Here is a 57,190-nt window from a genome sequence, read left to right as displayed (position 1 = left end):
GCGGTGGGCGGTGAACCGTGGTGGTGTGGCGTTCCGGTGCACGGTCGTTGCGCTGCTGGCCGCGTTCGCCGGGACGGGCCCCGTCGCCGCCGGCGCCCTGTCGATCGCCCTGGACCAGCCCCTCGTGGCGCTGGTGGGCAGCGTCGTTCCCGGGCTCTGGTTGATCGCCACAAACGTGGCCGACCTGCGGCGGGGGCGACAACCGGCCGCTCTGTCCGGGCTCGGTGCGACGGCCGGGGCCGCGCTGGTCGGCCTGCTGCTGGGACTGCAACTGGCCATGCTGTCGGCGGGGACGAGCCGGCCGGCGACGGCGCTCGGCGCGCTGTCGTTCCTGCTGCTCGTCCCCACCTACGCCGCCTGGTCGGTCTGGACCGGGCTCCGGCTGCTCCGGAAACCCGCCATCGACGGCGCGTCGCTCAGATGAGCGTGCTCCAGGTGACCGGGCCGACCAGCCCGTCCACCACGAGACCGTGGGAACTCTGGAAGTTCCGTACGGCGGTGGTGGTGACGGAACCGAACGCACCGTCCACCGGGATGCTCGCGCCCCGGGCGTTGAGCGCCACCTGGAGGCCCCGGACCAGGTCACCGGAGTTGCCCTGCTGCAACGGCAGGATCAGCGCGGTCCAGGTGATCGGGCCGACCATGCCGTCGACGTACAGGCCCTTGCTGCTCTGGAAGGTCTTCACCGACGAGGCGGTCGCCGGACCGAAGTAGCCGTCCACCACGGTGGAGACGCCCCGGCCCCGCAGCAGGTACTGGATCACCCGGGTCACCCACGTCGTGTTGCCCTGCGACACGCTCGGCCAGCCCGTGGTGCCCATCGGCGCGATCGCACCCAGGCTGATGCCCCGGTTCGCGAGGAACGTCCGGGGGTCCAGCGTGGTGAGGCGGGGGTTGTGGATCTCGAAGTGCAGGTGCGGGCCGGTGGAGTTGCCGGTGGTGCCCATCAGGCCGACGAGTTGGCCGCAGCTGACCCGCTGGCCGTCGCTGACCAGCACCCGGTACAGGTGGCCGTAGTAGGAGAAGTAGCCGTCGGCGTGGTCGATGTGGACGCTGTTGCCGGTGCGGCCCGGCAGCGGCCCGCTGGTCGTGTCGCCGGGGTAGGAGCCGGTCCGGATGTCCCGGACCGTGCCGGCCGCCACGGCGTAGATCGGGGTGCCCTGGCTGTTGGCGATGTCCCAGCCGGTGTGGCCGGGCCGCGACGCGGTCTTGTAGCCGGAGGTGAGGGTGCCGAGGGTGGGGTTGCTCCACCCGGTGACCGCCGCGCTGGCCGCCGTCGGCAGGCCGACGGCTCCGAGTCCGATGCCGACACCCAACGCCGCGAAGACGGTGCGCCGGCTGACCGCCAGCTCGGACATCCCGACGGGACGATCGTTCTCCTGCATGGCCCATCCTTGGTTCGCGGGGGTGGCCGGTCCAGAGCGGGGTGACCGGTGGGGAGATCGTAGATCATGAATGTTGATCTGGCGACAGCCTGCGCCGACGGTGCCATCGCCGACACGACCACGGCCCGCCGCCCGGGCAGGACACCCGGGCGACGGGCCGTGGTCGGCTCGCGACCGGTCAGTCGTCGTCGACGACGGTGCCGAACGCGATCGGGTCGCCGAGCAGCAGACCCGGCACGCCGGCCACCACGAGGGCGAACCGCTCGTCCGCCTCCGGCTTCCGGTCACCCCGGACGTCGACCGGGAACTCGACCGACGTCTGCCCGGCGGGCAGCGTCCGGCAACCGGCGTACGACCGGAAGTCCGACCCGGACTGCGCGGTCACGGCGAGCGTGCCGGCGCAGATCAGCACCGGCTGGGAGAGCGGCCGGGAGACCGTCACCGTGAAGGTGGCCCGGGTCTCGCCCTGGTCACCCTCGACCACCCGGACGTCCGCCACGCTCAGCGACGCCCGGGAGGAGAAGCGGGCCACCTGCGGGTCGTGGTCGCTGGAGCCCCGCGACCCGTCCCCGGCGTGCTCGGCCGGCCAGTCGGCGTTGACGTGCGCCGCGCGCACCTGGACCAGGTCGGCGTGCAGCGCGTCGTTGACGAACAGGTGGTCCAGGGTCTGCGCGTGCCCCTCGAAGCTGTACGAGTACGCCGACGAGGGAACGTCTGCGACCAGGTCGTCCCAGAGGTTGCGCAGGCCCGCCTGGTACAGGGGGGCGAGCTGGTCCGACGGCGTCGGGTCCGCGCCGGTGGCGATCGGGTCGTCCGGGCGGGGGAAGACGTTCAGGTCACCGCCGTAGACCACCCGGGCGTGCGGGTCGGACGCCTCGATCGCGGTGACGATCGCCGCGCCGTAGCGGGCCTGCTCGGTGCGCTGCCCGACCCGGCTGTCCGGCCCGGACGAGTAGTGGTTGCTCAGCGCCCAGAGGGTGTACGACTCGGCCCCACCCGGGGTTGCCTTCACGGTGAACTTCGCGAGCTGCGGAGCCCGGGTGAAGACGTTGTCGCCGTCCTTGCCGGTGGACGTGTCGACGTCCGGCGGCAGCAACGCGTTGAGCGCCTTCGGGTTCTGCACGTCCGCGTTGGACGGCAGCCCCGCCGACCGGTAGACGACGGTGGGGGAGGCGCCGAGCAGCGGGTCGGCAGCGGTCGCCCCGGCCAGCGACAGCCGGTCGGTGCGGTAGAGGAACCCGGCGGTGATGCCCCGGGCGTCCGCTCCGGTGCGGTCGTACGCCGCGGCGTAGGCCGGGCCACCGGCGGCGGCCACCGCGAGCGCCAGCTCCTGGAGGGTGTCCGGCGCGCCGTCGGCGTCGTTGGTGTCGCCGCAGACCAGCGCGCCGCCGGAGACGGTGCAGATGTCCTGGTCCTCGGCCTCCTGCACCAGGATCAGGTCCGGTGCGTGCAGGTCGGTGACGATCTGGTCGGCGAGGTTGCCGAGCTGGTCGCGGTACTCCTGCTCGCTGGCGGGCACGTAGTCGAACGGCGGGCGGACACCCGGGCAGCCGGCGTTGCCGGTGAAGTCGCAGCCGTCGAAGGGGTCGTCCCGGTGGTCGTAGAGGTTCTCCACGTTGTACGTGGCGATCGCGATCTCCTTCGACCGGTCGGCCGGTCGGGGCGGGTTGTTCCTCGACGGGTCGGCCCCGGCCGTGAAGGCCGCCTGCTCGACCTGGACGCCGTACTTCTCGAAGGAGTAGTAGAGCGCGCCGTACGCGTCCCCGGTCAGCGTGTCGAAGGTCCGCGTCGGCGGGAGCATCGCGGTGCTGTCCCCGGCGGTGGCCTTGACGCCCATGCTGCCCAGCATGATCCGCTGGCCGTTGCCGTCGTCGAAGAGTCGGGTCGGGTCGTTGTCCAGCGGGTGCGCGTCCCGGAACACCCGGCGGGCGTACGGGTCGGCCCGGTCCAGCAGCGGGTCGTCCCGGTCGACCAGCCAGGTCTCCGCGTCGGCGGTGGACGCGAAGACGTCCCGTCCGCTCACCGCGCCGCTGCCGGCCCGGACCCGCAGCCGGGCCCCCTCGTGCCGCTCCCAGAACCGCTGCGCGGCGGTGAGGTCGGTCGGCGGCACCGCGTCGGTGACCGTGACGACGCCGTTCACGTCCAGCCCGGAGGTGATCCTCCGGACCAGCGACGCCGAGGAGAGCTGGGTCTGGTTGAAGTACTCCGACACCCGGGCGCGGAGCACCACCTCGTCGCCGACGGTCGGCACGTAGCCGCCGATCAGCGAGGTGAACGAGCCCATGAAGACGAAGACGCCGTCCGAGCTGGTCGGGTCGCCGTCGGTGGCGTCGGCGCGGCTCTGGAGGAAGAAGCCGTGCTGCTCGGCGCCGGCCGAGGTCCGCGCCAGGGTGCGCTGGGTGACCACGCCCCGGACGTCGTACAGCGCGCTGCTGCTGCCGTTGCCCGAGGGCGGGGCGAGCGGGGACCGGTCGGCCGGGCCGGACTCGGCGTCGGTGGTCGGGCCCTGCACCTCGCCGACGGTCAGCTCGCGGGTCACCGTCACGGCCAGGGTGCAGGTGGCGGTGCCCCCGTCGGCGTCGGTCGCGGTCACCGTCACCGCGTACGCCCCGGCAGCCAGGTCGGCGCTGGCGGTCACGGTGGCCCGGGCGGTGCCGCCCACCGTGTCGGCGGCGGTGAACGCGGTCCGGGCGATCGTCCCGGCGGTCGGGGTCGGCGTGACCGTGGTGACCGCCAGGTCGGCGATCCGGTCGTCGGCGTCGACGGCGGTGACCTCCCGGCTCGCCGCCGTGCCGGCCGGGGTGACCAGGGCCGGGCCGCAGGTGAGTACGGCCGGCTGGTCGACCGGGCCGCCCCCGTCGATCGTGTGCGTGCCGAGGCCGTCCACCGTGTCGGTGGCGAACCCGGCCCACTGGGCGGCCGGGTCGAAGGCGTCGGACGGGTCGGTGTCCCCGGCGGTCACCGTGGCCAGCCGGCGCAGGGTGTTGTTCTCGGTGCTGGTGACGCCGCTGCCCCACTCGGTGCCAGGGTCGACACCGACCTGGCCGATCGAGTCGAGCACGGTCGTGCCCCGGCGGAGCACGATCGCGTCGTCGCCGTTGAAGAGGCTCGCGCCGGTGGTCTGGTCGGCCTGGGCGAGGATCGCCGCGTTGGCCGAGGAGCTGGCGAGGACGAAGACGTCCCCGGCGGCGACCGTGCCGGTCAGCGCCAGACTGGTCGGGGTGGTCGAGCCGTTGAAGTGGAACTGGAGCTGGTAACCGCCGCCGGTCAGGTCGACGGCGGCACCGGTGCCGTTGAACAGCTCGATCGCCTTGTTGTTCGACGAGCCCTCGACGTACTCCGAGATGAACAGGTCGGTGGGCGCGGCGCTGGCCGCAGTGGGTGCGACACCGATGGCCGCGACGGTGGTCACGGCGGTGGCTGTCGCGAGCGCGGCGAGAGTGCGGCGCGGGCGCATGGGGCCTCCACGAGGGATGGACGGGAACCACCGCACGTTAGGCGTCGATCAGGTACGGCGTCCATCCCCCACGGGTCGGGGCGGTGAACAACCGGTCAGCGGGTCAGCGCGTCCAACCGGTGTACCAGCTCCGCCACGTCGGCGCCGTACTCGCACCACTGGCGGTCGGGGCGGTACCCCAGCTCGGCGTTCACCGCCAGCATGGCCTCGTTGGCCTGGGCGTTCCAGGTCTGCACCTCGGTCAGCTCCGGCTCGGCGGCACGCAGGTCGAGCAGCATCCGGGCCTTGATCGCCCGGTCGATGCCGTAGCCCCGGTGATCCGGTACGACGATGGTGTCGTACTGGTCGGCCCGGGTGGGGTGCTGCGCCGGCACGACCACCTCGGTCAGCCCGGCGACCTCGCCGGTGCGTTCGTGGATGGCGAAGACGACGTACGGCTTCATGCCCCGCCGGTGCAGGCAGTCCAGGCTGTCCCGGAGCCGTTGCGGGTCGTAGGAGCTGGGGCGCAGGTCGCCGTCCTCGACGTCGCGCAACTCGGCCTTGGCGCGGGCGTACGGCTCGATCAGCTCGTCGGGCGGCCCGCCCGGACAGAACTCGATCCGGTACCCGGTGCCGATCCCGGTGGCCATCGCGTCCAGCGCCGCCCAGTCCACCGTGCCGAGCCGGAGCACGCTGCGGGTCTCCACGTAGTCCCGGCCGAAGCCGAGCGCCTCGAAGAACGCCATCGCCGGCGTCCCGCCGACCACCTCGACCCCGACCGACCGGAAGCCCTCCTGGTACGCGCGGCGCGCGGCCAGCCGGACCAGGTCACGGCCGAGGCCGGTGCGGCGCACGCTCGGGTGCACCAGCACCTCCAGCACCCCGATGTCGCCGAGCAGGAGCACGTGCACGTGGCCGACGATCGCCCCCGGCGTGCCGTCGGCGGCCGGTTCGGTCTGGGCCACCCAGGAGATCCGCCGCTCACCGGGCATCACCTCGGAGAGGTACTCCCGCAGTGCGGTCTCCCGCCAGGGCGGGTCGTCGGGCAGGTCGGTTGCCAGGACCGCGTTCAGCGTTGCCAGCAGGGACGCCATCTCGGCGGACGACGCGGTCCGGGGATCCCACTCGCGCACCATCACCCGTACAGCTTGCCGGCAACCGCAGCCCGGGGGAAGTATCCACATCGTCCGGGATGGACGCGTCGGCTCAGCCGCGACTCGTCACGCCGTACTCGTTGGCCTTGTCGAACACGTCCTGTGCGTACTGGCGGACGTCGTTGTAGGACAGGATCGCGCCCCACCAGTCCCCGGGGACGGTCATCTTCCGGCCGCCCTTGCAGAGGTAGTTGCCGGCGGCGAGCGCCGCGTCGTCCAGGTCGTGCGGGTTCTTCACACCGTCGTTGTCCGCGTCCGCGCCGATCTCCTGCCAGGTGGTCGGGATGAACTGCATCGGGCCGACCGCCCGGTCGTAGGTGAGGTCCCGGTCGAGCCGGCCCCGGTCGCTGTCGAGGATCCGCTGCCGCCCGCCGTTGCCGTCGAGTGGATCCCCGATGATCTCCGGCAGCGCCTGCCCGTCCGGCATCAGCTTCGCGCCGTTGGCCGCGCCGTGCCGCGACTCGACGTAGCCGATGGCGGCGAGGGTGGTCCAGCTCAGCGAGCAGTTGGGCGTGGTCCGGGCGAGCACCAGCTCGGCGTAGCCGTACGCCTGCATGGCCACCTGCGGGACGCCGGCCTTCTCGCCGGTCACCCGGGCCCAGTCGGCGAGCGCGTCGGCCGGGCGACCGGTCGGCAGCGGGACGCCGCCGGGGTTGACCCCGCCGGGCAGAGGCGTCCCGGGCGGCACGACCCCACCGGGGAAGGACGGCGCGGTGGTCGGTCCGACGGAGGCGTCCGGGCTGCCGCTCCCGGCGACCGGGCGCGGCGCGGGGGCGGTCGCCGGGACCAGCAGCGCACCGGCCGCCGCGGTGGCGGAGACCAGGCCGAGCAGGAAGACCCCGGAGAGGGCGAACCGGCCGCTGGGCCGCTTCGACCAGGCCCGGGTCGCCCGGACCGCGCCGGCTGCGGCCTGCCGGGGCGGCGGCAGGCGTACGGCGTGCGCGTACGGCACCCGGTACCGGCGACGGGTAGCCCGCCCCGACCCGGTCTCCGTGTCCGACTTGGTCGTATCGTCCGGCTCGGTTTTCGTGTCCGACTTGGTCTTGGCGTTCGGCCCGCTCTTCGCGTCGGGCTCGGTCGTGGTCGTCGGGTCGGCGGTGGGCGCAACGGGCGCGGTGGTCTCCGCCGGTGCGGTGCCGGGCGGCGGGGAGTCGACCGGTGCCGGGACGGTCGGGCGCAGCGCGTCCGGCGGCACCGGCGTCCGGGGGCGCGGCACCGCGCCGGCGACGCGCGCGGGTTCGTCGGCGGCGCCCGACGTGGCGAGCGGCCCGTCGGGCGGCGCGGCCGGACGCAGGGGCCGAGTCCGCAGGCTGTCCTCTCCGTCCACCACCCGTCGAGTATTACCCATGTCAGCGCCGACGTCAGGACCGGTCGTACCCTTGTGCCATGCCCCGGTACGAGTTCCGCTGCCGCGCGTGCGGCGCCACCTTCGAGGTCAACCGGCCGATGGCCCAGGCTGGTGCGCCGGCCTCCTGCCCCCAGGGCCACGAGGACACCGTCAAGCTCCTCTCCACCGTCGCGGTGACCGGCCGGGGTGGTGCCGGACCGGCCGGCGGAGGGGGTGCCCCGGCTGGCGGCGGCTGTTGCGGCGGCGGTTGCGGCTGCTGATTCCCGCGCCCTCGTCGGTTGGTTGCGGTACTTTGCGGTCGATCCCGTCCGGCCGTTCTCACGATGCGTGACGGCTTCGACATAGGGCAGCATGGCCGGCGACGTCAGGGGCGGAGGTTCCACGCATGTCGCCACGGATCCGCCTCCCGAGCGGTTGGGTGACCTTCCTGTTCACCGACATCGAGGGCTCGACGCGCCTGGCCCGGATGCTCGGGGCGGGTTACCGGCCGGTACTGCACGAGCACCGTCGACTGCTGCGGCACACCCTGGTCGCGGCCGACGGGGCGGAACTGCTCACCGAGGGCGACTCGTTCTTCATCGCCTTCGCCGACGCCGCCGTGGCGGTGGCCGCCTGCCTGGCCGCGCAACGGGCGCTGGCCGGGCACGACTGGCCGACCCCGGAGGCGACTCCCCGGGTCCGGATGGGACTGCACACCGGCTACGCGGAGCCGCGCGACGGCGAGTACGCCAGCCCGGAGGTGCACCGGGCGGCCCGGATCGCCGCCGCCGCCCACGGCGGCCAGGTGCTCTGCTCGGCGTCGACGGTGCGACACGCCGAGCCGTTGCCCGCCGGGGCGTCCCTGCTCGACCTCGGGCTGCACCGGCTACGCGGCTTCGACGACCGGGAACGGCTCTACCAGGTGCTCGCCCCCGGTCTGGAACGGGAGTTTCCGCGTCCGCGTACCGCCGACGCCCCGCCGCACAACCTGCCCACCCGGGTCACCTCGTTCGTCGGGCGGGAGGCGGAGCGGATCGAGCTGCGGCGGCTGGTGGCCGGGCACCGTCTGGTCACCGTCGTCGGCGCGGGCGGCGCGGGCAAGACCCGGCTCGCGGTGGAGCTGTGCGCGGGGCTGGTCGAGGCGTACCCGGACGGGGTGTGGCTGGTCGACGTCGCCACGGTCACCGACCCGGGCCTGGTGCCGTTCGCGGTCGCCGCCGCCTTCGGCCTCCGGCCGGAGCCGGGCCGCCCGATCATGGACACCCTCGTCGAGTACGCGGCCACCCGGCGCACGCTTGTCGTGCTGGACACCTGCGACGCCCAACCGGCGGCCACCGCCGAGGTGATCTCGCGCCTGCTGGCCGGCGCACGGGGCGTGCGGGTGCTCGCCACCAGCCGGGAGTCGTTCGGTCTCCCCGGTGAGGTGGTGTGGCGGATCCCGCCGCTGTCGATCGACCCGTCGCCGAACGGCGGTGAGAGCGACGCGGTGGCCCTGCTGCTCGACCGGACCACGGCCGCCCGGGGTGGGCGGCGTCCGGGGCCGGCCGAGGTGGCCGACCTGCGCCGGGTGGTGCACCGGCTGGACGGCCTCCCGCTCGCCATCGAGCTGGCCGCAGCCCGGCTGCGGGTGCTCTCGGCGGGGCAGCTCGCCGAGCGGCTGGCCGACGTGCTCGGTGCGCTGGACGCCGGACGGGACGAGCCGGATGCCCCCCGGCCCTGGTCGGGCGGGCAGGAGGACACCGTGGAACTGCGGACCGCCGGGCTGCCCGGGGACGGCATCCGGTCGACGGTGGAGCGGCACGCCACCATGCAGGCGACCGTCACCTGGTCGTACCGGACGCTCGGCCCCCGGTCGGCCCGACTGCTGCGCTGGCTGGCGGTCTTCGCCGGGCCGGTCGACCTGGCGGCGGTGGAGTGGCTGCTCGACGACGACCCGCTCGGTTCGCTCTCGGTGCTGGTGGACAAGTCGATGATCCTGGCGGAACCGAGCGCCTCGGGCTGCACGTACCGGATGCTCGACCCGATCCGGGCGTACGCGGCCCGCCGGCTGGCGGCGGCGGGGGAGGAGCAGGTCGCCCGGGACCGGCACGTGGCCTGGTCGCAGCACGTGCTGCGGCGGGCGTATCTCGGCCCGGACGGGCAGCCGGTGACCCTGTCGCTCTACTCGCTCGACCCGCTGGCCGGCGAGCTACGGGCCGCGCTGCGCTGGTCGGCCACCGGGGGACGGGCCCGGGACGGGCTGCTCCTGGCCGGTGGCCTGGACCTGTGGTGGCGGGAGCGGGGGCTGGCCCGGGAGGGGCGGCTCTGGCTGTTCCGGCTCTACGGGCGGATCGCCGAGACCGGTGAGCGGATTCCCGAGGCGGAACTGGCAGCGGCGTACCACATGCACTCGCTGCACGCCGGGGCGGACGGTGAGTTCGCCGAGGAACTGCGCTTCGCCCAGCGGGCCGAGGCGGCGGCGCGGCAGGCCGGGGACGCCGGTTTGCTGGCCCGGGTGCTCGCCGGCCGGGCCGCGCCCCTGGTCGACATGGCGCAGTTCGTCGAGGCGGAGCAGGTCTGCCGGGAGGTGATCGACTGGGCGCGGGACCGGGGGGTGACCGCCGACGCGTTGCTCGCCGTCTACAGCCTGGCCGAGCTGCTGTGGCGGCGCGGTGCGCTGGACGAGGCCGCGGAGCTGCTCGGCGCGGCCCGGTCGGTGGAGGCGACCCGCCCGGTGGAGCGGGGGCAGCGTTCGGTGGACATGCTGCTGGGCATGGTGGCGCTGGCCCGACGGGACCTGGTCGCCGCCCACGAGCACCTTCAGGTGGCGCTGCGGTCGCGGGTGAGCCACGGCTACCACGGCCGGGCCTGCGACACGGTGAACGCGCTCGCGGTGCGCTGCGCCGACGGGGACGATCCACTCACCGCCGCCCGGCTCTTCGGCGCGGCCCAGGCGACCCGGGCCCGGATGCGGTTCACGCCGGGCCTGTTCGGGGCGTACTGGCTGCGGTGGCAGACGGAGGTCCGCCGCAGGTTGGGCGACGCGGCCTTCGACGCCGCGTACGGGGCCGGGGCGGAGTTGGGGCTGGAGGAGGCGGCGGCGGTGGCCCTGGCGGTCGAGCACCCGGACCTGTCCCCCGCCTCCCCCCGGTTCACGTCGAGCTGGTGAGGGCGGGTGCCGCTCAGCGCAGGGCGGCGGCCCGCTCGGCGTCGGCCTTCATCTTCGCCGCCCGGTCCAGGTCGGCCTGGCTGACCGCGGACGGCGAGCCGAAGGCCCGGACCGCCTGGTAGTACGTCCAGGCCAGGCTGTAGCAGGCCGGCTGGACGGTGCTGCTGTACCGGGCGCAGACCCGCTTCAGGTCCTCGTAGAAGGCGCTGTCGATGCGGGCCTTGTTGGTGCTGGTGAAGACGCCCATCGCCTTGTGGTTGCGGTAGCCGAAGTCGTGCCGGTAGCAGGACAGGTTGAACGTGAACCCGAGCGGGTTGTCCGGGCTGGACGAGCAGTAGTCGGTCGACCAGTTGAAGGCGTACGCCGACCAGGCGCCCTGGTTCAGCCGGGCCGAGTTCCAGGAGTTGTAGCTGGTGGCGCTGGTCTGCGTCCAGCTGTACATCACCGACAGCTTCTGGTCCCGGGTGACCGCGGCGGCCGGCGAGGCGACCCCGAGGAGAGCGAGCAGCGCGAGCGCGCTGGCGGCGAGCAGGGTGGTGAGGCGACGGTGCATCGGGTTCTCCTCCGGGGGTGGGGGTGAGGCGACCGGAATCGTGTCACCGGCGGGTTGCCGGTTGGAGAACAGTTTTTATCGATCTTGGTGGATGTCAGGTGGCGTCTCGCTCTAATTTGCCGCCATCCGTCGAAACCGAAGAATGCCCCGAGGCGGACAGACCGCCCCGGGGCATCCGGTGTTCGTCCGGTCAGCGCACGAAGCGCGCCGGGCTGGCCGGGCTCTCGTTGTGCAGCCGGTCCAGGGCCGTCACCAGGTAGGTGTACGACTTGCCCTGCTCGGCGGTGGTGTCCACCCAGGACTGCACCGCGCCGGGGGTGGCCCGCACGGTGTCGACCAGGTGGGTCGCGTCGGCCAGGTCGCAGCCGGCGGGCAGCCGGTTGCCGTCCAGTCGGTAGATCGCGTAGGACGTCGCCGTCCCCAGCGGCCCCACGCCGTCCGCCGGCTGCCGCCAGGTCAGCTGCACCCCGTCGTCGGTCCGCTGCGCGCCGGTGACCACCGGGAACAGCAGCGGCTTCGCCGGCAGGTGCGACATGGTCGGCACCAGCGCCGGCTTGGAGTAGTGCTCCTGCGTGTAGATGTCGGTCGCGCCGAGTCGGTTGGCCCGCACCTGTACGGCCGAGAAGTGCACGTTGCCGAGCACCTCGGGGTGCGACCGGTTGAGGGTCAGGTGGTCCGACAGCTCGCGCGGGTTCATCCAGAACGAGCCGTACGCCGGGTCACCGCTCTTGTAGTCGGCCTGGCCGATGTAGAGCTGCACCTTCGTGCCGCGCACCGTCTCGGCCCACCACGGCACCAGCCGGGCGTAGTCGGCCGCCGGGTACTGCCCGATGTACCAGTAGAGCTGCGGCACGACGTAGTCGACCCACTCCTCCTTGATCCACTTACGGGTGTCGGCGGAGATGATGTCGTACGACTGGCTGCCGGTGGTGTCCGAGCCGAGCGGGTCGACCGACTTGTTCCGCCAGATGCCGAACGGGCTGACCCCGAACTTCACCCACGGCTTCGCCGCCTTGACCTTCTCGTTCATCTCCTTGACGAGCAGGTTGATGTTGTCCCGCCGCCAGTCGGCCTTGTCGGTGAAGCCCCGGTTGTGCGCGGCGAACGTCGCGTCGTCCGGCACCTGGTGGGTGCCGCTCGGGTACGGGTAGAAGTAGTCGTCGAAGTGCACGCCGTCGATGTCGTACCGCTGGACCGCGTCCATCATCGCGGTCTGGACGAACTCGCGGACCGCCGGGATGCCGGGGTTGTAGTAGAGCCGGCTGCCGGCGACCCCGGCCGGCGGGTACGCGAAGGTCCAGTCCGGGTGCTGCCGGGCCGGGTGGTTCGGGGCGAGCTGGTTGATGTCCGCGCCGGCACCGCCCGGGGCCGGCATCGAGATCCGGTACGGGTTGAACCAGGCGTGGAACTCCAGGTTCCGCTTGTGCGACTCGGCGACCAGGAAGGCCAGCGGGTCCCAGCCCGGGTCCTGCCCGCGCACTCCGGTCAGGTACTCCGACCAGGGCTCGTGCGGCGACGGCCAGAACGCGTCGGCGGTCGGCCGGATCTGGACGACCACCGCGTTGTGGTTGAGCCGCTCGGCGAGGTCGAGCCAGCGCAGGTACTCGGCCTGCTGGGCGGCGATCCGGTTCGGGTCGGTCCAGGAGGCCTTGGTGGGCCAGTCGATGTTGGTCACCGACGCGATCCACATCGCCCGGAACTGGCGCTTGGGGGTGGCCGGGTCGGTGGTGCAGTCGGCGGCGGTGATGGTGGAGGTGGCAGCCGGGTCAGCGGCGTGCGCGGGCGTCGCGGCGACGAGAGCGCCGAGCAGCGCGACGGCCAGCCCGGCGGCTCTGAGCCGAGGTGCCTTCATCAGGTGGTCCCTTCGTTGGGGCTCGGCTGGCAGGGGAGCGGACGGCGGCTGATCGGCAAGATTCGTCGCCAGCAATACACCGTCAGAAGGAAATTTTCACAACCGGCCGCCCGACGCAAGACCTCACGGGAGATCTGCGGCGGCCCGGGTCGCCGGTTCCTTCCGCCGTTACCGGGCCGGTACGCAACGTGGCGTTCTGCCGGGCGGGCTGGGGTGGTTGCAGGGGTCCCCTGCTACACAGAAAGCGGTAACAGGGGACCCCTCCTACCGCGTCTGGCGGTGCGGAAGTGGGCGGGGCTGGGGGGTTCCGGTGGGGCCCTTGACGACCGGGCGGCCGTCGCGCCAGACGACCTCGTCCAGCCAGGTCTGCCGGCCGGGGGCGACCGACCCCTCCTGCCCGGGTGGCCAGGCGTGGTAGAGCAGCCAGGTCCGGCCGTCGGACTCGACCATGGAGGCATGGCCGGGGCCGGAGGCCGCCGCGTTGCTCCGCAGGATCGGGTTCTCCGGTGCCTTGACGCAGGGGCCGGTGGGGCTTTCGCAGATCGCGTACCCCTCGGCGTACTCGGCCCGGTCGTAGGCGTTGGCGGCGAAGAAGAGGTACAACTTCCCGTCCCGCCGCCAGAAGAACGGCCCCTCGATCAGGTGGCCCTCCCACGACTCGGTCTGCTTGAGCAGCTTCGTCGGCTCGCCGACCAACTCCAGCCCGTCGGCCGAGAGGCGCTGCGACCAGAGCCAGGTGTCCTGGCCGACGGCGTTGCCGTCGTTCTTCCAGAGCAGCCAGAGAGTGCCGTCGGTGTCCCGGAACGGGCTGGCGTCGATCGCCCCGCCCAGCTCCGCCTGGCAGATCATCGGCCCGGACGAGTCGTCCCGGTACGGGCCCTGCGGCGCGCTGGCCACCGCCCGCCCGACGCACTGCCGGCCGGAGGACCGCCCGGCGACGGTGTAGTAGAGGACGAACCGGTCCGGGGCCAGCGCGATCGCCTCCGGTGCCCAGGTCTTGCCCGGGTCGGCCCAGGCCGGCAGCTCCGGCAGGGCGTCCCCGGCCGGCGTCCAGTCCACCAGGTCCGGCGAGGTGTGCACGGGGACGTTGCGGCCGTCGCCGTTGGTGTGGAAGAGGTACCAGGTGTCGCCGACCCGGATCGCGTGCGGGTCGGGGGAGTCGGTGGCGATGACCGGATTGGTGAACATGTCGGATCCCGTGGTCGTGGTGGTCGGTTCGTCGGGCGCGGTGCAGCCCGAGACCACCAGTACGGCGGCGAGCAGCCCTGCGGCGAGCGGCGCGGTGGTCATCCTTTCAGCCCGCTGCGCGACACGCCCTGGATGATGTGTCGCTGGGCCGCCACGAAGAGGACCAGCACCGGCACGCTGGCCAGCACCGCACCGGCCATGATCACCGGATAGTCCGTGACGTACGCGCCCTGGAGCAGGCCCAGTCCCGCGGGCAGGGTCAGGTTCTCCGGGCTGAACAGCACGTAGACCGGCCAGAGGAAGTCGTTCCAGTTGGAGAGGAACGACAACACCGCCAGCGTGGCCAGGGCCGGCTTCGACAACGGCAGCAGCACCTTCGTGAAGACCTGCCAGTGGTTCGCCCCGTCCAGGACGGCGGCCTCCTCCAGCTCGGCCGGGATGGAGAGGAAGAACTGCCGGAGGAAGAAGACCCCGAACGCGCTGGCCGCCCCCGGGACCACCACCACGGCGAGGGTGTCCACCCAGCCGAGCTGGTCGGCGATGACGAAGTTCGGGATGATCAGCGAGGTGGGCGGGATGAAGAGCGTCCCCACGATCAGCGCGAAGCCCACCGAGCGTCCCCGGAACCGCAGCCGGGCCAGGGCGTAGGCGGCCATCGACGCGGTCACCAGCACCAGCAGCGCGTGCAGCGTGGCGGCCAGCATGCTGTTGACGAACCAGCGCAGCACCGGGTTGGCGGTGTCGTTGAGGATGCGGTCGTAGCCGTACCCGGAGAAGGGGTTCGGCAGCCAGTCCGGCGGAATCCGCTGCGCGCCCCCGTAGGTCTTCAGCGAGGTGAGGAGCATCCAGATCAGCGGGGCGAGGAACACCAGGGCCAGGATCACCAGGACGGCGTAGCGTCCGGTACGGCGGAGTGTCGTCACGTCGTCCTCCTCAGTCTTCCCGGTACCGGAAGAACCGGAAGTTGACGATGCTGATCACGGCGAGGGCGAGCGCGAAGAGGATGCTCATCGCGGCGGCCCGGCCCGCGTCGTTGTCCCGTAGCCCCTCGTCGACGATCCGCCAGACCACCGTCCGGGTCTCCTCGCCGGGTGCGCCCTGGGTGATCAGGAAGGACTGGCCGAAGACGTTCGCCGAGGCGAGGATCGTCGTGGTCAGCACGAAGAGCATGACCGGGCGCAGTCCGGGGAGCGTGACGTTGCGGAACCGGTCCCAGGCGCTCGCGCCGTCCATCTTCGCCGCCTCGTACAGCTCGGGCGGGATGTCCTGGAGACCGGCCAGGTAGATCACCGCGTTGAACCCGGAGGTCCACCAGACGGTCACCCCGACCAGGGACACCCACGCCCACGGCACGTCGGTCACCCAGGGCGTGTCCGACGGCAACCCGACCGCGCCGAGCAGCCGGTTGACCAGGCCGAGGTTGGCGTCGAGCAGGAACCGCCAGAGCAGGCCGATCACCGCCACGCCGAGCACGTACGGGGCGAAGTAGACCGCCCGGAAGAACGTCCGCCCGGGGAACTTCTCGTTGAGCAGCAGCGCCAGCCCGAGCGGGACGACCACCAGCAGCGGCACCGAGAAGAGCGTGAAGATGCCGGTGGCCCGGACGCTGGACCACCAGTCCCCGTAGATCGCCGAGTCGCTGGAGAACAGGTCCTGGTAGTTGTCCAGCCCGACGAAGGGGCGGTTCGGCAGCTGGAGGTCCCACTGGTGCAGGCTCAGCCAGAGCCCGAACAGGACCGGGGCCAACCCGAAGACCAGGAACAGGAGGAGGTACGGCGCGAGGAAGAGGTACGGGGTGGTGGCCCGGCCGCGCCGGCCCGCCTCCCGGCGTCCCCGCCCGGCCGCCGGGGGCGGCGCGTCCGAACGCGCCGCCCCGACCGTGCCGATGCCGGCCACGGCCGCCTCAGTTCCCGTACTTCTTGCGGTTGTCCGCCAGCTGCTTGTCGGCCTTGGCGACGCCGTCGTCCAGCGCCTGCTTCGGCGACTTCTTGCCGAGCACCGCCTCGTTGAACGAGGAGTAGAAGGTGGTCAGCACCTCGCCGATACCCGGCGCGGCGGGCGGGAAGGCCGCGTACTCGATCTCGGGGGCGAGCGCGCCCACCTCGGTGAGCGCCTTGAAGCCGGCGTCCTCACGGACCGCCTTGCGGGCGGGCACCTGGCCCCCGGCGGCCCAGTCCAGCGAGTGCTGGCTCAGCCAGTTGATGAAGACCTTCGCCCCGGCCACCTTGTTGGCGTCGGTGCTGCGCTGCTTGACGATGGTGAAGTTGTGCGAGTTCGCCCAGGTCGCCGGCTTGCTGCCGATCTGGGGCAGGGGCGCGACCCCCCACTGCACGTCGGGGCTCTTCTTCAGGTCGTTGATCTGCCAGATGCCGTTCCAGTTGAAGGCGTTCTTGCCCGCCTTGAACGCCAGGTAGTCGGCGTCCTGGCCGACGTTGGCGGGGGAGTGCCCCTGCTTGATCATGTCGACCAGCCAGGTGCACGCCTCGACCGCCGGGTCGGAGTTGAAGGTGGCCTTCGCGACGTCGGCGTCGAAGAGCGTCCCGCCCCACTGGTGCAGCACGGAGTAGAAGGTCATGCCGCCGGTGAACTGGAACGGGCTGACCCAGAACCCCTGGACGCCGGACTTCTTCAGCTCGGTCAGCGCGGCGGTGTAGTCGTCCCGCGTGGTCGGCGGCTTCTCCGGGTCGAGGCCCGCCTTCTGCATGACGGCCTTGTTGTAGTAGAACCCGAGCGGGTGCATGTCCAGCGGAATGCCGTACCGCTTCTTGTTGTAGAGACCGCCGGACCACACCGTCGGGGCGAAGTCGGCCTCGGTCAGCTCCAGCGCCTTCGCCACGTCGTCCAGCTCGGTGATGACGCCCCGGGCGGCGAAGGTGGCGAGCTGGTCCATGTGCATGACCGCGATGTCTGGTCCGGCACCGCTGGAGACCGCGCCGGGGAGCTTGCTGTAGTAGTCCTCCCACTGGTACGTGGTGACCGCCACCGCGATGTTCTTGTGCTCGGCGTTGAACTTCTCGACGAGCTTCTTGAAGATGTCGCCGTCACCGCCGGTGAAGCCGTTCCACAGCTTCAGGTCGACCTTCGGGCCGGTGTAGTCCTTGCCGCCGTTGTCCGAGGCCGTGGTGGAACCCTCGTCGTCGCTGCCGCAGCCCGCCAGGGCGAGCGTGGCCGCGGTGCCGAGCCCGACACCGAGGCCGAGCAGGCGGCGTCGGCTCATCTCGTTGCGCATCATGGTGTTGTCTCCTTGGGGCGGAAATGGCCTGCTCCGGCGGGAACCCGGCCCGGACCGTGGTCACAGCTCTGGTCCGGATCGGTGGTGGAGCTCGTCGAGGCCGGTGGTGGAGTTGGGTCGGAGGTGGGGTGACGGAGCCGGTCAGGACCGGGTGGCGAAGCGCAGCATGTTCCAGGAGACGGCAGGCAGCTGTACGGTGCACCGGCCGCCGTCGACGGTGGGGATGCTGGTCCCCCGGGGCGTGACCCGGTCGGGCTCGGCCTCGGTGTTGCACGCCGTCGGGTCGTCCCCGGCGGCGAGGGTCAGGTGGGATCGACCGGAGGGCCGGGGCAGGCCGCGCAGGTCGAGGTCCAACGCGAGGTCCGTATCGCCCCGGTTGACCGCGAAGACGGTCAGCTCGCCCCGCTCCTCGTCGTGCACCGCGACGGTGTCCAGCACCGGCACGTCGCCGTAGCGGGCGGTGGAGTAGGTCGGGGTGACCGGCTCGGTGCGGAGCACCGTGCCACGGGCGTACCGGGCGGTGAGCGCGAACGGGTGGAAGATGCTCTGCCGCCAGGCCGGTCCACCGGTACGGGTCCGGATCGGCGCGATCACGTTGGCCAGCTGCGCCTGGCAGGCCACACCGACCCGGTCGGCGTGGCGGAGCAGCGTGATCAGCAGGTCGCCGACGACCACCGCGTCCACGGCGGTGAAGGTGTCCTCGATCAGCGCCGGGGCCTCCACCCAGCCGCGCCGGTCCAGGTCGGCCTGGAGACGGGACTGGTACCAGACGTTCCACTCGTCGAAGGAGATCTTGAGCTTGCGCCGGTGGCGCTGCTTGGCCGCCACGTGGTCGGCGGTGGCGACCACCTCGCGGATGAAGTTGTCCATGTCGACCGCCGAGGCCAGGATGCTCGCCTGGTCGCCGTCGGACGGGTCGTAGTAGGTGTGCGCGGAGATGTAGTCGACGTGCTCGTAGGTGTGCTCCAGCACGGTCGCCTCCCAGGAGGCGAAGGTGGGCATCCCCCGGTTGGAGCTGCCGCAGGCGACCAGGCTGATCGAGGGGTCGACCAGCTTCATCGCGCGGGCGGTCTCGGCGGCCAGCCGGCCGTACTCGGCGGCGGTCTTGTGGCCGACCTGTCAGGGCCCGTCCAGCTCGTTGCCGAGGCACCAGAGCCGCACCCCGTACGGCTGCTCCGCGCCGTGCTTGCGCCGCAGGTCGGACCAGGCCGTACCGCCCGGATGGTTGGTGTACTCCAGCAGGTCGCAGGCCTCCTGCACGCCCCGGGTGCCGAGGTTGACCGCCATCATCGGCTCCACCTGGGCCCGCGCCGCCCAGGCCATGAACTCGTGGAGACCGAAGGCGTTGGTCTCGATCGTCTTCCAGGCCAGGTCGAGCCGGCGCGGACGGTCGCCGGCCGGGCCGATGCCGTCCTCCCAGCGGTAACCGGAGACGAAGTTGCCGCCGGGGTAGCGGACCACCGAGACGCCCAGTTCGCGGGTGAGCGCCAGGACGTCGGTGCGGAACCCGTCGTCGTCGGCCTCGGGGTGACCGGGCTCGAAGACGCCCCCGTAGACGCAGCGCCCCATGTGCTCGACGAACGATCCGAAGAGTCGGCGGTCGGCCGCACCGATCGCGAAGGCGGGATCGATCGTCACCTGAGCGGTCCGCAAGGGGGCCACCTTTCCTCGTCGCCTGACTTCCTGATCGCCTGACTGCGGGGAGTGACCGTGGTCACTCGCCTGTCCGACTTTCTACAACGTTGTAGGCAACGTTGTAAAGAGCCGGTGGCACGGTAAAGTGCCTCGCAGAACGGGGTCGGGAGGGTGGCGAGGTGCGGCACAGGCTCAAGGACGTGGCCGAGAAGGCCGGTGTGTCCGTGAAGACCGTATCCAATGTCGTCAACGGATACCAGCATGTCCGGCCAACCACCCGGGCCCGGGTCGAGCAGGCGATCGCGGAGCTGAACTACCGGCCCAACCTCTCCGCCCGCAACCTGCGCAAGGGGCGTACCGGAGTGATCGCCCTCGCCGTGCCGGAGCTGGACATCCCCTACTTCGCCGAGTTGGCCCGGCACGTCGTGGTCGCCGCCGCCGAGCAGGGCTGGACGGTGCTGATCGACCAGACCGGCGGTAGCCGGGAGCAGGAGCGGGTGGCCGCCAGCGGCATCGGCGACCACCTCATCGACGGGCTGATCTTCAGCCCCCTGGCCCTCACCGCCGAGGACCTCACCGGGCTGGACGGCACCCCGATGGTGCTGCTCGGTGAACGGGTGGACCACGGACCGGCCGACCACGTGATGATCGACAACGTGGCCGCCGCCCGGGAGATCACCGCCCACCTGGCCGGTCTCGGTCGCCGCCGGATCGCCGCGATCGGCTCGCAGCGCACCGTCGAGGGGGCCAGCGCCCGGCTCCGGCTCGCCGGCTACCGCGCCGCGCTCACCGACGCCGGCCTCGGCTACGACGAGCGTCTGGTCGCCCCCGCGCCGGTCTGGCACCGCGCCGACGGCGCCGCCGCCATGCGGGACCTGCTCGCCTCCGGGATGCGCCCCGACGCGGTCTTCTGTTTCAACGACACCCTCGCCCTGGGCGCGCTGCGCGCCCTGCACGAGCACGGACTGCGGGCACCCGAGGACGTCGCGGTCGCCGGCTTCGACGACATCGAGGACGGCCGGTTCTCGGTCCCCACCCTGAGCACCATCGCGCCGGACAAGGAACGCATCGGCCGGCTCGCGGTGGAGTTGCTGGTCGGTCGGATCGAGGGCGACCGGAGTGCGCCGCCCCGGACGCTCACCGCCCCGTACCGGCTCGAACTCCGGGAGAGCACTCTCGGCCGGTGACTGCAGGGGCCCCTTGTTACCGCTTTCTGTCGAGCAGGGGTCCCCTGCAGGCACCCGGGAGGCCCCGCCCTTGTGTCCACATGCGACAGTCCTCAGTGGCGGCACGGCGGCACCGATCGGGGGATGGGCGCGTTGTCACCCCGTCGCCATGATGTACGCGCGCGCCGCGCGCCGTCGTTGAGACCTGGGGGCGAGATGAGCACCGATTCGAGTTGGGGCGACTACCTGTCCACCGACACGTCCGTCCCGGACCTCGGTGTCGACGCGTTCGCCCCGGCGACCGTCGAACCGGTGCTGCCGGAACTGGTCACCCCGGTCGTCGAGCCGGTGCTGCCGGAGCCGGTGGTGGACGCCGTCGAGAGCGAGATCGCCGGGGCCGCGGCCGACCAGGAATGGTCGGACTGGCACGCGGCCAGCGGCGACCAGTGGGCCGAGTCGGCGCAGGACTGGGTCGACTACGCCAACGAGAACCTGGCGGCCGGCAACATCGGAGCCGCCGAGAGCGGGATGGCGTACGCCGCCAGCCACGCCGACATCGCCGACAACAACTACGACGTGTCCGTCGACTACTCCGCCCAGGCGGGCACCCACCTCGACACCGCCGTGGCGGAGGTCGCGCCGTACGACACGTACGACGTCGGCACGAGCCTCGACGTGGCGGAATGAGCTGGACCACCGACCCGGACGCCGGGGCGCGGCCCGATCCGGCCGTGATCGCCGCCGAGGGGGGCCGACTGGTGGCCGGCGCGGACCGCCGGATCGCCGTACCGCCCAGCGTGGCCCGTCAACACCTGCTCCGCGTCATCCGGGACCTCTCCTTCGAGCTGCGCACCGAGCAGCTCAGCCTCCTTGAGGCGGTACGCGGCTCGAAGCTGGGCGGGGTCACCCTCTCCGCCGCCCGGGTGCCGGTCGCGCTGCGGATCGGCCTCGAAGCCGACGGCGACGGCTGCCGGGTCGCCGTCCTGCTCGCTGACCGCTGGGCCGGCAAGGTGGGCCGGAACTGGGGCCTGACCTCGGCCTACGTGCAGCTCTTCGAGTCCGTCCTCGGGGCGGTCGACGGCGTGCTCGGCCGGCTCGACCCGTCCGGTGCGGCCGCCTTCACCGGCTGGTGGCGACAGACCGGCCCCGGTGACGTGGCGATCATGCAGAACGCGGCGAGCCTCGCCAACCGGGCCGGCGCCGTGCTCTCCCGGCACGCGTCCCGACTGCTCGACGGGGACTCTCCGGCCCAGCGCCGGGCGTCGGTCAGCCGGGCCGGCACCGACACCTTCACCTTCGAGGCCCCACAGGCCGTCGCGGAGGTGCCGGCGGAACTGGCCGACGGCATGCTGATGGTCGGCACGCTGATCGCCAGCCGCCCCGGGGACATGCCACCGAACCTGGTGGCCCAGGTCCAGTCGTTGGTGTTCCGGGTCGAGGAGCACCTCGCCTCGGTCGCGCCGGGGGCGGCCCCGGCGGGTCGGTTCGCCGTCGAGCCGGCGGACGTGCCGGTGGTGACCTTCCTGCACCAGCAGGCCCGGCTGCGGGGCATGTTGCCGGCGCGGAACCTGCGGACCTGCACCACCTGCCGGCTGGAGAAGGTGACCAATCCCGATCTGGAGCGGTTGCAGGAGCGCAGCCGGCGGACCCGGGACCTGGCCACCAGCATCAGCGCGGTGATCACCCCGTACGTGCTGGCCGGGCGGTTGGCGCAGCTCAACAACAAGGGCCCGACCTTCGCCTGCCCGCGCTGCCAGGGCATGGACGCCGACGAGACGGTGGTGACGTTCTGCCAGCGCTGCGGTGACCGGCGGGCCGAGACGGCACTGCGCACCTGCGCGAAGTGCCAGTTCGACTTCCGCAGCCTGATCGCCGGTGACCAACTCTGGCAGTCCCGCCCGGCACCTTCGTCCCCTCAACCCCCCGCCCCGGAGCCGACGCCGGCACCCGCCCCGGAGCCGCCGAGGGCATCTGCCCCGGAGCCGTCGACGGCACCCCCGTCGACGGCACTCCCGACGACGGCACCCGCCCCGGAGCCGCCGACGACGCCCCGGCCGGTGGATCCGGAGGCGGACCAGTGGCCCCGTCCGCCGGGGTATCCGTCCGCCTAGTCGAAGAAACGGGCCAGGTGGGACGGCTCGGGTCCCGGCTCGTCGGCGGCGAGGGGCGTCAGGTCGGCGAAGATCGACGCCCCGTCACAGCCGACGTGCAACGGATACCAGCGTGGTGTACCGGGCGGGCGCTGCCCGCAGATTCCCTTGATCGTCTGGACGTCGAGCAGCCGTACGTGGGTCGGGTCGGCGACCGCGTTCACGTGCCGCCACCAGGGGCTCATCACGTGCAGGACGCCACCGGGCCGGAGCACCCGGTGGCACTCGTCCACCAGCGGCAGGAAGTCGACCATGTGCTCCAGGATGTGCACCGCGAAGAGGACGTCGATCGAGTGGTCGACCAGCGGCAGCGACCCGGAGAGGTCCGCCACCGCGTCCACGCCGGGGGCGGGGAGGATGTCCAGCCCCAGGTTGCCCGGGTACTGCTTGGTGCCACCACAGCCCAGGTCGACGACGACCGGTGCCCGGCCGTCGACGGTGACCCGCGACCAGACCCCGAACACCCCGGCGAGCCGGCCGACCCGCTCGCGGACCAGCCGCAGGTCGGTTGCCGACGGCACCTCACCGGTCAGGTGGGCCACCCCCCGGTCGAACCGTACGTCGACCGCCAGGTCGCGCAGACGGTCGTCGTGCCGGGCCTGGTCCGTCCACGCCCCGGTGAGGAACACGTCGATCGCCCTCAGCCGCTCGGCCGAGGGCGGTGCCTGCGCCAACGCGACCATGCGGGCCACCTCCCGCCGCCCGTTACCCGCATCCGCGCCCGGTATGCACCGTCGCCATCGGGCCCGCCACGCGGCGCGGGCCGGTCAGCCGGAAAGCGGTGTCAGCCGCTGATGCCGCGCCGGCCGCTCCGCCCGGCCCCGCGCACCCGCTGCCGGGGCGCGAGCGGCGCCTTCGGACGTTTGAGGTGGTAACGGTGCAGTTCGTGGTTGCCGGGCAGCGACGGGTCCTCGCTCATCGCCACCAGTTCCCAACCCTGGTCGCCGGCCCGGTTCAGGTGGGCCAGCGCGGTGTCGCCGTACGGCGTGACGTCGACCAGGGTGCCGTCCGGCCCGTACCAGTGGAAGGTGATCTCCCAGCCGATGTCGTCACTGGCCGCCTGTCGGCGGCGCACCAGTAGCGCGTACTCCCACCTCAGCATGGATCGATTGTGACCTGTCCGTAGCCGGCCCGCACGGATCAGAGCTCGGCGATCCGTCCGCCGTCGGCGTGCAGCCGGCGGTTGGTCTCGATCGCCTCCAGCATCCGCCGGTCGTGGGTGACCAGGAGCAGCGTGCCGGGGTAACCCGCCAACGCCGACTCCAACTGCTCGATCGCGGGCAGGTCGAGGTGGTTGGTCGGTTCGTCCAGCACGAGCAGGTTCACCCCGCGCCCCTGGAGCAGCGCGAGCGCCGCCCGGGTCCGCTCGCCGGGGGAGAGGGTGGCCGCCGGCCGCAGCACGTGTTCGGCACGCAGGCCGAACTTGGCCAGCAGGGTCCGCGCGTCCGCCGGGGACATCTCCGGTACGGCGGCCCGGAAGGCGTCCAGCAGCGGCTCGTCACCGACGAAGAGCCCCCGGGCCTGGTCGACCTCGCCGACCACCACCCCCGGCCCGAGCGAGGCGTGCCCGGACTCCAGCGGCACCCGGCCGAGCAGCGCCGCCAGCAGTGTCGACTTGCCCGACCCGTTCGCCCCGGTCACCGCCACCCGGTCGGCCCAGTCGATCTGGAGGTTGACCGGGCCGAGAGTGAAGCTGCCCCGGCGTACCACGGCGTCGCGGAGCGCGGCCACGACGGCGCCGGCGCGGGGCGCGGCGGCGATCTCCATCCGAAGTTCCCACTCCTTGCGCGGCTCCTCGACCACATCCAGCCGCTCGATCAGCCGCTCGGTCTGCCGGGCCTTGGCCGCCTGCTTCTCACTGGTCTGGCCCCGGAAGTGCTTGACGAACTTGTCCGGATCGGTCGCCTTGCGTCGGGCGTTGCGCACGCCCTTCTCCATCCAGGCGCGCTGGGTGCGGGCCCGTTCCTCCAAACCGGCGCGGGTGTCGGCGTACTCCTCGTACTCGGCACGGGCGTGCCGACGGGCCACCTCGCGCTCCTCCAGGTACGCGGCGTAGCCACCGCCGTAGTGCCTGACCTGCTGCTGGTGCAGGTCCAGCTCCAGGATCCGGGTGACCGTGCGGGTCAGGAACTCGCGGTCGTGGCTGACCAGCACCGTGCCGGCGCGCAGTCCGGTGACGAACTCCTCCAGCTTCGCCAGCCCGGCCAGGTCGAGGTCGTTGGTCGGCTCGTCGAGCAGAAAGACGTCGTACCGGCTGAGCAGCAGCGAGGCCAGCCCGGCGCGGGCCGCCTGCCCGCCGGAGAGCCCGGTCATCGGGTGGTCCAGGTCGACGCCGAGCCCCAGGTCGGCGGCCACCTGTTCGGCGCGTTCGGCCAGGTCCGCCCCACCGAGGGCGAGCCACCGCTCCAGCGCCTCGGCGTACGCGTCGTCGGCACCGGCCGCCCCGTCGGTGAGCGCCCCGGTCGCCGCGTCGAGGGCGGCCTGCGCCGCCGTCACCCCGGTCCGTCGGGCCAGGAAGTCGCGGACCGACTCGCCGGGGCGACGTTCCGGCTCCTGCGGCAGGTGCCCGACGTTCGCGGTGGGCGGGCTCAGCGTGACGCTGCCGGCCTCCACCGGCTGCCACCCGGCGAGGGTACGCAGCAGCGTCGACTTGCCGGCTCCGTTGGCCCCGACCAGGCCGATCACGTCGCCGGGAGCCACCACCAGGTCGAGCCCGGCGAAGAGCAGACGGTCGCCGTGCCCGGCGGAGAGGTTCTTGACGATCATCGTGGCGCTCATCAGGAGCCGAAGCCTAGTCCTCCGATGTCCCATGAGCCGAGCGGATTAGGCAGACTGTCGGCCGTGGTGACCACGTTGGCGATCGACTGCGGTGGCGGCGGCATCAAGGGCACGGTGCTCGACGAGGCGGGGACGATGCGTGCCCGGCCGCTGCGGGTGCCCACGCCGTACCCACTGCCGCCGAGCCTCTTCGTCAAGACCCTGCTGGACCTGGCCGGGCGGTTGCCCACCGCCGACCGGCTGACCGTGGGCATGCCCGGGATGCTCCGGCACGGGGTGGTGGTGGCCACCCCGCACTACGTCACCCGCTCCGGACCCCGCTCCCGGGTCGACCCGGACCTGCTGGCCGAGTGGACCGGGTTCGACGTGCGTACCGCGCTCTCCGACGCCTTCGGCGTGCCGGCGCTGGTCCTCAACGACGCCGAGGTGCACGGTGCCGGGGTGGTCGCCGGCAGCGGGTGCGAGCTGGTGCTGACCCTCGGCACCGGGCTCGGCTGCGCCCTCTTCGACGGCGGGGCGCTCGCCCCGCACCTGGAGCTGTCCCAGGCCCCGGTGCGCTGGGGGATGACCTACGACACCTACATCGGCGAGCCGGAGCGGCGCCGGCTGGGCGACGGCTTCTGGTCCCGGCGGGTCCGGCAGGTGGTGGACGGGCTGCGTCCGGTGTTCCGCTGGGACCGGCTCTACCTGGGGGGCGGCAACTCCCGACTGATCCGTCCCGAGCAGCTCGCGCGGATGGGCGAGGACGTGGTGGTCGTGCCGAACACCGCCGCCCTGGTCGGCGGGGTCCGTGCCTGGCAGCTCACCCCGCCCCGTCCGGTCGACGGGCACCCGGCGGCCTGACCGGGCGGGAACACCCGCCACCCCTGCGGTGTTTGTGCCAGCGTCGGATGAGGACCGGACGGCGGGACACGAGGGGGTGGGTCGAATGGACCTTCTGGCGGAGTACCGGCGGGCGACCATGTTCTTCGAGGCCGGGGACCCGACCGGAGCGGCCCGGCTGTTGGAGCCGATCGTGGCGGCCGAGCCCGGCAACGCCTCCGTACGGCAGCTGCTGGCCCGCGCGTACTTCCAGTCGGCCCAGCTCGGCCGGGCCGAGGAGCAGCTCCGGGTGCTGGTCGACCAGGACCCGAGCGACCACTACGCGCACCACGTGCTGGGCCGGACGCTGGAGCGGCTGAACCGCCCGGCGGACGCGCTGCGGCACCTGCGCATCGCCGCGGCGATGTACTCGGCGAACGACGACTACCGCAGGGCGCTGGACCGGGTCGAGTCCCGGGTCGGCGGTCCGCGCTGACCGTCCGGGCCCGGCGGTTCCCGTACCGGGAACCGCCGGGCCCCGTCGCGGCAGCCCGCCGACCTACCATGGCCGGCATGGGAGCCGACCTGCCGGTCGGGTCGCACCACGGTCACGTGGGGCATCCGGCCAGCGGGTGGCACGACACTCGACCGGGGCGCGGCATGAAACTGAAGCTGGACCTGCACGACATCTTCAACAAGGGCCACGACATCGACCGGGCGCTGCGCGGGATCATGGACGAGGCGGTGGCGAAGAAGGCCACCCTGGTCGAGATCATCCCGGGCAAGGGCTCCGGCCAGCTCAAGAAGCGGGTGCTGCGGTTTCTCGACCAGAAGGACGTCAAACAGCTCTACCACCGGGTCGAGAAGGACTCCAAGAACTTCGGCCGTCTCTTCGTCCACTTCCGTTGGAAGTGACACCGGCCTGTCTGGCACGGAGTCGACCGGGCCGGAACCGGGCCGTCACCTCCAGATGGTCGCGCGGTCTCCGTCCGGGCCGTTCGTCCACCCGGCCAGCATTCCCCGGTCGTTGAGGTCCATCACCGCCCTCGCCGGATCACCGGTGATCACGCGGCCGTCACGCCACAGCAGGGCGTGTTGCGGCTCGCCGGTGGTGGTGCCGGCGACCCAGCCTCGCTCGTTGATGTCATTGACGTACCCGGCGAACTCGGTACGGACGCCACGGTGCCAGTGGAACGCATTGAGCACTCCGTTCGACGCCGTCCATCCGGTCACCTGGCCACGGTCGTTGATCGCCAAAGCGCCGCTGTCGCCGGTCGGCGTGCCGAGGTCGGTCATCCGACCGTCCTGCCAGAGGAACGCGTGCTCGGTGCCGTCGGCGGTGGTGCTCGTCCCGACGACCTGTCCGCGTTCGTTGATGTCGGACGGCACCGACTCGCTTCCGCCCAGGGTGCCCAGTTCGGTCAGGGTGCCCTGTTGCCAGAGGAAGGCCCGCCGTCCAGTCTCCGTGTAGTGCACGCCGATCACCTGGCTGGAATTGTTGATGCCGATGGCGCCGCGGTTCCCGGTGCCGCCGAGGTCGATCAGGACGCCACGCCGCCAGAGGAAGGCGTGGGACTCGCCGCCCCGGATGAATGTCTCGTTATAACCGACGACCTCACCCTTGTCGTTGACCGCCAGCGCGGCGCCCGTACCGCGTTCGTCGAGCGTGCCGAGGTCGTGCGGCTGACCCTGCCGCCACAGGCAGGGGCGGGACAGTTGGACGGCGGACTGGCAGAAGCCGACGACCTCGCCGCGTTCGTTGATGTCGTGCGGGAGACTGCCGGTCCCGCCGGGCAGGGGAGGCAGCGCCGTGTGTCTCCCGGCCCGCCAGACGAAGCCGAGCGGTGGTTGTATCTCCCCGTCGACCGTCCTGGTCGCGGTGATGATCACCTCACCCCGCCCGTTGACCTCGGACGCCGAACTCGACATCCACCCCGTGGGGTGGATGTCCCGCGCGACCAGGTCGCCCGGCCCGGCCGCCCGCGCCGGTGCGGCTGTCAGTAGTGGCATGGCGAGGAGCAGGGCACAGGCACTTCGGCCTATCCGTCGCGTCATCGGGTAAGCCTGGCGCATCTGTGGGCGGGTGCGGGCGTAGAGTCACCTACCCGACCGGCTGCGTCAGAGCGGGTACGTCCGCGCCACCGCCAGCATCTCGGAGGTGTGCGAGCCGACCACGCCGACGTCGGCCGGGCGGGGACGGAAGCCGGGTAGGGCGTCCAGGCCGTCGCTGGCGTCCATGGCGCGCAGCGCCACCCGTTCCGCCTTCGGCGTGACGGTCAGCGTGATCTCCAGACCCTCGGGCGGCGGGGCGTGGAAGACCAGGCCGACGTCCCACCGCTGTTCGTCGGCGATCCGGTCGACCGGCACCGACCGGCCGGCCACCACCATCGACTGCACGGTGGCCGTGGTGGCGTCCACGTGCAGGGTGGCCAGGCGCACCTGCCGTTGCGGCGTGAGCCGCAGCCGCAGCGTGCGCGTGGTGCCGGCGCGGGTGTCGGCGAGCACCTCGACCTTTGGCGCGGGCAGGTCGGCCCGGGGAGCCGGGCCGGTCCGCAGTTCCGCGTCACCGAGGCCGGGGAAGTCGTCGTCGACGCGTTCCGTCCCGTCGACGTACCCGTCGGTCCAGGGCTGCGGGTCGGTCTCGTGGCTGAGCCAGCGGGCCTGCCCGGTGCCGGCGTCCAGCGCGTACATCAGGTGGGTCGGAACCGGATGCGCGGCGTCGAAGCGGTCCACGCTCAGGCCCACCGCGGCGAAGACCACCGCGGCGAGCGCAGCGGCCAGCGCCGGCAGCGCGCCCCGGCGGCGGGCCCGCGCGGCGGCCATGCCCCGGGCCCCGCCGGCCTGCGGGTGCAGCAGGTCCACCACGGGGAGCGCGGCGAGCCCGAGCAGCGTCGAGAAGAGCGCGGCGACGGCACCCATGCCCATGCCGAGCGCCGGGAAGAGCAGCACCACCGTGGGGAGCAGCACCAGCACCCCCACCGCCGCCCCGGCGGTCACCGCGACCACCGGCCCGGGGCCGTCGATCCGGGTGGCCAGGGCGACCAGGCCGGCGACCGCGCCGGCCAGGGCGGGCAGGGTCGCCAGGTACGACCCACCCGGCGCGACCACGGCGAGCACCACCCCGACCAGGGCGAGCCAGCCCAGCCCGCCGACCGCCAGCGCGGCCGGACCGACCGCGCGACGGGTCAGCGCGTACCAGCCGAAGAGGACGGCGGCGGCGAGGGCCACCACCGCGAGCCGGTACCACCCCGGGCGGTACGGGTCGAGCAGTTCGGCGTGGCCGGGGCGGACGGCGAGCACCGCGGCCCAGAGCAGCCAGGCGGCGAGCGGGGCGACGACCAGCGGCACCGCCGCCAGCCCGAAGCCGGCGGCGAGCCGGGGCAGGCTGGTCCGGCCGCGTCGGCGGGCCGCCCAGCCCAGCGCGGCGACGGCCAGCAGCCCGGCCAGGGCCAGCGGCCAGGTCAGCCAGCCGGGGTAGCGGACCAGGCCACCGGGCACCGGGAAGTACGTGGCGTCGTGCGCGGCGTCCAACGTGTCCAGGTCGGTCCGGCCGAACTCCCGGGCCAGCGCGAGCACGTTGTCGCCGTGGTGCTGGAGGCTGCCCCGGTCCATCGACTCCGGGGTGTCCAGCGGGGTGTGGTAGATCGCCCCGCCGTCCAGGTAGGCCGAGTTCAGCCCGACGAAGCCCTCCTGGAGGAAGGCGGTGAAGTCGGTGTCGTTGGGCAGCAGCCGGTAGACCTCCACGGCGAACGAGGTGCCCACCGGGTGCGGTGCGGCCCGGCCGAAGGTGCCCACCAGGGCGGCGTTGCGCCGGGAGGTCTCGAACATGATCACCGGGCCGGTCCGGCCGCGTGCCTCCAGGTTGAGCACCACCCCGCCGTCGGCCGCGAGCGGATGCTCGGCGGCGAACGCGGCGGCCCCGCAGAGGCACGCCTCCTCGGCGTCGGTCAGCACGAACACGATGTCGTTGCGGAGGCGGGGGCCGCTGGTCAGCGCCCGGGCCGCCTCCAGGATCGCCGAGGTGCCGGCGGCGTCGTCGTTGCCGCCCGGCCCGGACTGCACCGAGTCGTAGTGCGCCACCAGGAAGACCCGGCCGGTCGGGTCGGTGCCGGGGAGCCGGGCCACCACGTTGCGGACCCGGGCCAGCGTGGTGCCACCGGCCGACCCGCTGAGCTGCCCGGCCTCCGGCGCGACGGTGTCCTGCACCGACGTCTCCAGGCCGAGCCCGCGCAGGGTCTGCTCCAGGTGGGCGCGGACCCGGTCGTTGGCCGGGCTGCCGGCCGGGTGGGTCTCGGCGGCCACCACCTCGACGTGCTCGTACGCCCGGCTGGCGCTGAACTCGGCGGCCGGGGCGTCGGCCGGGGCCGGGGCGGGCGTACGCAGGTCGAGCAGGGTGCCGGCGGCGACCGCGACGAGCGCGGCGAGCGCGGCCACGGCGGCGGCCGGTCGACGACGCGGCCGGGCCAGCGCCCGGTCGGCGGCGGGGGTGGCAGGCGGTGCGCCCACTGGGGTCTCCTCGCGGGGGTGGGGCCGGGGTGGGATCATCCTGCCCCGCCCGAGCCCTCGGCGGGAGAGGCGTGACCGTCCGGTTCGGTCGGAGCAGGGCGGTGTGGTCCGGTGGGAGCGGGCCCGGCCCGCCTGAGCAGGCCACCGCCGACCGGCACGACGAGGGGTCGTTTTGTCCGCCGGTGCGCAGTGACGGAGTCCATCCACGCCCATGCCGCAGCCGTCGTGTTGTGTGCGACCGTTGTCTAATACAGGATCAGCAGGGCACTCGGAAGGAGCCCGACATCAGTAGTGATCTTCCGCGGCTCGCGGCGGTGACCCGGTCCGTGCCGGGGACGGGGCTGTCCCGATCCACCGTCGCGCCGCTGGCGTACCCGCACGGCGGTCTCGGGCGGCACCCGACGCTGCCGCCGGGCGAGCGGTTGCGGGTCCTGCTGGTCGAGGACGACGAGGGCGACGCGTTTCTCGTCGGTGAACTGCTCGCCGAGACCAACTCGATGATCGAGCTGCTGGTCGCCACGAGCCTGAGCGAGGCCCGGCAGCGGGTCCTCGGGGTCGACTGTGTCCTGCTGGACCTCGGCCTGCCCGACGCCCAGGGCCTCGACGGCCTGCGTCAGGTCCTCGACATGGCCGGCGGCGCCGCGGTCTGCGTGCTCACCGGCCGCTCCGACGAGCACCTGGGCATCGTCGCGGTCGCCGAGGGCGCACAGGACTACCTGGTCAAGGGCACGGTCGACGGCGTGTTGCTGACCCGCGCGCTGCGCTACGCCGTCGAGCGGAAGCGGGCCGACGAGAATGCCCGCCGACTCCGCGAGGTGGAACTGCGGCAGGCCGAGTCGGCCCGCCTGGAACGTGGCCTGCTGCCGACGCCGCTGCTGATGGAGCGCGACCGGATCGCGGTGCACACCTTCTACCGGCCGGGCCGGCACGCCGCCCTGATCGGCGGGGACTTCTACGACGTGGTGCAGACCCGGCCGGGCCGGATCGACCTGATCGTCGGCGACGTCTGCGGACACGGCGTGGACGAGGCGGCACTCGGCGTGGAGCTGCGGGTCGCCTGGCGTGCCCTGATCCTCGCCGGGGTGCCCGACGACGAGGTGCTGCCCGCCCTCGAGCAGGTGCTGATGAGCGAACGCCGACTCCAGGAGATCTTCGCGACCGTCGCCACCGCCTGCCTGGACCTGGACGCCAACCGGGCCACCGTACGGTTGGCGGGGCACCCCCCGCCGCTGCTGATCGCCGGGGGTGGGGTCGCGCCGGTCCCCGCCCCGGGCGGCCTGCTCCTCGGCGTACGCCCCCGCCGGCCCGTTGCCTTCGACCTGGAGTTCTCCACCGATGACTGGTCCCTGCTGATGTACACCGACGGTCTGATCGAAGGACGCGTGGGTGACGGCGAGGAGCGACTCGACGTCCCGGGGCTGAGCGCACTGGTCGGTGATCCGGCCAACCAGATGGTGCCCCTGCCCGAGCTGCCGGCCTGGCTGGTCGGCCGGGCCGAGGAGATCAACGGTGGCCCGCTCGCCGACGACGTGGCGATGCTGCTGGTGAGCCGGGGCGGTGGCCGGTGACGGCGGTCGGCCGGGGTTGGACGCTGCGGCAGCGGGTGGTCGGTCTCCTGGCGGTGGTCGGCGTGCTGCTGATCGGCCTGGCCGCCGCCGAGGCGACGGTGGCGGCCCGGAACCGGTCGCACACCGACGCGTTGCTGACCAGGACCGGCCCGCTGCGCGTCCAGGCGCAGGAACTGCTCAACGCGCTGCTCGACCAGGAGACCTCGGTCCGTGGGTACGCGGTCAGCGGCGACCGGCAGGACCTCGTGCCGTACGACGACGGCGTCCGGCAGGAACAGAAGCTGATCGAGTCGATCGGCCGGCTCGTCGACGACTACCCCGGCATCCGGCGGGACCTGGACGTCGTCCGCGCGCAGGCCGAGCAGTGGCGGCGCACGGTGGCCGTACCGGTGATCACCACGGTGCAGCAGGACGGGACCACCGCCGCGCAGGGTCTGATCGACGACCGGACCCGGCAGCAGTTCGACCAGGTGCGCGCCTCGGTCGCCCGGCTGGACGCCGGGATCATCGCCGAGCGGGAGGCCAACGCCCGGAGCATCCGGCAGACCGGCAACCTGCTGGTCGTCCTGCTCGTCATCGCGGCGCTGGTGGTGGTCGTGGCCGGCGTGCTCCTGCTGGTCTCGCTGGAACGGATGGTCGTCCGGCCGCTGACCGGCCTGGCCGACCAGGTGCGGGAGGTCGCCGAGGGCGACTACCAGCACCACATCAGCGGATCCGGGCCACCGGAGTTCCAACAGCTCGCCGACGACGTCGAGGCGATGCGGCGCAAGATCGCCAAGGACCTGACCGAGGTCCGGGAGGCCCGGGAACGGATCGAGTGGGTCAACACGCAGCTCCAGAAGCAGGCCGAGGAGCTGGTCCGCTCCAACCGCGACCTGGAGCAGTTCGCCTACGTGGCCTCGCACGACCTCCAGGAGCCGCTGCGCAAGGTGGCGAGCTTCTGCCAGCTGCTCCAGCGCCGCTACGCGGGGCAGCTCGACGACCGCGCCGACCAGTACATCGCCTTCGCGGTGGACGGTGCGCAGCGGATGCAGCGCCTGATCAACGACCTGCTCGCCTTCTCCCGGATCGGCCGCCTCACCACCGGCTTCACCGAGGTGGACATGAACAAGGTCATGGCGGACGTGGCGGGCCAGACCGAGGTGGCCCGGCAGCAGGCCGAAGCCGAGCTGACCTGGTCGGAGCTGCCCACCATCCGGGGTGAGGAACCCCTGCTGACCAACCTCCTGACCAACCTGGTGAGCAACTCGGTGAAGTTCCGCCGGCCGGACGTGCCGCCGAGGGTGCACGTCTCGGCGCGGCTGTGCGACGACGAGTGGGAGATCACCTGCCAGGACAACGGCATCGGGATCGAGCCGGAGTTCGCGGACAAGATCTTCGTCATCTTCCAGCGGCTGCACTCCAAGGACGCCTACCCCGGTACGGGCATCGGCCTGGCGATCGTCAAGAAGATCGTCGAGTACCACGGGGGCCGGGTCTGGGTCGACACCGACACCGAGGAGGGCACCGCCATCCGGTTCACCCTCCCGGCGCTGCCCGGAGACGTCGAGGCCGCACGGGCGGCGGCCGAGGAGCCGGACGGGGACACCGGGGCGACCGAGGGCGACGAGTCGCTCGGGAGCACCGACGCCGGGGAGGGCGTGCCCGCCCGTCCCACCGACATGGACGACACGGCAACGACCGGGCCGACCGCCGACACCGCTCGGGACGCTGACGACCAGCGTCCGGACCAGGCGACGAGCGGCAGGACGGATGGCACGAAGGAGACAGTGGGATGACCGCTCCGGCGGACGGCAGGAGCCCGATCGAGGTCCTTCTCGTGGAGGACGACCCGGGCGACGTGTTGATGACCCAGGAGGCGTTCGAGGAGCACAAGCTCCGCAACCGGCTGACCGTCGTCTCCGACGGCGCCGAGGCGCTCGCCTACCTGCGGCGCGAGGGCCAGTACGCCGACGCGGTGACGCCGGACCTGATCCTGCTCGACCTGAACCTACCGCGGCGGGACGGCCGGGAGGTGCTGGAGGAGATCAAGAAGGACGACGCGCTCTGCCGGATCCCGGTGGTCGTGCTCACCACCTCCCAGGCCGACGAGGACATCCTCCGCAGCTACCAGCTGCACGCCAACGCGTACGTGACCAAGCCGGTCGATTTCGAACGGTTCATCTCGGTGGTCCGGCAGATCGACGAGTTCTTCGTCAGCGTGGTCAAGTTGCCGCCGCGTGGCTGACGACGCCCTGCTCGACGCCGTCGGCGACCTCCTCCGCGAGACCGCCGAGCGGGTCGTCGTGCCGCTGTTCCAGCGCCTCGACGACCACGAGATCACCGAGAAGGCCCCGGGCGAGGTCGTCACGGTCGCCGACCAGCGGGCCGAGGCGATGATCTCCGAGGAACTGCTCCGGTTGCGTCCCGGCTCGGTGGTGGTGGGCGAGGAGGCCGTCGCCGCCGACCCCGCACTCCTGGAGCACGTGCGTGGTGCGGGTGACGTCTGGCTGGTCGACCCGGTCGACGGCACCGCCAACTTCGCCGCCGGGCGGCGGCCGTTCGCCCTGATGGTGGCCCTGCTGACCGATGGCGAGCCGGCGGCTTCCTGGATCCTCGACCCACTGGCCGACACCCTGGCCGTGTGCCGGGCCGGCGCGGGCGTACGCCTGGGCGACCGGGCGGTCGACACGACCGGGCCGGTGCCGTCCCCCGGTGAGCTGCGCGGTGCGGCGATGAGCCGCTACCTGCCGCCGTCGATGCGGTCCCGGGTGACGGCCGGTGGCCGGCGGCTCGGCGAACTCCTGCCCGGCCTGCACTGCGCCGGCCGCGAGTACCTCGACGTGCTCGCCGGCGCGCAGCACTTCGTCCTCTTCTGGCGGACGTTCCCCTGGGACCACGTGCCCGGCGCGCTGCTGGTCCGGGAGGCCGGCGGGGTGGTCCGCCGGTTCGACGGCACCGACTACGATCCGGCCGTCGACGACCACGGGCTCCTGGTCGCCGCCAACGAGCGGATCTGGGACGAGGTGCACGCCGCGTTGCTCGCCGACTGACGGCGTGCCCGGGTCCGCGACCCGGGCCGTCGCCGGCTCGGCCGGCGGCCGGCGGTCCGGTATTGTGACCGGCGGTCCCCGCCGAGGACGCACCCGGGGCCGGGAGCCCCACGTCCACCAGGCCCCGGCTGACGAGAGGACATCGACTTTCGTGCGCAGGACGGCTCTCCACCGGTGTCGTGGCCTCCGGCCACTGGTCGCGCTGCTCGCCGTGGTGGCGCTGGTGCTGGGCGGGCCCGCCCCGGCCCACGCCGAGCCCGGCGAGGGCGGCACCAAGGCGTTGCGGGACGCGTTGGAGGCCAGCGCCAAGGGGCATCTCGAGGCCACCGCCAAGCTGGAGAACTCCAAGAAGCGGCAGATCCTGCTGACCGCCGAGGTGAAGAAGATCGAGTCGCGGCTGGTCGGGCTGACCGCCCAGGTGGCCGAGGTGGCCGTCCAGTCGTACAAGCAGGGGCGGCTGACCGCCACCGGACTGCTGTTGCAGAGCACCGGGCCGGAGTCGTTCCTGCAACGGGCCGCCGAACTCGACGTGATGGCCCAGCGGGACGCCCGGCGGGTGCGGGCGCTGACCGAGGAACGCAACCGGGCCGACCGGGCCAGGCTGGCCATCGACGCCGAGGTCCGCGAGCAGCTCAAGCAGGTCAACCTGCTGGCCAAGAAGAAGCGGGAGGCCGAGCGGGCGCTCGCCGCGGTCAGCTCCGGCCCCAGCGGCGGGTTCGGCAGCGGTGGTTCCGCCTCGGCCCGGCCGGCGCCGCGCAACCCGGACGGCTCCTGGCCGTCGGAGTCCTGCTCGGTGAACGACCCGACCACCTCGGGCTGCATCACCCCGCGCACCCTCAACGCCCTCCAGCAGGCCCAGTCGGCCGGCTACCGCCGGTATGTCTCCTGCTACCGCAGCGGCGGGTCCGGCGAGCACCCGAAGGGGCGGGCCTGCGACTTCGCCGCCGCGACGAACGGCTTCGAGGACCGGACGGCGACCGGCGGGGACAAGGACTACGGTGACCGGCTGGCAGCCTGGTACGTGCGCAACGCCAGCCGCCTCGGCGTGCTCTACGTGATCTGGTACCGGCAGATCTGGCACCCGGGCACCGGCTGGCGGGCGTACGGCGGCAGCGGCAGCCCGGCCGCCGACCACACGAACCACGTTCATCTCTCCATGTACTGACCGTCTCCACCAGGAACGCTGCGTACCATCGCAGCGGTGAGCTCCCCGAAGTCCCGCGTCCACGTCGACGTCGCGCCGCCCGCGCCGGTCACCGGTCGCGCGCTGCCCAACGGCCTCGCCGCGTTCCTGGTCTTCTTCTCCAGCGGGGCGGTCCTGGTGCTGGAGACCGTGGCCCTGCGCCTGGTCGGCCCGTACGTGGGGGTCACGCTCCAGGTCACCAGCTCGGTGATCGGGATCGCGCTGGCCGCCATCGCGTACGGCGCGTGGACCGGCGGTTGGCTCGCCGACCGGCGGGACCCGCGTCCCCTGCTCGCCCCGGCGCTGGTGCTGGCCGGCATCGCCACCGCGGTCACCCTGCCGGTGGTCCGGTACGCCGGTGAGGTGCTGCGCGGCGGTGCGGCGAGCGCGATCCTGCTGCTCGTCGCGGCGGCCGTGTTCGTGCCGGCGGCGCTGCTGTCGGCGGTCAGCCCGCTGGTGGTGAAGCTCCAGCTCGCCGACCTGCGCCGGACCGGGCAGGTGGTCGGACGGCTCTCCGGAATCGGCACCCTCGGCGGCATCACCGCCACCCTCGCCACCGGGTTCGTCCTGGTGGCGGCCCTGCCCAGCTCGGTCATCATGGTGGGCCTGGCGGTGGCGCTCGGCCTGACCGGGGTCGCCCTCGGTGTCTACCTGCATCGGCAGGACCGCACCGGGCTGCCCGGTCCGGCCCGCGTCCGGGCCGCGGTGGCGGTGCTCGGGCTGGCCGGGGCGGGCCTGGCCGCCGTCGCGCCGGACCCGTGCGACGTGGAGACCGCGTACCACTGCGCGTCGGTCGAGGTGGACGGCAGCCGGCCGAGCGGCCGGACGCTGCTGCTCAACTCCGCCCAGCACTCGTACGTCGATCTGGCCGACCCGACCCACCTGGAGTTCGAGTACACCCAGTGGATCGGGGCGGTCGCCGACGTGGCGGCCCCGACCGGGCAGCGGATGGACGTGTTGCACGTCGGCGGGGGTGGCTTCACCATGCCCCGGTACCTGGCCGCCACCCGGCCCGGCACGGACAACCTGGTCTTCGAGATCGACGGGGGACTGGTCGACCTGGGTCGGGCGGAACTGGGGCTGCGGACCGGCCCGGAGCTGCGTGCCGAGGTCGGCGACGCCCGGATGCTGGTCGCCGGGGAACCCGCCGCCAGTCGGGACCTCGTGGTGGGAGACGCCTTCGGCCACCTGGTGGTGCCGTGGCACCTGGCGACCCGGGAGATGGCCGCCGAGATCCACCGGGTGCTCCGTCCCGGCGGGATCTACGTACAGAACGTCATCGACTACCCGCCGCTGCGCTTCATCCGTGCCGAGGTCGCCACCGTGGCCGCCGAGTTCCGGCACGTGGCGCTGATCGCCCCGCCGGCCGCGCTGCGCGGCGAGTACGGGGCCAACTTCCTCATCGTCGCCTCGGACGAGCCGCTGCCGCTGACCGCGGTCGAGGACCGGCTCGCCCCTCTCGACCAGCCGACCCGGCTGCTGTCCGGTGCCGACCTGACCGCGTTCGTCGGCGACGCACTGGTGCTGACCGACGACTACGCCCCGGTCGACCAGCTTCTCGCCACCGCCTGAGCGCGGCCGCCCGCCGCTACCCCGGAACGTCTCCGGTTGGTGACGATCGTGACCGATTTTGCCGGGCTCGGTGTAACTTCCCGCCCCGGCGGGCAACAGATGTTGCCATGGGCGGAGGGGTCAGGAAAGGCGCGCAACTGCTGGGAGACCGGTACCGGCTGATCGAACAGATCGGCGCGGGCGGCATGTCGGTGGTCTGGCGGGGCTACGACGAGGTGCTCGGTCGCCAGGTGGCGGTGAAGGTGCTCGCCTCCCGGCTGGCCAGCGACCGGTCGTTCCGCCACCGGATCCGCACCGAGGCGCAGGCCGCCGCCCGGCTCGTCCACCCGCACATCACCAACGTCTACGACTACGGCGAGTCCGAGCAGGTCGGGCTGACCGTCCCGTACGTGGTCATGGAGCTGGTCGACGGCCCGCCGCTGACCGCCCGGCTCGGCCGGGACCGGAGCCTGCCCTGGCGGGAGGCGCTGGCGATCGCCGCCGAGACGGCCGCCGCGCTGGCCACCGCGCACGCCCGGGGCGTGGTGCACCGGGATGTCACCCCGGGGAACGTGATGCTCACCCCGACCGGGGTGAAGGTCGTCGACTTCGGCATCTCCGCCCTGGTCGGGGAGAGCGAGAAGGGACCGGACGGCACGCTGCTCGGCACCCCGGCGTACCTCGCCCCGGAACGGCTGGAGAACGGTCAGGTCTCCCCGGCCACCGACGTGTACGCGGTGGGGCTGCTGCTGTACCGGATGCTGACCGGTCGGCTTCCCTGGGAGGCGAGCACCACCACGCAGATGCTGCGTGCCCACATGCACACCGACCCGGAGCCGATGCCGCCGGTGCCCGGGCTCCCCGACGACGTGGTCGAGCTGGTGCGCCGCTGCCTGGCGAAGCGCCCCGAGGACCGGCCGTCCAGCGTGGACCTGGCCCGTACCCTCGCCGAGGCGGCCGGGGTGGCTGCCGTCGTACCGGTGTCGCCGGCCGGGCCGTCCGACCCGGCGCTGCTGGCCGCCGCCAACACCACGATCCTGCCCTGGTCGGCGGCGACCGACGCGCTGCCGCTGTCGATGAGCCGGTCGCGACGCGTCGCGGGCCGGCGACGGCGGCAGGCGCAGGCGGGCGCGGTGGCGGCCGGGCTGCTCGCGGTGACCGGCGTGGTGTGGGGGATGAGTGGCCAGCAGGCGGCCAACGGCGACCAGGTCACCCCGGACGAGGCCCGGATGGGGCTCGACCGCCCGGCCCCCTGCACGGTCAACTACGCGTTGCGGCGCGACGACGGCCGCACCTTCGCCGCCGACGTGACCCTGACCAACACCGGTTCGGCCGAACTGCGGGACTGGACGATGCGCTTCACCCTGCCGGGCGACCAGACGGTCACCGGCCCGAACCCGACAGTGGTGCGTCAGCAGGACCGGACCGTCGAGGTCCGGCCCGCCGCCGCAGGGGCCACGCTGGCCCCCGGTGCCGCCGAGAAGGTCACCCTGACCGGCCGGTACGCCGGGTCGAACCCGCTGCCGGTGCGGTTCCAGCTCGGCGAGGACACCTGCGAGGTGCAGGTCGCCGGGGTGGCCGGCACCTCGCCCACACCCGTTCCGCCCCCGAGGGTCACCCCGGCCGGCGGTGGCACGACCCGGTCCGGCGGTTCCACCACGACCGGCACCGGCACCGAGAAGCGGGAGAAGAGCGACAAGAGCGATAAGAGCGACAAGGGTGGAGAGACCGGCGGCGACAGCGGAAAGAGCGGTGGGGGAAAAAAAGAGGAAAGTCCGGAACCTGAGCCGTCCGTGACGGAGCCGGAACCGGATCCCACCGTAACGCCAAGTCCTGACGACACCGGCGGCGACGACGGCGACGACGGCGCTGGCGACGGCGACGGCGACCAGAGTGGCGACGGCGGCGGCGACGAGAGCGGCGACCCGGCCGGGGCGTGAGGCCCGGGAGCTTCCCGGTCGGCCTCAGGTCATCCCGGCGAAGCGTCCGACCTGCTCGATGCTGCCCTCGACGATGAGCAGGGAACCCTCGGTGAGCACCGTCGCCGGCGTGGCGTACTCGAACCGTTCCCCGGGCAGTTTGGCCCCGACCACCATGACGCCGAAGCGGTCGTCCGGCGCGACCTCGGCCAGGGCACGGCCGATCAGGGGGCGCGGCACCCGAACCTTGGCGATGGCGAAGTCGTCGCCGAACTCGATGAAGTCGAGCATCTTGCTGACGATCAGGTGGGCCACCCGCTCCCCGGTCTCCGCCTCGGGGAAGACCACGTGCTGCGCGCCGACCGCGGAGAGGATCCGGGCGTGCTTACGGGAGGTGGCACGGGCCCAGATCGTCGACCCGCCGACCTCGGTGACCGCGAGGACGGTGAGGACGCTCGCCTCCACCGCCGCCCCGATGCACACCACGACCCGCTCGTAGTCGGTGATGCCGAGCTGGCGCAGCGCCGTCTCGTCGGTGGAGTCGGCCTGCACCACCCGGTCCAGCCGGGACGACCACCGCTGCACGGTCTGCGGGTCGCGGTCGATGGCGAGCACCTCGTGACCGAGTTGGGTCAGGGAGGCGGCCAGGTAGGTGCCGAACCGGCCCAGCCCGACCACCACGACGCCGTGGCTCTTTCCGTCGTTGCCTCTAGCCGACAATGGGTTGCTCCTCCGGGTACCGGTACAGCCGTCTGCGGGTGTTCAACGCGATCGCCGAGCCGAGGGTGAGCGTGCCGACCCGGCCGATGTACATGAGCACGATCAGGGTGACCTGACCGGCGGCCGGAAGCGTCTGGGCGACGCCGGTGGAGAGCCCGGTGGTGCTGAACGCCGAGGTCACCTCGAACAGCGCCCGGTCGTAGCTCACCCCCTCGGTCAGCAGGATCAACGTCACCGTGCCGGCCACCACCAGCGCGACGCTGAGCAGGGCCACGGTGAGCGCCTGGCGCTGGCTCGCCGACGCCAGCCGGCGGCGTCCGACGGTGACGTCCGGCTCGCCCCGCAGTTCGGCCCAGATGCAGAAGGCCAGCAGGAAGAAGGTGGCGACCTTGATACCTCCGGCGGTGCTGGCGCTGCCGCCCCCGATGAACATCAGGGCGATCAGCAGGGGGAAGCTCGCCTCGTCCAGCCCGTTGACGTCCACCGTGTTGAACCCGCCGGTGCGGATGTACGCGTCCTGGGTGAAGGCGGCCAGCGCCTTGCCCTCCCAGCCGAACGGGCCGAGCGTGCGCGGGTTGGCCCACTCGGCGGCCAGCAGGACGGCGAAGCCGACCAGCAGCAGCACCAGGCTGCCCCAGACGGTCAGCTTGGTGCTGACCGTCCAGCGGCCCGGTCGTCGCCAGCTCCGGGTGGCCTCGAACAGCGCGGGGAAGCCGAGCCCTCCGATGATCGTGCCGAAGGCCAACGGCAGCGTGATCCACCCGTCGTGCGCGAATCCGACCAGATTGTCGGAGTAGAGGGAGAAGCCGCCGTTGTTGAACGCCTGGACGGCGTGGAAGAAGCCGTACCAGACGGCCCGGCCCGCCGGGTAGTCGTAGCCGAGCATGAAGCGCAGGGCCAGGACCGCGGTCATCACGGCCTCGCAGACCAGCATGGTGAAACCGATCCTGAGCAGCACCCGCCGTACGTCACCGATGCCGAACTCGGCCGTCTCCGCCTGCACCAGCAGCCGGGTCCGCAGCCCCAGTTGCCGGGCCACCACCAGGACGACCAGCGTTCCGCCGGTGAGGATGCCAAGCCCGCCGAGCTGGGTCAGCACGGTGATCATCACCAGCCCGACCGGGGTCCAGTAGGTCGGGGTGTCCACCACCGCCAGCCCGGTGACCGACACCGCCGAGGTGGCGGTGAACAGGGCGGTGACGAACGGGGTGTACCGGTGCTCCTCGGTCGCCGGAGGCAGCATCAGCACGCCGGTGCCGAGCAGGATCGCGACCAGGAAACCCAGGGGCACGATCCGCACGGGGTGACGGAGAAGCCGGCGCACCAGCCAATCTTCGTGGCCCACCCCGCTCCCGGGTGCGGAAACGGCCATCCCTGACATTCACCTGCCGGCCAGGCGGAGACCAACTCCCGGTCGTCCGTCGCCGCTTGGCTGGTCGCGATCCCTTTCGATGACAGGAGACGGCGTTGCGACGTACCCTTTCCGCCCTCGGTGTGGCCGGCGCGCTGCTCACGGTCGCGGTGGCCGTGCCCACCGCCACGGCCGTCGGGGCCGAACCGCAGGCCCGCCCGGACCGGTCGCGGGCCACCGACCGGCCGGTCGTGATCGCCCACCGTGGGGCGAGCGGCTACCGGCCCGAGCACACCCTGGAGGCGTACCGGCTGGCGATCCGGATGGGCGCGGACTACATCGAACCAGACCTCGTCCCGACGAGGGACGGCGTGCTGGTCGCCCGCCACGAGAACGAGATCTCCGGGACGACCGACGTGTCCGCCCGCCCCGAGTTCGCCGCGCGGAAGGCCACGAAGACCATCGACGGCGTCGCGGTGACCGGCTGGTTCACCGAGGACTTCACCCTCGCCGAGCTGAAGACGCTGCGGGCCAAGGAGCGGTTGCCGCAGGTCCGGGTCACCAACACCGCGTACGACGGCCGGTTCGAGGTGCCGACCCTCCAGGAGGTCGTCGACCTGGCCCGCGAGGAGGGCCGGAAGCGGGGCCGGGAGATCGGTGTCTACCCGGAGACCAAGCACCCCACCTACTTCGCCTCGATCGGCCTGCCCCTGGAGGAGCCCCTGGTGCAGGTGCTCCGCGCCAACAAGCTGACCCGGCCCAGCTCGCCGGTGATCATCCAGTCCTTCGAGACGGCGAACCTGCGCAAGCTGGACCGGATGATCGACGTCAGGCTGGCCCAGCTCGTCGACGCCAGCGGCCGCCCGTACGACTTCACCGTCGCCGGTGACCCGCGCACCTACGCCGACCTGGTCACCCCGGCCGGCCTGCGCTGGATCGCCGGCTACGCCGACGGCATCGGGGCCCAGAAGAACCTGATCGTGCCCCGGGACGCGGCCGGCAGGCTGCTCTCCCCGACCACCCTGGTCCGTGACGCACACCGGGAGAAGCTGATCGTGCACGCCTGGACGTTCCGCGCGGAGAACCAGTTCCTCGCCGTCGACCACCGCTCCGGCACCGACCCCAACGCCCGGGGCGACATCACCGCCGAGTACGAGCTGTTCTTCCGGCTCGGTCTGGACGGCGTCTTCGCCGACCACCCGGACACCGCCGTCGCCGCCCGCGCCGGCCTGTCCTGATCCCTACCACCCCGACGTTCCTCCCCTCGCCGGCCCGCCACCCCGACCGCCCGGGTTGGCGGGCCGGCCCCCGGCGGCGGGGGGTACCAGACTGGCGTCCGGCAGCAGGGGTGCCGGACCGGCGTCCCGTCAGTCCGCCGGCAATCTTCTTCGACCTGAAGAAGTCGTCATCGGCGGACACCGCATCTCCCGCGCGAACCACTCATGGTGATCACCCACGTCGGGAACGCGGGGGAGTTCCTCCGGGTTGCTTGATCGTCCACACTCACCGGGTGACAGAAGAGCTGGTCGCTGCCGCGCGGCGGGCCTACGGCTGGTCGGCGAGGGCCGTGGCGACCCGGGGACCACGGGGTGCCCTGGGGCAGATCTGGCGGGTCGACGACGGCCCCACACGGTACGCGCTCAAGGAGATCTTCGCGGCGCCACCGACGGCGGAGCAGGTCGCGGTGGAACTGACCTACACGCGGCGGGCAGCCGAGGCGGGGGTCCGACTGCCCGCGAGCCTCCCTGACCGCGAGGGACGGCACGTCGTTCCCACGCCGGGCGGGACCTGGCTGCGCCTCTACGACTGGGTCGACGTGCGGCCCCTCGACCTGACCGCCCAGTCGACTCCCCACGCGGTGGGGGTTCTTCTCGCGCGGCTGCACCGGTGCGCACCCGCCACCGCCGTCGAGGCCGGCGGCGCCCCGCCCGACGCCTGGTATCACCAAGTGCCGACCGCGCACGCGTGGGACCGGGTGCCCGCCGTGGGCACCGCCTGGGCGGCGCGGTTGGCCGACCGGCTCGCCAGCCTGCCGGACCTGACGCGGGAGGTGACCCGGGTCGTTTCCGGCCGGCTGGTCGTCTGTCACCGGGACCTGCACCCTGGAAACGTGCTCGCCGAGCCCACCGGTGACCTGGTGGTGGTCGACTGGGACAGTCTCGGGCCGGCGGCACCGGAACGGGAACTGGCCCGTGCGCTGTTCGACTGGTGCTGCGACGGGCCGGACGCCGACTTCGCCGGAATGCGCCGCATGTACGAGGCGTACCTGCGGCACGGCGGGCCGGGCCGGATCGTGGCACCCGCCGACTTCTCGATGCTCGTCGCCAGTCGGCTCAACTTCCTGCTGCGCCAGCTCCACGTCGCCGTTGATCCGGCCACCGAGGGGCGGCACCGGGAGTGGGCCGAGCAGGAGATCGACGAGGCACTGCGCATTCTGCCCACCCCGGAGCACCTGGCCGCCGTCCTTGAGCTGGCCGCGAGCGTACGGTGAATGGGGCCACGTCAGAGGTGCGGGGAAGCTCCTCCGCGGGCGGCCACTCCAGGAGAGTGATCCGACGGCTTTCCGCGTCCAACGGCCCCGACTGCGGTGAATCTTGGACACTTTCCGTCAGCATGGAACGGAAAGTGTCCAAGATTGCGGGTGAACGTCTACCCCTCCGGGCGTTCGGCAACGTAGGTGCCGCGTCCTGGCTGTCCGGTGATCAGCTCCCGGTCGTGCAGGAGCGAGAGCGCCCGCGAGGCCGTGTTCATGTGGACTTTGTAGGCCTCTGCCAGCTCCCGGGTGGAAGGGAGCTTGTCGCCGGGTTTCAACTCGCCACTCTTGATCTTCGCGGCGATGTCGTTGGCGATCTGACGGTATGGGGCTTGTGCTGTGGGCATGGTGAGGACTCCGGTTGGTTCGGCGTCCTCGATCATGCCGGACCTGCACCAGTAACTGCAATAAGCGGTCGTGTCGTGACGCTGCGGGGTCGACCTACACAAGCATTTTGTGTATGTTGCTGGGTGTCCGGCTCCGGTTGGTTCGGCAAACCCTCGGAGGTGGGCGTCCGAGTGGGCTCCGGGGTCGTACCGCCGTGTTGGGCTGCGGTCGCGGGGCCGGCGGCCCGGTCCGCATTCCCCCTTTCTGCGGACCGGGCCGCCCTCCACCGACGACGGGTGACGGAGGGGTGTCCGCACATGGGAATCCTGGAGAGACTGTTCCGGCCGGTGGGCCGGCTGTGCCACGATCGGCCGCAGCCCGACCAGCCACGGCACCACCAGTCACGGCGCGACCAGCCCCAACACGACCGGGCGCGGCATGACCGGGCACGGCGCGGGCAGGTGTCGGGCGGGCGGCGGCGGTCGCCGAACGAGGGGTGGTACCGGTCGGCCACCTGCCGGCCGCTGACCGCCGGGCAGGTCCGCGACCGGCAGTTCCGCAGCGTGCGCCGGGGTGGCCTCGACCCCCTGGAGGTGTACGCGTTCCTGCACCGGGTCGCCGGGGAGTTGGCCGTCGCCCGGCGCGAGCTGGCCTACACCACCGAGGAGAACGTCCGGGTCAAGCGGGCGCTGCGGAGCTGGCAGTCCCGGTTCGCACCGAGGGTGCACCGGTGAACCGCGTCGAGGGCACACCCGCCAGACGGGAACGGGAACGGTTCGTGGTGCACCTGCCGGTGGTCGCCACCGACCTGGCCGCTGCGTTGCGCTTCGCCCGGTCGATCACCCGGGCGGTGAGCTTCCTGGCCGACGTGGACCGGGCCGAGACAACCGTCTCCGCCGAGGACGCGCAGGGCGTACGGCACCGGGTCTTCTGCGACCGGTTGTTCGCGCGGGGCCGGCGGTGCCCGGGGCTGGCCGGGCACGACGGCGACTGTGGCGTCGACCGACATCGGTAGGTGGGGGAGGCCGACACCAGGGGTGCTGTCACGGTGGCGGTACCGGCCATCGACCGGAAACACCGGGGTGACCGATTGGCCCGACCGGCCACCCGGCCAGCGTTACTTGTGTGTTGCCGCCACATAGCCCGTGGGTGACGTCACTCCTAGCGTGAGCCGACAACGGATATCCCATCCTCCGAGTCCTCACGTGGAGTCGCAATGACGGTCCGGACGACGCGGCGTGCGTTCCTCGCCGCCGCCACCATGATGGCCGCGGCGGTCGCCGCGACCGCCTGTGGCAGCCCGCAGGACACCGCCTCCGGTGGCGGTGACGACGCCGCCCCGGTCAAGGTTGGCCTGGTGTACTCCCAGTCGGGAGCGCTGGCCAGTTACGGCAAGCAGTACATCGAGGGGTTCAGGGCCGGCCTCGACTTCGCCACCGACGGCACCGGCAAGGTCGACGGCCGCACCATCGAGATCACCGAGGTCGACGACGCCGGTGACCCGGCCAAGGCGGTCTCGGCGGCGAAGGACCTGATCGGCAAGGGGCACAAGGTCATCGCCGGGTCGACCGCCTCCGGGGTGGCGTTGCAGGTCGCCCCGATCGCCGCGCAGAACAAGGTCCTCTTCATCTCCGGCCCGGCCGCCACCGACGCGGTGACCGGCGCGAACCGGTACACGTTCCGGTCCGGCCGGCAGTCGTACCAGGACGTGGTGACCGCGAAGTCGTTCATCGGCGACCCGGCGGGCAAGAAGGTCGTGGTCTTCGCCCAGGACGGCGCGTTCGGCGACGCCAACGAGGCCGCCGTCAAGGCCGTCATCGGCGGTGCCGGCGCGACGGTGAGCAGCGTCCGGGCCCCGGCCAGCGCCACCGACTTCACCCCGTTCGCCAGCCAGATCACCGCCGCCAAGCCGGACCTGCTCTTCGTCGCCTGGGCCGGCACCACCGCCCCGGCGATGTGGCAGACCCTCGACCAGCAGGGCGTGCTGACCTCCACCACGGTCGTCACCGGCCTCGACATCCGCGCCTCCTGGGCGACCTTCGGCGCGGCCGGCAGCAAGATCTCGTTCCTGTCGCACTACTTCGACGGGGCCAGCGACACCGAGGCCGCCAAGGCCCTCAAGGCGAAGGTGACCGGCGGGGCGATCGACCTGTTCCACCCGGACGGCTTCGCCGCCGCCCAGATGGTCGTCCGTGCGGTCGCCGAGGGTGGCGACGACGTGGAGAAGATGGTCACCGCGCTGGAGGGCTGGAGCTTCGACGGGGTCAAGGGCAAGATGACCATCCGCAAGGAGGACCACGCCCTGCTCCAGCCGATGTACCAGGCGAAGCTGTCCGGCAGCGGCACCACGTTCACCGCAGCCGCCCAGAAGAGCCTCACCGGCGACGAGACCGCGCCGCCGGTCGTGGCGATGAAGGGCTGATCCGACGATGCTCGCCACCCGCGGTCTGACCTGGCGGATCGGTGAGGTCGCCATCGTCGACGACGTGCACCTCGACCTGGCACCCGGGGAGTTCCTCGGCGTGATCGGGCCGAACGGCGCCGGCAAGACCTCACTGTTCAACCTGATCACCGGCCTGCGTCGCCCCACCGACGGCACGGTCCTGCTGGACGGGAGGGACATCGGCACCCTCCCGCCGCACCGGCGGGCCCGCCTCGGGCTGGGGCGTACCTTCCAGGCGTCCTCGGTCTTCGGCTCGCTCAGCGTGCGGGAGAACGTGCGGCTCGCCGTCCAGGCGTACCGCGGGGGTTCGATGAAGCTGTGGCGGCGGGCGGCGGCCGACCGGGAGGTGGTCGCCGCCGCCGACGCGGCGCTCGACCGGGTCGGCCTCGCCCACCGGGGTACGGCGCTCGCCGGCACCCTCGCCCACGGCGAGAAGCGCAAGCTGGAGATCGCGCTGCTGCTCGCCGGGGAACCCCGGGTGATGCTGCTGGACGAGCCGATGGCCGGGGTCAGCGCCGAGGACGTGCCCGAGCTGGTTCGCGTGATCAAGTCGCTGACCGGGGACAGCGGCCGGGCGGTGCTCATGGTCGAGCACCACATGGACGTGATCCTGGAGCTGGCCGACCGGATCGCCGTGATGCACCACGGCGCGCTGCTCGCCTGCGACACCCCGGAGACGGTGATGGCCAACCCCACCGTCCAGGAGGCCTACCTCGGGGAGTCCCTATGACCGCCGCCATCCTCACCGTCGAGGACCTGTCAGTGCGGATCGCCGGGCTGCACATCCTCCAGGGGGTGTCCTTCACGGTCGCCCCGACCGGGGTCACCGTGCTGCTCGGTCGCAACGGCGTCGGCAAGACCACCACGCTGCGTGCCGTCGTCGGGCTCACCCCGGCCGGCGGCGAGGTGACCGGCCGGGTCCGGATGGGGGAGCGCAACCTGCTCGACCGTCCCACCCACCGGCTGGTCCGCGACGGCCTCGGTTACGTGCCCGAGGACCGCTGCGTCTTCGCCGGCCTCACCGTCGCGGAGAACCTGCGCCTCGCCGAGCGGCGGGGCACCACCCCGGCGTACGACCGGGTGTTCGCGCTCTTCCCCGAGCTGGAGCGGCGCGGACGCCAACGGGCCGGCTCGCTCTCCGGCGGCCAGCAGCAGATGCTCGCGATCGGCCGGGTGCTGCTCAACGACAACAAGCTGCTCCTGGTCGACGAGCCGACGAAGGGGCTCGCCCCGAAGGTGGTGACCGAGGTGGCCGAGGTGCTGGAACGCGTCGCCGCGACGGTGCCGGTGCTGCTGGTCGAACAGAACCTCGCCGTGGTGCGCCGGCTCGCCACCGACGCGGTGGTGCTCGCCGCCGGGCGGGTCGCCTGGAGCGGCCCCGCCCGGGACCTGCTCGCCGAGACGGACCTGACGAAGTCCCTGCTCGGCGTCGGATCGGCGGAGGCGCACTCCCCGAGCGCGGGGAGTGCGCCTGCGGGCCCGGCAGTCGCCAGGAAGGACGGGCTCCGATGAGCACGGTCGTACTGCTCACCCTCACCGGCCTCGGGCTGGCCGCGCTCTACTTCCTGGTCGCCTCCGGGCTCTCCCTGGTGTTCGGGCTGGCCGACGTGCTCAACTTCGCGCACGGGCTCTTCCTCGGCGTCGGGGCGTACGCGACCTGGTGGGCGGCGGGGAACCTGCCCGGCGCCGGCCCGGACGGCCTCGGCTTCGTGGTGGCCGCTGCCTTCGGCGTGCTCACCGGCGCGCTGGTCGCGGTGCTGGTGGAGCTGGTGCTGATCCGGCCGCTCTACTCCCGCACCATCGCGCAGGTCCTGGTGACCGTCGGGCTCTCGCTCGCCGGGGTGGCCCTGCTCCAGGCGGTGTGGGGGGCCGACCCGCGGCCGTTCCCGCGCCCGTCCTGGACCCGGGAGGTGACCCCGGTGTTCGGGGCGAAGGTGCCGAACGCCGGGCTGCTGCTGATCGTCGCCGCGGTGCTGGTGCTCGTCGCGCTGCTGGCCTTCCTCCGCTTCACCCGGTACGGCCTGGTGATCCGGGCGGGGGTGGAGAACCGGGAGATGGTGACCGCGCTCGGCATCGATGTGCGGAAGGCGTTCACCCTGGTCTTCGCGATCGGCGGGGCCGCCGCCGCGCTGGCCGGGGCGCTCGGCGGGGTCTACTTCGGCTCGGTCTCGCCCGGCCAGGGCAGCTCGCTGCTGATCTTCGCGTTCATCGTGGTGGTGATCGGCGGGATGGGCTCGGTGGTCGGCTCCGCGTACGCGGCCGTCGCGGTCGGGCTGCTGCAACAGTTCGTCAACTACTACGGCACCTCCGGCCTGGGCGACATCTGCGTCGTCGCGCTGCTGGCCGTGGTGCTGCTGCTCCGTCCGCAGGGCATCGCCGGAAAGGTGGCCACCGCATGACGAACTCCGTGGTCGACGGTGTGGTGGATCCGCCGAAGGAAGCCGCCCCGGCGGAGACCCGCCCGTCGGTGTGGCAGCGGCTGCGGCCGTTCCTGCCGCTGGTGGCACTGGCGGTCGCGGCGATCCTGCCGTACTCGACGGTGCACCTGCCGGGGATCTTCGAGGGGCCGCTGAACTCGCCCGGCACCCTGCAACTGCTCGCCATCTGCCTGATCTTCGGTGGGCTGGCCGCCGGCTACGACCTGCTGTTCGGGCGGACCGGGATGCTCTCCTTCGGGCATGCGCTCTACTTCGCCGCCGGGGTGTACGGCACCGACGTCCTGGTCACCAAGGCCGGGCTGCCGCTGTGGCAGGCGGCGTTGCTCACCCTGACCGGCGGGACGATCCTCGCCGCGCTGCTCGGCGCGGTCGCGCTGCGGACCGTGGGCATCGCCTTCGCCATGGTCACCCTCGCCTTCGCCCAGGTCGGGGCGATCCTGGTCGCGCGGGACTTCGGCGGGCTGACCGGTGGTGAGGAGGGGCTGCCGCTGGACGTCTCCGGGCTGCCGGCGGCGCTGGTCGGCGTGACGAACACGGTCAACCTGTACTGGCTGGCGCTGGCGTACCTGGCGGTGGTCGTGCTGGTGGTGCACCGGGTCACCGCCTCGCCGACCGGGCGGGTGCTCGCCGGGCTGCGCGACGACGAGCGGCGGGTCGGGGTGCTCGGGCTCGACCCGTACCGGTTCAAGCTGGTCGCCTTCACCCTGGCCGGCGGGCTGGCGACGGCCGGCGGGACGGTCTACTGCCTGATCGTCGGCGGTGCCTCGCCGCACATCACCTCCAGCGAGCTGACGCTCTCCCTGCTGGTCATGGTGGTGCTCGGTGGGCCGGGCACCCGTTGGGGCCCGGTGCTCGGCGGCATCCTCTACATGTACCTGGACCACCGGCTGACCGCCTTCGGGGCGTCCGACGCGGTGGACGCGCTGCCCGGCTGGCTCAGCGCCCCGCTCTCCCAGCCGTTGTTCGTGCTCGGCACGGTGTTCATCCTGGCGGTCTACTTCTTCCCCGGCGGCCTCGCCACCCTCACCCACCGGCTGGCCCCCCTCCGCGCCGCCCTCACCCGCCGCCGCTCTCCTCGCTGACCATGCGGGCGGCGCGGTCCGCCGACGCGTCGCCCGCCCATCCCGTGATCGACACCGGCCCGCCCCGGGGTGGCTGGTAGAAAGGGCGGATGGGGTGGGACCGGGCGGCGGTACGGGAGCGGGCCGAGGCGGTGCTCCGGCGGTTGGCCGGTGAGCACGCCCGGCTACGTGAGGACCAGTGGCGGGCGATCGAGGCGCTGGTCGTCGACCGTCGGCGGGTGCTCTGCGTCCAGCGCACCGGGTGGGGCAAGTCGGCCGTCTACTTCGTCGCCACCGCCCTGCTGCGCGGGCGGAACGCCGACGCCGACCCGCTGGGCCCCGACGCCGCCCCATCGGGCCCCGACGCCGATCTGCCGGGCCCCGGCTCTGGCCCCGGCCCGACGGTGATCGTGTCGCCGCTGCTGGCGCTGATGCGCAACCAGGTCGAGGCGGCCGGCCGGGCCGGGATCCGGGCCCGCACCATCAACTCGGCGAACCTCGACGAGTGGGACGGGATCACCGCCGAGATCCACGCCGGCACGGTCGACGTCCTCCTGATCAGCCCGGAGCGGCTCAACAACCCGGACTTCCGGGACACCGTCCTGCCCCGCCTGGCCGCCACCACCGGGCTGCTCGTGGTCGACGAGGCGCACTGCGTCTCGGACTGGGGCCACGACTTCCGCCCCGACTACCGTCGGCTGCGGACGTTCCTGGCGAACCTGCCCGCGCGTACGCCGGTGCTCGCCACCACGGCCACCGCCAACGCCCGGGTCACCGCCGACGTCGCCGAGCAGCTCGGCACCGGCCAGCCGGGCGAGATCGCCGTCCGGGACGACGTCCTGGTGCTGCGGGGCAGCCTGGACCGGGAGTCGCTGCGGTTGGCCGTACTCGATCTGCCCAGCCCGGCGCACCGGCTCGGCTGGCTCGCCGACCACCTGGACCGCCTCCCCGGCTCGGGGATCGTCTACACGCTGACCGTGGCGGCGGCGGGGGAGACCGCCGAGTTCCTCCGGTCCCGCGGCTACCCGGTCGCCGCCTACACCGGGCAGGTCGAGGACGCCGACCGCCGGGCCGCCGAGCAGGACCTCCTCGACAACAAGATCAAGGCGCTGGTGGCGACCTCCGCGCTCGGCATGGGCTTCGACAAGCCCGACCTCGGCTTCGTCGTGCACCTCGGCGCACCACCCTCGCCGATCGCCTACTACCAGCAGGTCGGCCGGGCCGGACGGGCCGTCGAGCACGCCGAGGTGCTGCTGCTGCCGGGTGCCGAGGACGCGGCGATCTGGCGGTACTTCGCCTCGCTCGCCTTCCCACCGGAGGAGCAGGTCAGGGCCGTGCTCGCCGCGCTGCGCACCGACCGGCCGCTCTCCACCCAGGCCCTCGAACCCGTGGTCGACCTGCGCCGGGCCCGCCTGGAGATGATGCTCAAGGTGCTCGACGTCGACGGCGCGGTCCGCCGGGTGCGCGGCGGCTGGCTCGCCACCGGCGAGCCCTGGACCTACGACGAGCCCCGGTTGCGTCGCGTCGCGCAGGCGCGCACCGCCGAGCAGCAGGCGATGCGCGAGTACGCCGGCACGCCCGGCTGCCGGATGCGTTACCTGCGGGACTGCCTGGACGACGACACGGCCACCGACTGCGGCCGGTGCGACCGGTGCGCCGGGCCGCTCTTCGACGCCACGGTCTCCGGGCCGGCGCTCACCGCCGCGCAGGCGTTCCTCGGCCGCCCCGGGGTGGACCTCCCGCCGAAGAAGCTCTGGCCCACCGGCCTGGACACGGTGGGCGTACCGCTGAAGGGGCGCATACCCGCGACGGAGCAGGCGCTGCCGGGACGCGCGGTCGGGCGCCTCTCCGACCTCGGATGGGGTGGGCGGTTGCGTGCCCTGGCGGGTCCGGACGCCGCCGACGCGCCGCTGCCGGACGACGTCGCCGCAGCCGTGGTCGAGGTGCTCAAGGCCTGGTCCCACGGGGACGACCCCTGGCCGCGTCGTCCGGTGGGCGTGGTGGCGGTCGGTTCCCGACGGCACCCCCGGCTGGTCGGCTCGCTCGCGGAGCGGATCGCCGCGATCGGCCGGCTACCCCTGCTCGGCCAGGTCACGCCGACCGGCGCCGCCGGCCCGGACGGTCCGCGCGGCAACAGCGCCCAACGGGTACGCGTGCTGCACGACGCCTTCGCCGTACCGGACGAGCTGGCCGCCGCGCTCGCCGGACTGACCGGCCCGGTACTGCTGGTCGACGACCTGGTCGACTCCGGCTGGACGTTGACCCTGGTGGCGCGGTTGCTGCGCCGCCACGGCGCGCCGGACGTCCTACCCCTGGCCCTGGCCGTCGCCGGCTGAGACCCGGGCCGCCCGGCCGGCGCGTCGGGGGACGGACCGGGTGGGAAAAGTTCCCGGCCAGGGCGGAATGCGACCGTTACCACCCCGTCGCCGTGGCCGCCCGGTGACCAGCCGTCCCGACGGTACCGTGAACCTCATGAACGACCAGTTCCCCGTCAGCACCCTCCGGCTGGCGCTGGTGGTGGCCGGGCTGGTCCTCTCGTTGATCGCCGGCTTCGGCATCGGGCGGCTCAACCCCCCTCCGTCGTCGGTGGCGGGGACGTCCACGACGGCCGGCGCCGAGCACAGCCACCCGGCGGGCACCCCCGCGCACGCGCACCCCGACGGCGGGACGACGGAGGTCGGCGGCCTGGCCGTCACCTCGGCGGGCTACACCCTCGTGCCGCTGGACGGGACGTTCACCGCGGGCCGGGCCGCCGAGTTCCGCTTCCAGATCCAGGAGACGGGGCAGCGGCCGGTGACCCGGTTCGCGATCGTGCACGACAAGCCGATGCACCTGATCGTGGTGCGCCGGGACCTTTCCGGTTACCAGCACCTGCACCCGACGATGGCCACCGACGGCACCTGGTCGGTGCCGCTGATCCTGCCCGAGCCGGGGATCTGGCGGGCGTACGCCGACTTCGCCGCACTGACCCCCGACGGCGCGCAGACGCCGGTGACCCTCGGGGTGGACCTGGTCGTGGCCGGCGCGTACACCCCCCGGGAACTGCCCCCGGCCGCCCGGACCGCCACCGTCGACCGGTTCACCGTCGACTTCCAGGGCGATCCCCGCATCGGCGTGGACGCGCCGATGGCGTTCCGGGTCCGCGTCGGTGACACCACGCCCACGCTGGAGCGCTACCTCGGCGCGTACGGACACCTGGTGGTGCTCCGTGAGGGCGACCTCGGCTACCTGCACGTGCATCCGGAGACGGAGCTGGCCGGGAGCGCGGTGATGTTCCGGCTCACCATGCCCGGTCCCGGTCGCTACCGGTTCTACCTCGACTTCCAGGTGGCCGGTGAGGTGCACACCGCCGAGTACACGGTGACGATGCCCTGACGGCGTGGGGCGGCGGGGCTCAGCCCGCCCGGCGGGCGGGCCGGTGGGCGAGGTACCGCAGCAGGTCCCGGATCTGGTGCTTCTCCTCGGCCGGCACGGTCGGGTCGGCCAGCCGGTCGAGGATCACCCGGACGTCCGCCTCGACCGGGGCGTCGTCGGCGCGGGGTCGGGCCGCCGGAGCGCCGTCGGGCAGGCCGAGCGCCCGGAACGCCGCGGTGACCGGCACGTCCAGGGCGGCACAGAAACCCCGGACCTTGGCCAGTTCGGGGTAGTCCTGCCAGTCGCCGGCCAGCCAGCGGAAGATCGTGGACCGGCCCACCCCGGTGTGCGCGGCCAGGTCGGTGACGGTCCACCCGCGCTCCCGGCGGGCGTCGTCGATGGCCCGCCGGACGAAACGCGCGAAGGCCATCTGCGGCGAAACCTCTGCGGAGCCCATGGTCGGGTGTCCCTTTCCGGTGGGTTGCACCGGACGGTGCGCCCTTGAGGGTAATACCACCAGCGGGGTGGGTGACCGCCCGATCGCCCGGCTGGTCACCCCGATTCGTCACCCGGCGATCGCTGCCGGGGTCAACCGGCCGCGCGGCCGCCGTCGTCGAGGAGCTGCTCCAGGCGGGGCGTGACCTGCCACTGCGCCACCAGGGCGCGGTAGTCGGCGTGCTGGTCGTCGCTGGCCGCCGTGGTGGTGCGACGGGCGCGGATCAGCAGGTTCCGGGGAGTGTGGCGGGAGTCGACGAACTCCACCACCTCGGCCCGGTAGCCGTGCAACCGGAGCAGACCGGCCCGGAGCGCGTCGGTCAGCACGTCGGCGAAGCGTTCCCGCAGGATGCCCTGCCGGGTGAGCAGCTCGTACGGGGCCGGGGCGGGTCGGGCCCGCAGCTGCGCGGCGAGGTCGTGGTGACAGCACGGGGCGGCGAGCACCCAACGGGCCTGCCACCGGACCGCCCGGGCCAGCGCCTCGTCGGTGGCCGTGTCACAGGCGTGCAACGCCAGCACCAGGTCGGGGGCCGGGTCGACCTCGGCGTCGAGGATGGTGCCGGCGACGAACCGGACCCGTCCGGCCCAGCCGAGCCGCTCGGCGAGAGCGGTGTTGCGTTGCCGCTGGTCCTCCCGGACGTCCACGCCGACGAGTTCCACGTCGAGCCCGCACCGGGTCAGGTAGCGGTACGCGGCGAAGGTGAGGTAGGCGTTCCCGCAGCCCAGGTCGACCACGCGCAGCGGCCCGGTCAGCTCGTCGGGGAGGGTGGCGGCGAGGGCGCGGAGGAAGGCGTCCACCTGTCGGCGCTTGGCCGCCGAACCACCGATCTCGGCGAAGATCGGGTCACCCGGGTCGAGCAGGTACTCCTTCTCCCGGTCGTGACCGTCGGACGCGGCGGCGGGGCGGGCGGCGGCGGCCCGGTGCACCTGCGCCTCGCCGGACTTGGTCACCCGGAGCTGGACGGTCGCGTCGGTGGTCTCCACGTGCCAGTTGCCGAACGGCTCGGCCAGCAGCGCGTCGACGGCTTCGTCCGCCTCCGGGCCGGGGGCGACGTTGCGGGTGTACGGGCGGTTCCCGTCGGAGGTGGAGATCTGGAGCCGGGGGCCGGCCTTCAGGGCTACCGGCCGCAGTTCGGCGCGCACCACCGAGGGGTGCTGCCCGCGGCGTCGTCCGGCGGCGACGGCCCTGGTCAGGGTGGGGCCGAGCAGCAGGGCCCGGAGGTCGGTGAGGGCGTCGTCGAGCGGTACGGGCATCGGTCCATCATCCTCGCCGGCCCACCGGTCCCACCCGGCGGCCCGTCCGGACGGATCGGCTGTCCCGCCGGTGCCCGGCCGGCGTGGGTCCGGTGCTCCCACCTGGCGGCCGGACGTGAACGTCCCCCGCACCGGCGGACCGGTGCGGGGGACGTGTCGGCGCGTGCCGGGTCAGTCCGCGATCGCCTCGGCGGGCGTACCGGTGGTGGCGCCGGCGCCACTGCGGCGGCGGCGACGCCGACGGGGCTTCGCCTCGCCCTCGGCGGCGGCGCTGCCGGCGGTGTCGTCCGTGATCACGGCGGTCGGCGCACCATCGGTGATCACCTCTCCGGCCCGACGACGACGCCGACGGCGCGGGGTGCGGGAGGTCTCCTCCTCGCTCGCTACGGCCTCGCTCGCCACGGCCTCGGTCGCCGGCGCGGCTTCGGAGCCGCGCTGGCGGGATCGGCGCGGGCGGTCGTTGCCGCCGCGCCGGCCGGTCTCACCGCCCCGGCGGCGGCCACCGCCGAGGTCCTCCTCGATCTCGGCGGAGAGCCCGGCCCGGGTCCGCTCGGCGGTGGGCAGGGTGCCGGTCATCTCGGTGGAGATGCCCAGGTCGGTGTAGAGGTGGGCGGAGGTGTGGTACGTCTCCGGCGGCTCGGGCATGTCCAGCCCGAGGGTCTTGTCGATGATCCGCCAGCGCGGCATGTCGTCCCAGTCGACGAAGGTCACCGCCACCCCGGTCGCGCCGGCCCGGCCGGTCCGGCCGATCCGGTGGGTGTAGGTGTCCTGGTCCTCCGGGCAGTCATAGTTGATCACGTGGGTGACGCCGCTGACGTCGATGCCGCGCGCGGCGACGTCGGTGGCGACCAACGTGTCGATCTTGCCGGCGCGGAACGCCCGCAGGGCCCGCTCCCGCGCGCCCTGTCCCAGGTCGCCGTGGACGGCGGCCACCGCGAAGCCCCGGAAGTCGAGGTCCTCGGCGACCCGGTCGGCAGCCCGCTTGGTCCGCGTGAAGATCATGGTCAGGCCGCGCCCCTCCGCCTGGAGGATCCGGGCCACGATCTCGATCTTGTTCATCGAGTGGGTGCGGTACGCGAGCTGCTGGGTCTGCGGCGACGGGCCGGTCTCGGCGGTGTGCCCGGCGTGGATCGTGACCGGCCGGCGCAGGAAGCGCCGGGAGAGGGTGACGATCGGGTCCGGCATGGTGGCCGAGAAGAGCATGGTCTGCCGGTCCTCCGGCAGCATCGACAGGATCTTCTCGACGTCGTCGAGGAAGCCCAGGTCGAGCATCCGGTCGGCCTCGTCCAGCACCAGGGCGTGCACCCGGTCGAGCCGGAGGTGCTTCTGCTTGGCCAGGTCGAGCAGGCGGCCCGGGGTGCCGACGAGAATCTCGACGCCCTTGCGCAGCGCGTCGATCTGCGGCTCGTACGCGACGCCACCGTAGATCGGCAGCACCCGCACGTTCCGGGTACGACCTGCGGCGGCGAGGTCCTTCGCCACCTGGATGCCCAGCTCACGGGTCGGTACGACGACCAGCGCCTGCGGCACGCCGTCGCTGCCCTCACCGGGCGCGAAGACCCGCTCGAGCAGCGGGACGCCGAAGCCGAGGGTCTTGCCGGTGCCGGTCGGCGCCTGACCGATCAGGTCGGTGCCGCGCAGCGCGATCGG

Annotated in this window: 48 protein-coding genes and 1 pseudogene (2 of these 49 only partly in view); 27 read left to right on the top strand and 22 right to left on the bottom strand. The window is 72.9% G+C overall.

Annotation, left to right across the window (positions count from 1 at the left end):
* Positions 1 to 424 carry the 3' portion of a hypothetical protein gene (locus IGA62_RS09430; RefSeq protein WP_145815375.1) on the top strand. Its footprint begins 362 nt before the window's first position, so the window shows 424 of its 786 coding nt (coding positions 363-786); the start codon falls outside the window, past its left edge; it ends in the stop codon at positions 422 to 424.
* Here IGA62_RS09430 and IGA62_RS09425 read toward each other — a convergent pair.
* The 4 genes from IGA62_RS09425 to IGA62_RS09410 form a co-directional block, all read right to left on the bottom strand.
* A complete protein-coding gene (locus IGA62_RS09425; RefSeq protein WP_198501218.1) occupies positions 417 to 1,385 on the bottom strand; it encodes a peptidoglycan-binding protein in 969 nt (322 codons plus the stop codon). The two genes, IGA62_RS09430 and IGA62_RS09425, sit on opposite strands and share 8 nt — an antisense overlap.
* A 178-nt stretch (positions 1,386 to 1,563) precedes the next feature.
* Positions 1,564 to 4,842, bottom strand: a complete 3,279-nt coding sequence (locus IGA62_RS09420; RefSeq protein ID WP_145815376.1) for a lamin tail domain-containing protein — start codon at positions 4,840 to 4,842, stop codon at positions 1,564 to 1,566.
* 95 nt (positions 4,843 to 4,937) lie between these two features.
* Positions 4,938 to 5,957, bottom strand: a complete 1,020-nt coding sequence (locus IGA62_RS09415) for a GNAT family N-acetyltransferase (protein WP_145821704.1) — start codon at positions 5,955 to 5,957, stop codon at positions 4,938 to 4,940.
* A gap of 70 nt (positions 5,958 to 6,027) precedes the next feature.
* Complete coding sequence (locus IGA62_RS09410) at positions 6,028 to 7,305, bottom strand: lytic transglycosylase domain-containing protein (protein ID WP_145815377.1); 1,278 nt, start codon at positions 7,303 to 7,305, stop codon at positions 6,028 to 6,030.
* Between the two features lie 56 nt (positions 7,306 to 7,361).
* Between IGA62_RS09410 and IGA62_RS09405 the strand changes: the two genes are divergently transcribed.
* The gene (locus IGA62_RS09405) at positions 7,362 to 7,583 is read left to right on the top strand and encodes an FmdB family zinc ribbon protein (RefSeq protein ID WP_091452237.1); all 222 of its coding nucleotides are present in this window, start codon (positions 7,362 to 7,364) and stop codon (positions 7,581 to 7,583) included.
* 125 nt (positions 7,584 to 7,708) lie between these two features.
* Entirely contained in the window at positions 7,709 to 10,450 is a 2,742-nt protein-coding gene (locus IGA62_RS09400; RefSeq protein WP_145815378.1) for an ATP-binding protein, read from the top strand.
* A gap of 13 nt (positions 10,451 to 10,463) precedes the next feature.
* Here the strand turns inward: IGA62_RS09400 and IGA62_RS09395 are convergent, their stop codons facing one another.
* From IGA62_RS09395 to arfA, 7 genes and pseudogenes are all read right to left on the bottom strand, one after another.
* On the bottom strand, positions 10,464 to 11,003 hold the full coding sequence (locus IGA62_RS09395; RefSeq protein WP_145815379.1) for a phospholipase: 540 nt from the start codon (positions 11,001 to 11,003) through the stop codon (positions 10,464 to 10,466).
* Positions 11,004 to 11,193: 190 nt separating this feature from the next.
* The gene (locus IGA62_RS09390; protein WP_145815380.1) at positions 11,194 to 12,855 is read right to left on the bottom strand and encodes a glycoside hydrolase family 10 protein; all 1,662 of its coding nucleotides are present in this window, start codon (positions 12,853 to 12,855) and stop codon (positions 11,194 to 11,196) included.
* A gap of 264 nt (positions 12,856 to 13,119) precedes the next feature.
* Positions 13,120 to 14,145, bottom strand: a complete 1,026-nt coding sequence (locus IGA62_RS09385; protein ID WP_145815381.1) for a glycoside hydrolase family 43 protein — start codon at positions 14,143 to 14,145, stop codon at positions 13,120 to 13,122.
* A complete protein-coding gene (locus IGA62_RS09380; RefSeq protein WP_232624931.1) occupies positions 14,142 to 14,966 on the bottom strand; it encodes a carbohydrate ABC transporter permease in 825 nt (274 codons plus the stop codon). Before IGA62_RS09380 ends, IGA62_RS09385 begins: the two co-directional genes overlap by 4 nt.
* A 10-nt stretch (positions 14,967 to 14,976) precedes the next feature.
* The gene (locus tag IGA62_RS09375; protein ID WP_145815382.1) at positions 14,977 to 15,939 is read right to left on the bottom strand and encodes a carbohydrate ABC transporter permease; all 963 of its coding nucleotides are present in this window, start codon (positions 15,937 to 15,939) and stop codon (positions 14,977 to 14,979) included.
* 7 nt (positions 15,940 to 15,946) lie between these two features.
* Positions 15,947 to 17,275 carry an ABC transporter substrate-binding protein gene (locus tag IGA62_RS09370; protein WP_145815383.1) on the bottom strand — a complete coding sequence of 443 codons (1,329 nt, stop codon included), beginning with the start codon at positions 17,273 to 17,275 and terminating at the stop codon, positions 15,947 to 15,949.
* 141 nt (positions 17,276 to 17,416) lie between these two features.
* Positions 17,417 to 18,928 (bottom strand): annotated as a pseudogene (gene arfA, locus IGA62_RS09365) (arabinosylfuranosidase ArfA).
* 161 nt (positions 18,929 to 19,089) lie between these two features.
* Between arfA and IGA62_RS09360 the strand changes: the two are divergent.
* The 3 genes from IGA62_RS09360 (at position 19,090) to IGA62_RS09350 (ending at position 22,187) form a co-directional block, all read left to right on the top strand.
* Positions 19,090 to 20,097, top strand: a complete 1,008-nt coding sequence (locus tag IGA62_RS09360) for a LacI family DNA-binding transcriptional regulator (protein WP_091452211.1) — start codon at positions 19,090 to 19,092, stop codon at positions 20,095 to 20,097.
* Between the two features lie 195 nt (positions 20,098 to 20,292).
* Positions 20,293 to 20,763, top strand: coding sequence for a hypothetical protein (locus IGA62_RS09355; RefSeq protein ID WP_145815384.1), 471 nt, complete (start codon positions 20,293 to 20,295; stop codon positions 20,761 to 20,763).
* On the top strand, positions 20,760 to 22,187 hold the full coding sequence (locus IGA62_RS09350; protein ID WP_145815385.1) for a hypothetical protein: 1,428 nt from the start codon (positions 20,760 to 20,762) through the stop codon (positions 22,185 to 22,187). The genes IGA62_RS09355 and IGA62_RS09350 overlap by 4 nt, the downstream gene beginning before the upstream one ends.
* Here the strand turns inward: IGA62_RS09350 and IGA62_RS09345 are convergent.
* The 3 genes from IGA62_RS09345 to IGA62_RS09335 all read right to left on the bottom strand — a co-directional run bounded on the left by IGA62_RS09345 (position 22,184) and on the right by IGA62_RS09335 (position 25,004).
* Positions 22,184 to 22,909 carry a methyltransferase domain-containing protein gene (locus tag IGA62_RS09345; protein WP_145815386.1) on the bottom strand — a complete coding sequence of 242 codons (726 nt, stop codon included), beginning with the start codon at positions 22,907 to 22,909 and terminating at the stop codon, positions 22,184 to 22,186. The genes IGA62_RS09350 and IGA62_RS09345 overlap by 4 nt on opposite strands.
* Before the next feature lie 101 nt (positions 22,910 to 23,010).
* Entirely contained in the window at positions 23,011 to 23,328 is a 318-nt protein-coding gene (locus IGA62_RS09340) for a hypothetical protein (RefSeq protein WP_091452204.1), read from the bottom strand.
* A gap of 38 nt (positions 23,329 to 23,366) precedes the next feature.
* The gene (locus tag IGA62_RS09335) at positions 23,367 to 25,004 is read right to left on the bottom strand and encodes an ABC-F family ATP-binding cassette domain-containing protein (RefSeq protein WP_145815387.1); all 1,638 of its coding nucleotides are present in this window, start codon (positions 25,002 to 25,004) and stop codon (positions 23,367 to 23,369) included.
* Positions 25,005 to 25,067: 63 nt separating this feature from the next.
* On the opposite strand from IGA62_RS09335, the gene IGA62_RS09330 reads away from it, so the two are divergent.
* From IGA62_RS09330 to IGA62_RS09320, 3 genes are all read left to right on the top strand, one after another.
* On the top strand, positions 25,068 to 25,847 hold the full coding sequence (locus IGA62_RS09330; protein ID WP_091452198.1) for an ROK family protein: 780 nt from the start codon (positions 25,068 to 25,070) through the stop codon (positions 25,845 to 25,847).
* Between the two features lie 85 nt (positions 25,848 to 25,932).
* On the top strand, positions 25,933 to 26,301 hold the full coding sequence (locus tag IGA62_RS09325; RefSeq protein ID WP_145815388.1) for a tetratricopeptide repeat protein: 369 nt from the start codon (positions 25,933 to 25,935) through the stop codon (positions 26,299 to 26,301).
* Positions 26,302 to 26,465: 164 nt separating this feature from the next.
* Positions 26,466 to 26,720 (top strand): Smr/MutS family protein, encoded by a 255-nt coding sequence (locus IGA62_RS09320; protein ID WP_013736060.1) that lies wholly within the window; start codon positions 26,466 to 26,468, stop codon positions 26,718 to 26,720.
* A 45-nt stretch (positions 26,721 to 26,765) separates the two neighbouring features.
* On the opposite strand, the gene IGA62_RS09315 is transcribed toward IGA62_RS09320, so the two are convergent.
* Both IGA62_RS09315 and IGA62_RS09310 read right to left on the bottom strand, forming a co-directional pair.
* A complete protein-coding gene (locus IGA62_RS09315) occupies positions 26,766 to 27,815 on the bottom strand; it encodes a hypothetical protein (protein WP_186499706.1) in 1,050 nt (349 codons plus the stop codon).
* A gap of 108 nt (positions 27,816 to 27,923) precedes the next feature.
* Complete coding sequence (locus IGA62_RS09310; protein WP_145815390.1) at positions 27,924 to 30,311, bottom strand: M28 family peptidase; 2,388 nt, start codon at positions 30,309 to 30,311, stop codon at positions 27,924 to 27,926.
* Positions 30,312 to 30,625: 314 nt separating this feature from the next.
* Here IGA62_RS09310 and IGA62_RS09305 point away from each other — a divergent pair, with 314 nt between their 5' ends.
* The 7 genes from IGA62_RS09305 (at position 30,626) to IGA62_RS09275 (ending at position 39,585) form a co-directional block, all read left to right on the top strand.
* Positions 30,626 to 31,879, top strand: coding sequence for a PP2C family protein-serine/threonine phosphatase (locus IGA62_RS09305; RefSeq protein ID WP_186499707.1), 1,254 nt, complete (start codon positions 30,626 to 30,628; stop codon positions 31,877 to 31,879).
* On the top strand, positions 31,876 to 33,657 hold the full coding sequence (locus IGA62_RS09300) for a sensor histidine kinase (protein WP_145815391.1): 1,782 nt from the start codon (positions 31,876 to 31,878) through the stop codon (positions 33,655 to 33,657). Before IGA62_RS09305 ends, IGA62_RS09300 begins: the two co-directional genes overlap by 4 nt.
* Positions 33,654 to 34,106 (top strand): response regulator, encoded by a 453-nt coding sequence (locus IGA62_RS09295; RefSeq protein ID WP_091452189.1) that lies wholly within the window; start codon positions 33,654 to 33,656, stop codon positions 34,104 to 34,106. Before IGA62_RS09300 ends, IGA62_RS09295 begins: the two co-directional genes overlap by 4 nt.
* Entirely contained in the window at positions 34,099 to 34,911 is an 813-nt protein-coding gene (locus IGA62_RS09290) for an inositol monophosphatase family protein (RefSeq protein ID WP_145815392.1), read from the top strand. Before IGA62_RS09295 ends, IGA62_RS09290 begins: the two co-directional genes overlap by 8 nt.
* Positions 34,912 to 35,062: 151 nt before the next feature.
* Positions 35,063 to 36,076 (top strand): coiled-coil domain-containing protein, encoded by a 1,014-nt coding sequence (locus tag IGA62_RS09285; RefSeq protein ID WP_145815393.1) that lies wholly within the window; start codon positions 35,063 to 35,065, stop codon positions 36,074 to 36,076.
* Positions 36,077 to 36,112: 36 nt separating this feature from the next.
* Positions 36,113 to 37,666 (top strand): fused MFS/spermidine synthase, encoded by a 1,554-nt coding sequence (locus IGA62_RS09280; protein ID WP_145815394.1) that lies wholly within the window; start codon positions 36,113 to 36,115, stop codon positions 37,664 to 37,666.
* A 107-nt stretch (positions 37,667 to 37,773) separates the two neighbouring features.
* Complete coding sequence (locus IGA62_RS09275) at positions 37,774 to 39,585, top strand: serine/threonine-protein kinase (protein ID WP_145815395.1); 1,812 nt, start codon at positions 37,774 to 37,776, stop codon at positions 39,583 to 39,585.
* Between the two features lie 24 nt (positions 39,586 to 39,609).
* Here IGA62_RS09275 and IGA62_RS09270 read toward each other — a convergent pair whose 3' ends face one another.
* Both IGA62_RS09270 and IGA62_RS09265 read right to left on the bottom strand, forming a co-directional pair.
* Entirely contained in the window at positions 39,610 to 40,284 is a 675-nt protein-coding gene (locus IGA62_RS09270; protein WP_145815396.1) for a potassium channel family protein, read from the bottom strand.
* Complete coding sequence (locus tag IGA62_RS09265) at positions 40,274 to 41,656, bottom strand: TrkH family potassium uptake protein (protein ID WP_342353900.1); 1,383 nt, start codon at positions 41,654 to 41,656, stop codon at positions 40,274 to 40,276. Before IGA62_RS09265 ends, IGA62_RS09270 begins: the two co-directional genes overlap by 11 nt.
* A gap of 95 nt (positions 41,657 to 41,751) precedes the next feature.
* Here IGA62_RS09265 and IGA62_RS09260 point away from each other — a divergent pair, with 95 nt between their 5' ends.
* Positions 41,752 to 42,873: a glycerophosphodiester phosphodiesterase gene (locus IGA62_RS09260; RefSeq protein WP_145815398.1), complete on the top strand. Its 1,122-nt coding sequence runs from the start codon at positions 41,752 to 41,754 to the stop codon at positions 42,871 to 42,873.
* A 272-nt stretch (positions 42,874 to 43,145) separates the two neighbouring features.
* A complete protein-coding gene (locus tag IGA62_RS09255; RefSeq protein WP_186499708.1) occupies positions 43,146 to 44,126 on the top strand; it encodes a phosphotransferase enzyme family protein in 981 nt (326 codons plus the stop codon).
* A 158-nt stretch (positions 44,127 to 44,284) separates the two neighbouring features.
* On the opposite strand, the gene IGA62_RS09250 is transcribed toward IGA62_RS09255, so the two are convergent.
* Positions 44,285 to 44,551: a GntR family transcriptional regulator gene (locus tag IGA62_RS09250; RefSeq protein ID WP_377464334.1), complete on the bottom strand. Its 267-nt coding sequence runs from the start codon at positions 44,549 to 44,551 to the stop codon at positions 44,285 to 44,287.
* 261 nt (positions 44,552 to 44,812) lie between these two features.
* Between IGA62_RS09250 and IGA62_RS09245 the strand changes: the two genes are divergently transcribed.
* The 9 genes from IGA62_RS09245 (at position 44,813) to IGA62_RS09205 (ending at position 53,812) form a co-directional block, all read left to right on the top strand.
* The gene (locus IGA62_RS09245; protein WP_198501217.1) at positions 44,813 to 45,229 is read left to right on the top strand and encodes a DivIVA domain-containing protein; all 417 of its coding nucleotides are present in this window, start codon (positions 44,813 to 44,815) and stop codon (positions 45,227 to 45,229) included.
* Positions 45,226 to 45,510, top strand: a complete 285-nt coding sequence (locus tag IGA62_RS09240) for a hypothetical protein (protein WP_145815400.1) — start codon at positions 45,226 to 45,228, stop codon at positions 45,508 to 45,510. Before IGA62_RS09245 ends, IGA62_RS09240 begins: the two co-directional genes overlap by 4 nt.
* 201 nt (positions 45,511 to 45,711) lie before the next feature.
* A complete protein-coding gene (locus tag IGA62_RS09235) occupies positions 45,712 to 46,917 on the top strand; it encodes a substrate-binding domain-containing protein (protein WP_145815401.1) in 1,206 nt (401 codons plus the stop codon).
* Positions 46,918 to 46,924: 7 nt separating this feature from the next.
* A complete protein-coding gene (locus IGA62_RS09230) occupies positions 46,925 to 47,668 on the top strand; it encodes an ABC transporter ATP-binding protein (RefSeq protein ID WP_145815402.1) in 744 nt (247 codons plus the stop codon).
* Positions 47,665 to 48,450 (top strand): ABC transporter ATP-binding protein, encoded by a 786-nt coding sequence (locus IGA62_RS09225; protein WP_145815403.1) that lies wholly within the window; start codon positions 47,665 to 47,667, stop codon positions 48,448 to 48,450. Before IGA62_RS09230 ends, IGA62_RS09225 begins: the two co-directional genes overlap by 4 nt.
* Complete coding sequence (locus IGA62_RS09220; RefSeq protein ID WP_145815404.1) at positions 48,447 to 49,337, top strand: branched-chain amino acid ABC transporter permease; 891 nt, start codon at positions 48,447 to 48,449, stop codon at positions 49,335 to 49,337. The genes IGA62_RS09225 and IGA62_RS09220 overlap by 4 nt, the downstream gene beginning before the upstream one ends.
* Positions 49,334 to 50,458 carry a branched-chain amino acid ABC transporter permease gene (locus IGA62_RS09215; protein WP_145815405.1) on the top strand — a complete coding sequence of 375 codons (1,125 nt, stop codon included), beginning with the start codon at positions 49,334 to 49,336 and terminating at the stop codon, positions 50,456 to 50,458. Before IGA62_RS09220 ends, IGA62_RS09215 begins: the two co-directional genes overlap by 4 nt.
* An 89-nt stretch (positions 50,459 to 50,547) precedes the next feature.
* Positions 50,548 to 52,773 carry a RecQ family ATP-dependent DNA helicase gene (locus IGA62_RS09210; protein ID WP_145815406.1) on the top strand — a complete coding sequence of 742 codons (2,226 nt, stop codon included), beginning with the start codon at positions 50,548 to 50,550 and terminating at the stop codon, positions 52,771 to 52,773.
* 136 nt (positions 52,774 to 52,909) lie between these two features.
* Positions 52,910 to 53,812 carry a hypothetical protein gene (locus IGA62_RS09205; protein WP_145815407.1) on the top strand — a complete coding sequence of 301 codons (903 nt, stop codon included), beginning with the start codon at positions 52,910 to 52,912 and terminating at the stop codon, positions 53,810 to 53,812.
* A 19-nt stretch (positions 53,813 to 53,831) separates the two neighbouring features.
* Here the strand turns inward: IGA62_RS09205 and IGA62_RS09200 are convergent, their stop codons facing one another.
* From IGA62_RS09200 to IGA62_RS09190, 3 genes are all read right to left on the bottom strand, one after another.
* Complete coding sequence (locus tag IGA62_RS09200) at positions 53,832 to 54,248, bottom strand: helix-turn-helix domain-containing protein (protein ID WP_091452134.1); 417 nt, start codon at positions 54,246 to 54,248, stop codon at positions 53,832 to 53,834.
* Positions 54,249 to 54,379: 131 nt separating this feature from the next.
* Positions 54,380 to 55,540, bottom strand: coding sequence for a class I SAM-dependent methyltransferase (locus tag IGA62_RS09195; RefSeq protein ID WP_145815408.1), 1,161 nt, complete (start codon positions 55,538 to 55,540; stop codon positions 54,380 to 54,382).
* 171 nt (positions 55,541 to 55,711) lie between these two features.
* Positions 55,712 to 57,190 carry the 3' portion of a DEAD/DEAH box helicase gene (locus IGA62_RS09190; protein ID WP_145815409.1) on the bottom strand. Its footprint extends 201 nt past the window's final position, so the window shows 1,479 of its 1,680 coding nt (coding positions 202-1,680); the start codon falls outside the window, past its right edge; the stop codon is at positions 55,712 to 55,714.

It is taken from the genome of Micromonospora sagamiensis (assembly GCF_014680085.1).
Taxonomy (GTDB): Bacteria; Actinomycetota; Actinomycetes; order Mycobacteriales; family Micromonosporaceae; genus Micromonospora; species Micromonospora inyonensis.
The sequence above is the reverse complement of the archived record's forward strand: the minus strand, read 5'-3'. Positions and strand labels throughout refer to the sequence as shown.

Bases quoted from the DNA above. Each gene is read 5' to 3' on its own strand.
- IGA62_RS09235 (WP_145815401.1), top strand. From the start codon at position 45,712: ATGACGGTCCGGACGACGCGGCGTGCGTTCCTCGCCGCCGCCACCATG.
- IGA62_RS09355 (WP_145815384.1), top strand. From the start codon at position 20,293: ATGAGCACCGATTCGAGTTGGGGCGACTACCTGTCCACCGACACGTCC.
- IGA62_RS09210 (WP_145815406.1), top strand. From the start codon at position 50,548: ATGGGGTGGGACCGGGCGGCGGTACGGGAGCGGGCCGAGGCGGTGCTC.
- IGA62_RS09220 (WP_145815404.1), top strand. From the start codon at position 48,447: ATGAGCACGGTCGTACTGCTCACCCTCACCGGCCTCGGGCTGGCCGCG.
- IGA62_RS09425 (WP_198501218.1), bottom strand. From the start codon at position 1,385: ATGCAGGAGAACGATCGTCCCGTCGGGATGTCCGAGCTGGCGGTCAGC.
- IGA62_RS09385 (WP_145815381.1), bottom strand. From the start codon at position 14,145: ATGACCACCGCGCCGCTCGCCGCAGGGCTGCTCGCCGCCGTACTGGTG.
- IGA62_RS09400 (WP_145815378.1), top strand. From the start codon at position 7,709: ATGTCGCCACGGATCCGCCTCCCGAGCGGTTGGGTGACCTTCCTGTTC.
- IGA62_RS09250 (WP_377464334.1), bottom strand. From the start codon at position 44,551: ATGATCGAGGACGCCGAACCAACCGGAGTCCTCACCATGCCCACAGCA.
- IGA62_RS09195 (WP_145815408.1), bottom strand. From the start codon at position 55,540: ATGCCCGTACCGCTCGACGACGCCCTCACCGACCTCCGGGCCCTGCTG.
- IGA62_RS09420 (WP_145815376.1), bottom strand. From the start codon at position 4,842: ATGCGCCCGCGCCGCACTCTCGCCGCGCTCGCGACAGCCACCGCCGTG.
- IGA62_RS09395 (WP_145815379.1), bottom strand. From the start codon at position 11,003: ATGCACCGTCGCCTCACCACCCTGCTCGCCGCCAGCGCGCTCGCGCTG.
- IGA62_RS09245 (WP_198501217.1), top strand. From the start codon at position 44,813: ATGGGAATCCTGGAGAGACTGTTCCGGCCGGTGGGCCGGCTGTGCCAC.
- IGA62_RS09350 (WP_145815385.1), top strand. From the start codon at position 20,760: ATGAGCTGGACCACCGACCCGGACGCCGGGGCGCGGCCCGATCCGGCC.
- IGA62_RS09205 (WP_145815407.1), top strand. From the start codon at position 52,910: ATGAACGACCAGTTCCCCGTCAGCACCCTCCGGCTGGCGCTGGTGGTG.
- IGA62_RS09335 (WP_145815387.1), bottom strand. From the start codon at position 25,004: ATGAGCGCCACGATGATCGTCAAGAACCTCTCCGCCGGGCACGGCGAC.
- IGA62_RS09390 (WP_145815380.1), bottom strand. From the start codon at position 12,855: ATGAAGGCACCTCGGCTCAGAGCCGCCGGGCTGGCCGTCGCGCTGCTC.
- IGA62_RS09370 (WP_145815383.1), bottom strand. From the start codon at position 17,275: ATGATGCGCAACGAGATGAGCCGACGCCGCCTGCTCGGCCTCGGTGTC.
- IGA62_RS09320 (WP_013736060.1), top strand. From the start codon at position 26,466: ATGAAACTGAAGCTGGACCTGCACGACATCTTCAACAAGGGCCACGAC.
- IGA62_RS09295 (WP_091452189.1), top strand. From the start codon at position 33,654: ATGACCGCTCCGGCGGACGGCAGGAGCCCGATCGAGGTCCTTCTCGTG.
- IGA62_RS09225 (WP_145815403.1), top strand. From the start codon at position 47,665: ATGACCGCCGCCATCCTCACCGTCGAGGACCTGTCAGTGCGGATCGCC.
- IGA62_RS09215 (WP_145815405.1), top strand. From the start codon at position 49,334: ATGACGAACTCCGTGGTCGACGGTGTGGTGGATCCGCCGAAGGAAGCC.
- IGA62_RS09315 (WP_186499706.1), bottom strand. From the start codon at position 27,815: ATGCCACTACTGACAGCCGCACCGGCGCGGGCGGCCGGGCCGGGCGAC.
- IGA62_RS09340 (WP_091452204.1), bottom strand. From the start codon at position 23,328: ATGCTGAGGTGGGAGTACGCGCTACTGGTGCGCCGCCGACAGGCGGCC.
- IGA62_RS09405 (WP_091452237.1), top strand. From the start codon at position 7,362: ATGCCCCGGTACGAGTTCCGCTGCCGCGCGTGCGGCGCCACCTTCGAG.
- IGA62_RS09230 (WP_145815402.1), top strand. From the start codon at position 46,925: ATGCTCGCCACCCGCGGTCTGACCTGGCGGATCGGTGAGGTCGCCATC.
- IGA62_RS09415 (WP_145821704.1), bottom strand. From the start codon at position 5,957: ATGGTGCGCGAGTGGGATCCCCGGACCGCGTCGTCCGCCGAGATGGCG.
- IGA62_RS09275 (WP_145815395.1), top strand. From the start codon at position 37,774: ATGGGCGGAGGGGTCAGGAAAGGCGCGCAACTGCTGGGAGACCGGTAC.
- IGA62_RS09325 (WP_145815388.1), top strand. From the start codon at position 25,933: ATGGACCTTCTGGCGGAGTACCGGCGGGCGACCATGTTCTTCGAGGCC.
- IGA62_RS09265 (WP_342353900.1), bottom strand. From the start codon at position 41,656: ATGGCCGTTTCCGCACCCGGGAGCGGGGTGGGCCACGAAGATTGGCTG.
- IGA62_RS09345 (WP_145815386.1), bottom strand. From the start codon at position 22,909: ATGGTCGCGTTGGCGCAGGCACCGCCCTCGGCCGAGCGGCTGAGGGCG.
- IGA62_RS09200 (WP_091452134.1), bottom strand. From the start codon at position 54,248: ATGGGCTCCGCAGAGGTTTCGCCGCAGATGGCCTTCGCGCGTTTCGTC.